Origin of the sequence: Verrucosispora sp. WMMC514, from assembly GCF_027497295.1 — a bacterium.
Taxonomy (GTDB): domain Bacteria; phylum Actinomycetota; class Actinomycetes; order Mycobacteriales; family Micromonosporaceae; genus Micromonospora; species Micromonospora palythoicola.
In genome coordinates this window covers 6350037-6407707 of the sequence record NZ_CP114906.1, presented here as the reverse complement: position 1 = coordinate 6407707, position 57671 = coordinate 6350037, and the positions used below count along the sequence as shown (strand labels likewise).

54 protein-coding genes (2 of these 54 cut by a window edge) are annotated in these 57671 nt (G+C 71.0%); 38 read left to right on the top strand and 16 right to left on the bottom strand.

Annotated features, from left to right (window positions below):
* The 7 genes from O7597_RS29715 to O7597_RS29685 all read left to right on the top strand — a co-directional run.
* On the top strand, window positions 1-442 hold the 3' portion of the coding sequence (locus tag O7597_RS29715; protein ID WP_281581416.1) for an ABC transporter ATP-binding protein. The gene continues 428 nt to the left of window position 1, outside the view; only the last 442 of its 870 coding nucleotides appear in the window; its start codon lies off the left edge, out of view; it ends in the stop codon at window positions 440-442.
* Complete coding sequence (locus tag O7597_RS29710) at window positions 439-1269, top strand: ABC transporter permease (protein WP_281581415.1); 831 nt, start codon at window positions 439-441, stop codon at window positions 1267-1269. The genes O7597_RS29715 and O7597_RS29710 overlap by 4 nt, the downstream gene beginning before the upstream one ends.
* A gap of 70 nt (window positions 1270-1339) precedes the next feature.
* On the top strand, window positions 1340-3349 hold the full coding sequence (locus O7597_RS29705; protein ID WP_281581414.1) for a hydantoinase/oxoprolinase family protein: 2010 nt from the start codon (window positions 1340-1342) through the stop codon (window positions 3347-3349).
* 4 nt (window positions 3350-3353) lie between these two features.
* Complete coding sequence (locus O7597_RS29700) at window positions 3354-4916, top strand: class I adenylate-forming enzyme family protein (protein WP_281581413.1); 1563 nt, start codon at window positions 3354-3356, stop codon at window positions 4914-4916.
* On the top strand, window positions 4916-6274 hold the full coding sequence (purB, locus tag O7597_RS29695) for an adenylosuccinate lyase (RefSeq protein ID WP_281581412.1): 1359 nt from the start codon (window positions 4916-4918) through the stop codon (window positions 6272-6274). The genes O7597_RS29700 and purB overlap by 1 nt, the downstream gene beginning before the upstream one ends.
* Complete coding sequence (locus O7597_RS29690) at window positions 6271-7020, top strand: enoyl-CoA hydratase/isomerase family protein (protein WP_281581411.1); 750 nt, start codon at window positions 6271-6273, stop codon at window positions 7018-7020. The genes purB and O7597_RS29690 overlap by 4 nt, the downstream gene beginning before the upstream one ends.
* Entirely contained in the window at window positions 7017-8636 is a 1620-nt protein-coding gene (locus O7597_RS29685) for a thiamine pyrophosphate-binding protein (protein ID WP_281581410.1), read from the top strand. Before O7597_RS29690 ends, O7597_RS29685 begins: the two co-directional genes overlap by 4 nt.
* Window positions 8637-8641: 5 nt before the next feature.
* On the opposite strand, the gene O7597_RS29680 is transcribed toward O7597_RS29685, so the two are convergent.
* Window positions 8642-9466, bottom strand: a complete 825-nt coding sequence (locus O7597_RS29680; RefSeq protein WP_281581409.1) for an IclR family transcriptional regulator — start codon at window positions 9464-9466, stop codon at window positions 8642-8644.
* 105 nt (window positions 9467-9571) lie between these two features.
* Here O7597_RS29680 and O7597_RS29675 point away from each other — a divergent pair, with 105 nt between their 5' ends.
* The 14 genes from O7597_RS29675 to O7597_RS29610 all read left to right on the top strand — a co-directional run bounded on the left by O7597_RS29675 (window position 9572) and on the right by O7597_RS29610 (window position 22673).
* The gene (locus tag O7597_RS29675; RefSeq protein WP_281581408.1) at window positions 9572-11590 is read left to right on the top strand and encodes a hydantoinase B/oxoprolinase family protein; all 2019 of its coding nucleotides are present in this window, start codon (window positions 9572-9574) and stop codon (window positions 11588-11590) included.
* Window positions 11587-12567, top strand: a complete 981-nt coding sequence (locus O7597_RS29670; protein ID WP_269741986.1) for a tRNA U-34 5-methylaminomethyl-2-thiouridine biosynthesis protein — start codon at window positions 11587-11589, stop codon at window positions 12565-12567. The genes O7597_RS29675 and O7597_RS29670 overlap by 4 nt, the downstream gene beginning before the upstream one ends.
* Entirely contained in the window at window positions 12560-13399 is an 840-nt protein-coding gene (locus tag O7597_RS29665; protein ID WP_269741985.1) for a 2-amino-5-chlorophenol 1,6-dioxygenase subunit alpha, read from the top strand. Before O7597_RS29670 ends, O7597_RS29665 begins: the two co-directional genes overlap by 8 nt.
* A 10-nt stretch (window positions 13400-13409) precedes the next feature.
* Complete coding sequence (locus tag O7597_RS29660) at window positions 13410-13700, top strand: BMC domain-containing protein (RefSeq protein ID WP_269741984.1); 291 nt, start codon at window positions 13410-13412, stop codon at window positions 13698-13700.
* Window positions 13701-13723: 23 nt separating this feature from the next.
* A complete protein-coding gene (locus O7597_RS29655; protein WP_269741983.1) occupies window positions 13724-14050 on the top strand; it encodes a BMC domain-containing protein in 327 nt (108 codons plus the stop codon).
* Window positions 14050-14325 (top strand): EutN/CcmL family microcompartment protein, encoded by a 276-nt coding sequence (locus O7597_RS29650; protein ID WP_269741982.1) that lies wholly within the window; start codon window positions 14050-14052, stop codon window positions 14323-14325. Before O7597_RS29655 ends, O7597_RS29650 begins: the two co-directional genes overlap by 1 nt.
* A gap of 16 nt (window positions 14326-14341) precedes the next feature.
* Entirely contained in the window at window positions 14342-15853 is a 1512-nt protein-coding gene (locus tag O7597_RS29645; RefSeq protein WP_281581407.1) for a 2-hydroxymuconic semialdehyde dehydrogenase, read from the top strand.
* The gene (locus tag O7597_RS29640; protein WP_281581406.1) at window positions 15850-16644 is read left to right on the top strand and encodes a fumarylacetoacetate hydrolase family protein; all 795 of its coding nucleotides are present in this window, start codon (window positions 15850-15852) and stop codon (window positions 16642-16644) included. The genes O7597_RS29645 and O7597_RS29640 overlap by 4 nt, the downstream gene beginning before the upstream one ends.
* Window positions 16641-17576: an acetaldehyde dehydrogenase (acetylating) gene (locus tag O7597_RS29635; RefSeq protein WP_269741979.1), complete on the top strand. Its 936-nt coding sequence runs from the start codon at window positions 16641-16643 to the stop codon at window positions 17574-17576. Before O7597_RS29640 ends, O7597_RS29635 begins: the two co-directional genes overlap by 4 nt.
* The gene (dmpG, locus tag O7597_RS29630) at window positions 17573-18598 is read left to right on the top strand and encodes a 4-hydroxy-2-oxovalerate aldolase (RefSeq protein WP_269741978.1); all 1026 of its coding nucleotides are present in this window, start codon (window positions 17573-17575) and stop codon (window positions 18596-18598) included. The genes O7597_RS29635 and dmpG overlap by 4 nt, the downstream gene beginning before the upstream one ends.
* Window positions 18598-19329, top strand: coding sequence for a 4-oxalocrotonate decarboxylase (locus tag O7597_RS29625; RefSeq protein ID WP_269741977.1), 732 nt, complete (start codon window positions 18598-18600; stop codon window positions 19327-19329). Before dmpG ends, O7597_RS29625 begins: the two co-directional genes overlap by 1 nt.
* Entirely contained in the window at window positions 19326-19763 is a 438-nt protein-coding gene (locus O7597_RS29620; protein ID WP_269741976.1) for a RidA family protein, read from the top strand. Before O7597_RS29625 ends, O7597_RS29620 begins: the two co-directional genes overlap by 4 nt.
* Before the next feature lie 220 nt (window positions 19764-19983).
* Window positions 19984-21180, top strand: a complete 1197-nt coding sequence (locus tag O7597_RS29615; protein ID WP_281581405.1) for an MFS transporter — start codon at window positions 19984-19986, stop codon at window positions 21178-21180.
* A 197-nt stretch (window positions 21181-21377) separates the two neighbouring features.
* Window positions 21378-22673, top strand: a complete 1296-nt coding sequence (locus O7597_RS29610) for a low temperature requirement protein A (RefSeq protein WP_281581404.1) — start codon at window positions 21378-21380, stop codon at window positions 22671-22673.
* Window positions 22674-22910: 237 nt separating this feature from the next.
* On the opposite strand, the gene O7597_RS29605 is transcribed toward O7597_RS29610, so the two are convergent.
* The 6 genes from O7597_RS29605 to O7597_RS29580 all read right to left on the bottom strand — a co-directional run bounded on the left by O7597_RS29605 (window position 22911) and on the right by O7597_RS29580 (window position 28471).
* Window positions 22911-23786: a mechanosensitive ion channel family protein gene (locus tag O7597_RS29605; RefSeq protein WP_281581403.1), complete on the bottom strand. Its 876-nt coding sequence runs from the start codon at window positions 23784-23786 to the stop codon at window positions 22911-22913.
* Between the two features lie 260 nt (window positions 23787-24046).
* The gene (locus tag O7597_RS29600) at window positions 24047-24748 is read right to left on the bottom strand and encodes a hypothetical protein (RefSeq protein ID WP_269741972.1); all 702 of its coding nucleotides are present in this window, start codon (window positions 24746-24748) and stop codon (window positions 24047-24049) included.
* Between the two features lie 41 nt (window positions 24749-24789).
* Complete coding sequence (locus O7597_RS29595) at window positions 24790-25878, bottom strand: Rieske 2Fe-2S domain-containing protein (protein ID WP_281581402.1); 1089 nt, start codon at window positions 25876-25878, stop codon at window positions 24790-24792.
* The gene (locus O7597_RS29590) at window positions 25875-26618 is read right to left on the bottom strand and encodes a c-type cytochrome (protein WP_281583342.1); all 744 of its coding nucleotides are present in this window, start codon (window positions 26616-26618) and stop codon (window positions 25875-25877) included. The genes O7597_RS29595 and O7597_RS29590 overlap by 4 nt, the downstream gene beginning before the upstream one ends.
* 291 nt (window positions 26619-26909) lie before the next feature.
* Window positions 26910-27356, bottom strand: a complete 447-nt coding sequence (locus O7597_RS29585; RefSeq protein WP_281581401.1) for a DUF305 domain-containing protein — start codon at window positions 27354-27356, stop codon at window positions 26910-26912.
* 143 nt (window positions 27357-27499) lie between these two features.
* Complete coding sequence (locus tag O7597_RS29580) at window positions 27500-28471, bottom strand: pyridoxal-phosphate dependent enzyme (protein WP_281581400.1); 972 nt, start codon at window positions 28469-28471, stop codon at window positions 27500-27502.
* Window positions 28472-28593: 122 nt separating this feature from the next.
* Between O7597_RS29580 and O7597_RS29575 the strand changes: the two genes are divergently transcribed.
* Window positions 28594-29088: a YcxB family protein gene (locus tag O7597_RS29575; RefSeq protein WP_281581399.1), complete on the top strand. Its 495-nt coding sequence runs from the start codon at window positions 28594-28596 to the stop codon at window positions 29086-29088.
* A 319-nt stretch (window positions 29089-29407) separates the two neighbouring features.
* On the top strand, window positions 29408-30820 hold the full coding sequence (locus O7597_RS29570; protein ID WP_281581398.1) for a non-reducing end alpha-L-arabinofuranosidase family hydrolase: 1413 nt from the start codon (window positions 29408-29410) through the stop codon (window positions 30818-30820).
* Window positions 30821-31000: 180 nt separating this feature from the next.
* Here O7597_RS29570 and O7597_RS29565 read toward each other — a convergent pair whose 3' ends face one another.
* From O7597_RS29565 to O7597_RS29540, 6 genes are all read right to left on the bottom strand, one after another.
* Window positions 31001-32476 (bottom strand): S1 family peptidase, encoded by a 1476-nt coding sequence (locus tag O7597_RS29565; RefSeq protein ID WP_166458954.1) that lies wholly within the window; start codon window positions 32474-32476, stop codon window positions 31001-31003.
* 322 nt (window positions 32477-32798) lie between these two features.
* Entirely contained in the window at window positions 32799-33389 is a 591-nt protein-coding gene (locus O7597_RS29560) for a methyltransferase domain-containing protein (RefSeq protein WP_281581397.1), read from the bottom strand.
* 219 nt (window positions 33390-33608) lie between these two features.
* Window positions 33609-34400, bottom strand: coding sequence for an MBL fold metallo-hydrolase (locus O7597_RS29555; protein WP_164448985.1), 792 nt, complete (start codon window positions 34398-34400; stop codon window positions 33609-33611).
* The gene (locus O7597_RS29550) at window positions 34397-35185 is read right to left on the bottom strand and encodes an alpha/beta hydrolase (protein WP_281581396.1); all 789 of its coding nucleotides are present in this window, start codon (window positions 35183-35185) and stop codon (window positions 34397-34399) included. The genes O7597_RS29555 and O7597_RS29550 overlap by 4 nt, the downstream gene beginning before the upstream one ends.
* Entirely contained in the window at window positions 35182-36015 is an 834-nt protein-coding gene (locus O7597_RS29545) for an alpha/beta hydrolase (protein ID WP_281581395.1), read from the bottom strand. Before O7597_RS29545 ends, O7597_RS29550 begins: the two co-directional genes overlap by 4 nt.
* A 115-nt stretch (window positions 36016-36130) precedes the next feature.
* Window positions 36131-37099, bottom strand: coding sequence for a helix-turn-helix domain-containing protein (locus tag O7597_RS29540; protein WP_281581394.1), 969 nt, complete (start codon window positions 37097-37099; stop codon window positions 36131-36133).
* A gap of 292 nt (window positions 37100-37391) precedes the next feature.
* Between O7597_RS29540 and O7597_RS29535 the strand changes: the two genes are divergently transcribed.
* Window positions 37392-38165, top strand: a complete 774-nt coding sequence (locus tag O7597_RS29535) for a hypothetical protein (protein WP_281581393.1) — start codon at window positions 37392-37394, stop codon at window positions 38163-38165.
* Window positions 38166-38387: 222 nt separating this feature from the next.
* Window positions 38388-39098: a VOC family protein gene (locus tag O7597_RS29530; RefSeq protein ID WP_281581392.1), complete on the top strand. Its 711-nt coding sequence runs from the start codon at window positions 38388-38390 to the stop codon at window positions 39096-39098.
* 47 nt (window positions 39099-39145) lie between these two features.
* Here O7597_RS29530 and map read toward each other — a convergent pair whose 3' ends face one another.
* Window positions 39146-39964, bottom strand: a complete 819-nt coding sequence (gene map, locus O7597_RS29525) for a type I methionyl aminopeptidase (protein ID WP_164448978.1) — start codon at window positions 39962-39964, stop codon at window positions 39146-39148.
* A gap of 79 nt (window positions 39965-40043) precedes the next feature.
* Here map and O7597_RS29520 point away from each other — a divergent pair, with 79 nt between their 5' ends.
* Window positions 40044-40310: a helix-turn-helix transcriptional regulator gene (locus O7597_RS29520; RefSeq protein ID WP_269741957.1), complete on the top strand. Its 267-nt coding sequence runs from the start codon at window positions 40044-40046 to the stop codon at window positions 40308-40310.
* Between the two features lie 15 nt (window positions 40311-40325).
* Window positions 40326-40835 (top strand): hypothetical protein, encoded by a 510-nt coding sequence (locus O7597_RS29515; protein WP_281581391.1) that lies wholly within the window; start codon window positions 40326-40328, stop codon window positions 40833-40835.
* Window positions 40836-40867: 32 nt separating this feature from the next.
* On the opposite strand, the gene O7597_RS29510 is transcribed toward O7597_RS29515, so the two are convergent.
* Window positions 40868-41332: a DUF4259 domain-containing protein gene (locus O7597_RS29510; RefSeq protein WP_281581390.1), complete on the bottom strand. Its 465-nt coding sequence runs from the start codon at window positions 41330-41332 to the stop codon at window positions 40868-40870.
* A gap of 146 nt (window positions 41333-41478) precedes the next feature.
* Here O7597_RS29510 and O7597_RS29505 point away from each other — a divergent pair, with 146 nt between their 5' ends.
* Window positions 41479-42204, top strand: coding sequence for a DNA alkylation repair protein (locus O7597_RS29505; RefSeq protein ID WP_281581389.1), 726 nt, complete (start codon window positions 41479-41481; stop codon window positions 42202-42204).
* Window positions 42205-42350: 146 nt separating this feature from the next.
* Complete coding sequence (locus O7597_RS29500) at window positions 42351-43175, top strand: SAM-dependent methyltransferase (RefSeq protein WP_281581388.1); 825 nt, start codon at window positions 42351-42353, stop codon at window positions 43173-43175.
* 60 nt (window positions 43176-43235) lie between these two features.
* Here the strand turns inward: O7597_RS29500 and O7597_RS29495 are convergent, their stop codons facing one another.
* Complete coding sequence (locus O7597_RS29495; protein WP_269741951.1) at window positions 43236-43667, bottom strand: hypothetical protein; 432 nt, start codon at window positions 43665-43667, stop codon at window positions 43236-43238.
* 236 nt (window positions 43668-43903) lie between these two features.
* Between O7597_RS29495 and O7597_RS29490 the strand changes: the two genes are divergently transcribed.
* From O7597_RS29490 to fxsT, 9 genes are all read left to right on the top strand, one after another.
* Window positions 43904-45697 (top strand): serine/threonine-protein kinase, encoded by a 1794-nt coding sequence (locus tag O7597_RS29490; protein ID WP_281581387.1) that lies wholly within the window; start codon window positions 43904-43906, stop codon window positions 45695-45697.
* Between the two features lie 50 nt (window positions 45698-45747).
* Window positions 45748-46203, top strand: coding sequence for a Fur family transcriptional regulator (locus O7597_RS29485; protein ID WP_269741949.1), 456 nt, complete (start codon window positions 45748-45750; stop codon window positions 46201-46203).
* Window positions 46200-48476, top strand: coding sequence for a catalase/peroxidase HPI (gene katG, locus O7597_RS29480; protein WP_281581386.1), 2277 nt, complete (start codon window positions 46200-46202; stop codon window positions 48474-48476). The genes O7597_RS29485 and katG overlap by 4 nt, the downstream gene beginning before the upstream one ends.
* A gap of 166 nt (window positions 48477-48642) precedes the next feature.
* Window positions 48643-48819, top strand: a complete 177-nt coding sequence (locus O7597_RS29475) for a hypothetical protein (RefSeq protein ID WP_281581385.1) — start codon at window positions 48643-48645, stop codon at window positions 48817-48819.
* A 6-nt stretch (window positions 48820-48825) separates the two neighbouring features.
* On the top strand, window positions 48826-51177 hold the full coding sequence (locus tag O7597_RS29470) for an FxsB family cyclophane-forming radical SAM/SPASM peptide maturase (protein ID WP_281581384.1): 2352 nt from the start codon (window positions 48826-48828) through the stop codon (window positions 51175-51177).
* Window positions 51164-52006 carry an AAC(3) family N-acetyltransferase gene (locus O7597_RS29465; protein WP_281581383.1) on the top strand — a complete coding sequence of 281 codons (843 nt, stop codon included), beginning with the start codon at window positions 51164-51166 and terminating at the stop codon, window positions 52004-52006. Before O7597_RS29470 ends, O7597_RS29465 begins: the two co-directional genes overlap by 14 nt.
* An 84-nt stretch (window positions 52007-52090) precedes the next feature.
* Window positions 52091-52747 (top strand): TIR-like protein FxsC, encoded by a 657-nt coding sequence (locus O7597_RS29460; protein WP_281581382.1) that lies wholly within the window; start codon window positions 52091-52093, stop codon window positions 52745-52747.
* Window positions 52744-53991 carry a TIR-like protein FxsC gene (locus O7597_RS29455; protein ID WP_281581381.1) on the top strand — a complete coding sequence of 416 codons (1248 nt, stop codon included), beginning with the start codon at window positions 52744-52746 and terminating at the stop codon, window positions 53989-53991. The genes O7597_RS29460 and O7597_RS29455 overlap by 4 nt, the downstream gene beginning before the upstream one ends.
* Window positions 53988-57671 carry the 5' portion of an FxSxx-COOH system tetratricopeptide repeat protein gene (fxsT, locus tag O7597_RS29450; RefSeq protein WP_281581380.1) on the top strand. The gene runs 204 nt beyond the window's last position, so 3684 of the gene's 3888 nt are visible here — the first part of the coding sequence; it begins with the start codon at window positions 53988-53990; its stop codon lies off the right edge, out of view. The genes O7597_RS29455 and fxsT overlap by 4 nt, the downstream gene beginning before the upstream one ends.

Sequence of the window (57671 nt, the reverse complement as noted above, 5' to 3'; positions counted from 1 at the left end):
CGCCCAGCTGGCCCGGGTGCTGGCCAACGAACCGTCGGTCGTGCTGATGGACGAGCCGTTCGGCGCCTTGGACGCGCAGACCCGGCTGGTGATGCAGGTCGAACTCGACCGGATCTGGCGGGAGACCGGCGCCACCATCGTGTTCGTCACCCACGACATCGGCGAGGCGATCCTGCTCGGCGACCGGATCGTCACCATGACCGCCGGTCCGTCGGCGGCGATCAAGAACGTCTACCCGTGCGAGCTGCCCCGGCCCCGCGACCTGACCGACCCGGCGAGCGCCGCGCTGTTCCGACGGTTGCGTGAGGACATCGGCACCGAGGTGGCCCGGACCCTGCGCGCCCAGGGCCTTGACGACGGGCATGACGGGCCGGACGCCAGGCAGGCCGCTGGCGACAACGGCGGCCGGGCCGCCGATGAGGACAGGAGGACGCGACGATGAGCGTGGACGTCCGTACCGTCCCGGAGCGGACCGGCCGCGCCGAGCCCGGTCCGGCCCGCCGACGCCGGACCCGGCCCCGGCTGACCCGGGTCGGGCTGTCGGTCCTGTCGGTGGCGCTCGGCATCGTCATCTGGGACCTGGTCAGCCGCAACTACACCGCCTTCTTCCTGCCGTCACCTCTGCTCACCTGGCGCGGCGCGGTCGAGCTGGTCCAGGACGGCACGCTGTGGAGCTCGGTGAGCGCCTCGTCGACCCGGATCCTGACCGGTTGGGGACTGGGCGTCGTGATCGGCGTACCGGTCGGGCTGCTGATGGGCTGCGTGCCGTGGCTGCGGCTGATGCTGGACCCGTACATCCAGTTCTTCCGGTTCGTGCCGCCGATCGCGTTCGTCACGCTGGCGATCATCTGGCTCGGCCCGGGCGAGGCGTCGAAGGTCGCCCTGATCTTCTACACGACCGTGTTCATCGTCGCGCTCAACACGCTGGCCGGGGTCCTGTCGGTCGACGAACTGCGGCTGCGGGCAGCCCGGGCGCTCGGCGCCGGTCCGGCCCGCACCCTGGTCTCGGTGGTGCTGCCCTCGACCGTGCCGCACGTGGTGACCGGCGCTCGGCTGGCCATGGGCAACTCCTTCCTGACGATCGTCTCCGCCGAGATCGTGGCGGCGCAGAGCGGCCTCGGCTCGCTGATCTGGACCGCCCGCAACTACGCCAAGACCGAGTGGGTCTTCGTCGGCATCATCGCCCTGGGCGTGCTCGGCTACCTCTTCGACTGGATCCTGCGGGCCGTCAGCAGCAGAACCCTGCGCCGCTACGGCGTCACCTTCTGACCGGGCCGCCCCGGTGACCCGGCCACGTCCCGCCCGACTCAGCGCACCCACCACTACCGAAAGGCTCGCCATGCTGTGCATCGGCGTCGACATCGGTGGCACCTTCACCGACGTCATCGTGTACGAGCCGGCCACCGCCCGGCTCGCCGAGGCCAAGACCCTCTCCACGCCGGACGACCCCGCGGCGGCCATCTTCGAGGGCCTGGCCAAGCTCGGCGTACGCCTCGACGAGGTCGACCGGTTCGTTCACGGCACCACCCGGGTCACCAACGCGCTGCTGGAAGGCTCCGGCGAGCCGGTCAGCGTGGTGGCGACGGAGGGCTTCCGCGACGTCCTGGAGATGGGACTGGGGCATCGGCCACAGCTCTACAGCGTCAAGGAGGCGGGACGTGCGCCGCTGACCCCGCGTCGGCTGCGGCACGTGCTGCGGGAGCGGATCGGCGCCGACGGCAGCGTGGTGCGGCCGCTGGACACCGCCGACCTCGACGCCGTCCTGGACCGGGTGGCCGCCGCCGGGCCGAAGGCCGTCGCCGTCTGCCTGCTGCACTCCTACCGCAACCCGGCGCACGAGCGGGCGGCGGCCTCCCGGCTCGCCGAGCGTCACCCCGGCCTGGTCTGCACGATCTCCTCAGACGTGGTGCCGGAGCAGGGCGAGTACGAGCGGTTCACCACCACCGTGCTCAACGCGAGCGTCCGGTCGACGGTCGCCGACTACCTGCGCGGGCTCGGCACCACGCTCGCGGCCGGCGGCTACGCCCACCCTCTGTCGATCATGACAAGCAGTGGTGGAATCGTCTCCACCGAGGAAGCCGGCCGGCTGCCGATCAATCTGGCGCTGTCCGGTCCGGCCGGCGGAGTCGCCGCCAGCGTCCACGTCGCCGGGCTGGCCGGCTACCCGAACGTGATCACCTGCGACATCGGTGGCACCAGCACCGACGTCTGCCTGATCAAGAACGGCGTCCCGTTGATGACAAACGACGGGAAGATCGCCGGCTACCCGAACCGCACCTTCCAGGTCGAGATCAACACGATCGGTGCCGGCGGCGGCTCGATCGCCTGGCGGGACCTGGGCGGTGAACTGCGGATCGGACCACGCAGCGCCGGCTCGACCCCCGGCCCCGCCGCGTACGGGCGGGGCGGCACCGAGCCGACGACCACCGACGCGCACCTGGTCGTCGGCCACCTCGATCCGCAGGAGAGCCTCGGCGGCGAGGTACGCCTCGACGTCACCGCCGCCCGGGCCGCCGTGCACCGCCTCGCCGCCGAGTTCGGTCTCGACGACCTGGCACTGGCCCACGGCATCATCACCATCGCCACCACCAAGATGACCAGCGCGATCAAGGAGATCTCGGTCGCCTGCGGTCACGACCCTCGGGACTTCGTGCTGATGCCCTTCGGTGGCGCCGGCCCGATGCACGCCACCGTGCTCGCCGACGAGCTGGGCATCCGCCGGGTGCTGGTGCCACCGGTGCCGGGCAACTTCTCCGCGCTCGGCTTCGTCACCGCCCAGGCCCGGCACGACTACGTGCGTACGGTGCTGGTGCCCGCCGACGAGGCGGGGCTGGGCGCGGTACGCGCCGTGACGGCCGAACTGCGTGACGTCGCGCGGGCACAGCTCAAGGCGGAGGACGGCGTCGAACCCGATCAGGTCACCTTCGGCCTGTCGGTCGGCATGCGGTTCCGGGGCCAGTCCTTCGACCTGGCCGTACCCGTCGAGGAGGTGCCGGCGACCGCGGAGGAGCTGGTGGCGATGTTCCACGCCGCCTACGCCGAGCGGTACGCGTACGCCCGGTCCGGGCACCCGGCCGAGATCGTCAACTGCCGGCTGACCGCGTTCGGTCCCCGACCCGCCGTCCGCTTCGCGCCCCCGGCCGGTGCCACGCCTCGACCCGGGAGCACCCGGATCTACGGGGCCGACGGCTGGGTCGACGCCACCGTCTGGCGGCGTACCGAGCTGACCCCCGGCGGCGCGGTGCGGGGCCCGGCGGTCATCCGGGAGAACGGCAGCACGACGGTGGTCGGCGCCAGCTGGACCGCCGACGTCGACGACCACGGAAATCTGCTGCTCGTCAAGGAGTGACCCGGTGATCCCCTCCGCCCTCGACGCCCTCGTCCTGGACCGCGCCGCCCGGGAACCGGACCGTCCGCTGTACGCCTTCGACGAGTGGGACCGACCGGTGTCGGCGGGTGAGTTCGCCGAACTGGCCGGCCGGGCAGCGGCGGTGCTGGCCACGCTCGGGGTCGGTCGTGGTGACCGGATCGCGGTGTGGGCCGAGAACAACCTGGGTTGGCTGGTCCTGCTCGCCGCCGCGGCGTGGCGGGGTGCCGCGCTGGTGACCCTGCATCCCGGCCTGAGCACCCCGGAGCTGAGCGCGGCGCTGGCCCGCAGTCGTCCGCGTCGGCTCTTCGTGGCCAACCAGGTTCGCGACCGCGACGGCCCGGCCACCGCCGTGCAGGCCGTCGCCGGGCTGCCGCCGGGCACCGGTCCCGACGGCTGGCACGCCTTCGGCGACGACCCGGCCGGACTGCCCGGCTGGACCGACGCGGTCCCGGCCCCGGCGGCGGCCCCGGACGCCACCCTGAACATCCAGTTCACCTCGGGCTCGACCGGTCCGGCCAAGATGGTCTCGCTCAGCGCCCGCAACCTGATCGTCAACGCGCGGTGGACGGCCGACGCCGCCGGTCTCGGCGCCGGCGACCGGATCGCCTCGCCGTTGCCCCTCGCGCACGCGGCCGGTCTCGGCAGCGGCGCCGTGCTGGCCCTGGTCACCGGGGCACTGTGGGTGTCGGGCCGCCGGTTCCGGTCCGGCCCGGTGCTGGCGCAGATCGCCCGGCACCGGTGCACCGTGCTCCAGGCCGTACCGACGATGGCCACGATGCTCGCCGACACCGTCGAGGCCGAGCCGGACCGGTTCGACCTGTCCTCGCTGCGGGTCGGCTTCCTCGGCGGCGCACCCTGCGCGCCGGCGCTGCTCGCTCGGACCCGGCGGGTGCTCGGGCTGGACCGCGTCGCCGTGGTCTACGGGCAGACCGAGGCCGGACCGACGATAAGCGTCGACCCCGGCGACGGAAGCTGCGGTCGCCCGGGCGACACGGTCGGCCGGATCGTGCCGGACCTGTGCGCCGTCGTCGTCGCTCCCGGCACCCGGACCGAGTTGCCCACCGGCAGCCCCGGTGAGCTGCTGGTGCGCGGCGAGTCGGTGACCGCTGGCTACGTCGACGACCCAGCTGCCACCCGGGCCACGATCACCTCCGACGGCTGGCTGCGCACCGGTGACCTGGGTGCGCTCAGCGCCGACCGGATCTTCACCCTCACCGGCCGGGTCAAGGAACTGATCATCCGGGGCGGCGAGAACGTCAGCCCTGCCGAGGTGGAGGCGGCCCTGCTCGACGACCCGGCCGTTGCCCAGGTGTGCGTACTCGGCGTGCCGTCGTCGCGCTGGGGCGAGGAGGTCGGCGCCGTCGTGGTCGCCGCTGCGGGTACCGAGATCGACCGTGACCGGCTCACCGGGCTGGCCGCCGCCCGGCTGGCCCGGCACAAGGTGCCGACGCTGATCCGGACGGTGCCGGGGCTGCCGCTGCTGCCGTCCGGAAAGGTCGACCGGCGTGCCGCGCTCGACCTGCTCACCGGCGAGGAGGAGCGCTGATGCAGCTCGGCTCGTGCTTTCTGGACTCGTTGACCGTCACCAGCTTCTTCGGCAATGCCGAGATGCGCGGCATCTTCAACGACCGCCAGCTCATGCAGTCCTGGCTCGACGTCGAGGCGGCCCTGGCCCGTGGTCAGGCCGGGCTCGGCCTCATCCCGTCGGCGGCGGCCCAGGCGATCACCGACGCGGCCCGGCTCGACCGGCTCGACACCGCCGTGCTCGCCGCCGACGCCGCCGACACCGTGCACCCGCTGGTGCCGCTGGTCCGGGCGCTGACCGCCGCCTGCTCCGGCGACGCCGGTCGCTATGTCCATCTCGGCGCCACCACCCAGGATGTGATGGACACCGGCTTCGTGCTGCGCGCCCGGGCCGGCCTGGACGTCGTGCAGCGCCAGGTCGACGACCTGGTACGCATCCTGCGCCGGTTGGCCCTGCGTCACCGGGCCACCCCGATGCCGGCCCGCACCCACGGCCAGCAGGCGCTGCCGACCACGTTCGGCCTGCGTTGCGCGGTGTGGCAGAGCGAGCTGCAACGGCACCGGGCCCGGCTGGCCCAGCTGCGCGAACGACTGCTGGTAACAAGCATGGGTGGGGCCGCCGGCACGATGGCCGGGTACGGCCCACAGGCGTTCGCGCTGGAACGGGCGGTGGCCGACGAACTCGGTCTCGGAGTCGCGGACACCCCGTGGCACGCCACGTCGGACCGGTTCGCCGAGTGCCTGATGGTCCTCGGGCTGGTCGCCGCCAGCGCCGAGAAGCTGGCCCGGGAAATCTACTTCCTCGGTCGTACCGAGGTCGGCGAGGCGTACGAGCCGCAGCGGACCACCCAGGTCGGCAGCAGCACCATGCCGCACAAACGCAACCCGATCCGGTGCGAGGCGGTGATCGCCGCCGCCGGCACGCTGCGCGCCCAGGTGCCGCTGGCCCTGCAGACGATGGTCGCCCAGGACGACCGGGACATGGGCGTCGGCATGACGCTGTGGAAGCTGCTGCCGGAGTGCTTCATCCTCATCGGCGGTGCCCTGGAACGGCTGGTCGAGGTCTTCGGTGACCTCGGTGTCAACCCGGACCGGATGCGGTCCAACCTGGACATCACCGGCGGGCTGGTGCTCTCCGAGGCGGTCATGCTGCGCCTGGCCGAATCGCTCGGCCGTGAGCAGGCCCACCACCTGGTGATGCGGATCGTCCGGGACAGCCTGGAGCAGAACCGGCCCTTCGCCGAGGTGCTGCGCGCCGATCCGCAGGTCGCCGCCGCCCTGCCCGGCACCGACCTGGCCAGTCTGCTCGACCCACTGTCGTACGTCGGCCACGCCGCCGCGCTCGTCGACCGAGCCCTCCTGACCTCGGAGTCAACATGACAAGTGACCACTCGGTGCTGCTGCACCGCTCGGGCCGGTTGGCCCGGGTGATCCTGCACCGTCCCTCCCGGCGCAATAGCTTCGACCTGCGCATGCTCGCCCGCTTCGAGGACGTGCTGCACGAACTCGGCCGCGACCGCACGGTCGAGGTGGTGGTGCTCACCGGCGAGGGTACGGCGTTCTGCGCCGGCACCGATCTGCACGAGCTGGCCGGCCTCGACGCCGAGACCACCATGTACGTCCAGCGGCGCACCGCCGAGCTTGTGGAGCGCTGGTACCGGCTGGAACAGACCACCGTCGCCGCCTTCAACGGCCCGGCGATCGGCTCGGGTGCCGTCCTCGGGCTCGCCAGTGACCTGCGGGTGGCCGCCGACCGCGCCTACTTCACCTTTCCCGAGGTGACCTTCGGCATCCCGTTGACCTGGAGCGGCATGGCGATTCTCGCCGATCTGGTCGGCGCCGACCTGGCCAAGCGCTGGCTGCTGCTCGGCGAACGGGTCGAACCGGCCGACATGCTGGCCCTGCGCCTGGTCACGGCCGTGGTCGACGCCGACGGACTGCCGGCCGCCGTCACCGGCATCACCGACCGGCTGCTCGCCACCTCGGCGGTCGGCCGGTCGATGACCAAGCGTGCCGCCCGGCTGGCCGGTCCCCGCTTCGACGCGGTGGCCAACGACTCCTACCTCGGCGCGCTCAGCGTGGCGCTGCGCCCGCCCGGCGGCTACCTGGACGGGGGAGCACGGTGAAGGTCTTCGAGGCGATCGCCGACGCCGTCGTCGCGCACGGCGTCGACACCGTGTTCGGGCTGCTCGGCGACGCCAACATGTTCCTGGTCGCCGACCTGGTGCACCGGCACGGGGTGCGGTTCGTCGCGGCCCGCAACGAGAACGCCGCGGTGATGATGGCCGACGGGTACGCCCGCACCACCGGCCGGTGCGCGGTCGCCACCGTCACCCAGGGGCCGGGGCTGGCCGTGGCCGGGGCGGCCCTGACCATTGCCCGGCAGGCCCGCACCCCGTTGGTGCTGATCGCCGGCGACACCCCGCCCGGCGACCCGCTGCACGTGCAGCATTTCGACCAGCAGCCGTACGCGCTGGCCACCGCGGGCACCTTCGTGCCGGTCGCCGCCGCCGGGACCGCCGTAAGCGATGTCGGGTTGGCGTTCCGGGCGGCCCGCGAGCTGCCCGGCCCGGTGGTGCTGAACGTGCCGATCGATCTCGCGGACGAGGCGGTGCCGCCCGGCCCGGTCGGGCCGGCGCCGGTGCCGCCCCGGGCGCCGCGACCGCTCGTGCCGGCTCCCGCCGACGTCGACGCGCTGGCCCGACGGCTGCGTACGGCGCAGCGTCCGGTGCTGCTCGCCGGCCGGGGCGCAGAGTCGGCCGCCGCCGCGATCCGGGAACTCGCCGACCGCAGTGGGGCCCTGCTCGCCACCACGCTGATGGCCGCCGGCCTGTTCGCCGGGCACCCGTACGACCTGGGGGTGGCCGGCGGGCTGTCCCGGCCGCTGACCCGGCGGGTGTTGGCCGGGGCGGACCTGGTGGTCACCTTAGGGGCCGGGCTCAACAGGTGGACCGCCGACCACGGTGCCCTCTTCCCGGACGCGGTGGTGGTGAGCGTGGACGTCGACCCGGCGGCGATCGGGGCGCGCTGGCCGGTGACCGCCGGGGTACTCGGCGACGCGGGTGAGACGGCCCGGGCGGTGTCGGCGGTGCTGGCGCCGGTACGCCGGCCGCACTGGCGCAGCGCCGACCTGTCGGCCGAGTTGGCGGTCGCCGACCCGTTCGCCGGCCTGGTCATCGCATCCACGGCGGACCGCATCGATCCACGCGCGTTCATCCGGATCTGCGCCGGCCGGCTGCCGCGCGAGCGGACCACCGTCGTGGGCGTCGGTCACTTCGGCGGCTGGCCCAACCTGCTGCTCGATTCGACCGCCACCGACCGGTCGTTCGTCGCGCCGTGGGAGTTCGGCAGCATCGGCGTCGGGCTGCCGTTCGCGGTGGGCGCCGCCGTGGGCCGTCCCGACCGGCCGGTGGTCGCCTTCGAGGGCGATGGCAGCCTGCTCACCGGGCTCGGTGAGCTGGACACTCTCGCCCGGGTCGGCGCGCCGGTGCTGCTGGTGCTGCTCGACGACGCCGCGTACGGCGCGGAGGTGCGCAAGCTCGCCCCGCGGGGGGTCGACCCGGAACTGGCCCGGTTCCCCGAACGGGATCTCGCCGCGGTGGCCCGCGCGCTCGGGGTGCCGGCGTGGACCGTCACCGACGACGCGGGCGCGCAGGCCGCCTTCGACGAGGTGCTGCCGCTGACCGGGCCGGCCGTGCTGCACGTGCGGGTACGCCCCGACGTGGTGCAGGAGAAGTTTTGACCGGGTCAGTCGCCCCAGACGTCGCCGAAGCCGTACCCGAGCTGCCGGGACAGTTCGTCGGCGGTCCGGCAGGCCGCCGCGGCGAGTTCCGCCACCCGTGCCTCGTCGAGCCGGAAGATCGGGCCGGACACGCTTATCGCGCCGGTGACCCGGCCGTGGCGGTCGCGGACCGGCGCGGCCACGACCCGCAGTCCCTCCTCGCTCTCCTGGTCGTTGAGGGCCCAGCCCTGCTGCCGGACGGTCGCCATCCGGGCGACGAAGGTGTCCAGGTCGGTGATCGTGTTGGCGGTCAGGGCGGTGAACGGTGCGCTGGCCAGCGTGCTGCGCAGGTGCGCGTCGTCCTGGTCGATCAGCAGGGCCTTGCCGGCGGCGCTGCACCACAGCGGGATGCGGCGGCCGAGCCGGGAGACGAGCTGAAGGTTGCGGGTGCCCTGCACCACGTGGATCGAGATCGCGTCGAGGCCCTCCAGGACCGACAGGTTGACGCTCTCACCCTCCTCCTCGGCCAGCCGGTGCACCAGGGGACGGGCGACGGCGTGCAGGTCGAGGCCGGCGAGGTAGCGGGCACCGAGTTCGAAGACGGTGACCCCGAGCCGGTAGTTCCCGTTCTCCTCGTTGCGCTGCAGGAAGTTGGCGTCGGCCAGGGCACGGAACAGCCGGCTGGCGGTCGACTTGTGCAGCCCCAGCTCACGGCTGACGTCACTGACCTTGCGCTCGGTGTCGGTGCCGCGGAAGGCGAGCAGCACGCTGAGCGCGCGGTCCAGCGCCTGCGTGCCGGACTCGCGGGGGGCCGGCCCGTCGTCCGGGCCGGGGTCAGTGGCGTACGACATCTTGCTTCCCACCTTCTCGGTTGCTAGGTTTCATAATATAACTCTAGGACCACAATATGGTCCAGTCCATGACCGGGATCGAGCCGGAACCAGTGAGGCATCCGCATGACTGTGAACCCGATCGACCTGGAAGTCGTCACCGAAGGTCTCATCTCGATCGTCCGGGAGATGCGACAGACGATCTTCCGTACGGCGCACTCGCCGGTGATCGCCGACGCGCAGGACTTCTCCTGCGCGCTGTTCGACCCGCAGGGTCAGATGGTCGCCCAGGGCCGGGACATGCCCGGTCACGTCATCGCCATGCCGGCCTCGGTCGCCGAGATCTTCGCCGACTTCGCCGACGAGATGCGTCCCGGTGACCTCTACATCGTCAACGACCCCTACCGTGGCGGCAGCCACCTCAACGACGTCACCCTGATCAGCCCGGTCTTCGTCGACGGGAAGCTCTTTCTCTTCCCCTGCGTACGCATGCACTGGGCGGACATCGGCGGGATGACCCCGGGCAGCGTCTCCGGCCAGGCCACCGAGATCCTCCAGGAGGGGCTGCGGATCCCGCCGATCAGGCTGATCGAGCAGGGCCGGCCCAACCGGGCCGCGTTCGACATCGTCTTCGCCAACGTGCGGATGGCCGAGGAACGCCGCGGCGACCTCGAATCCAGCATCGCCGCCTGCCACACGGCCGAACGCCGGCTGCGGGAACTCGTCGCCCGGCACGGCGTCGACCTGATCGGCGAATCCGTCGCGGCCAACATGGACCGCACCGAGCAGCGGCTGCGCGCCATGATCCGGTCCCTGCCCGACGGCACCTACCGCTACGAGGACTACCTCGACCTCTACACCGACGGCCGGTACGACGCCGCCATCGTCCGCTGTGCGCTCACCGTCGACGGCGACGAGATCGAGGCCGACTTCCGCGGCTCGTCGACCCAGGTGGCGGCCGTGGTGAACTCCTCGCGGGCGATGACCGTGGCGGGCGTCTTCATCGCGGTCAAGTCGGCACTGGACCCCGGCGGCCTGGTCAACCACGGCGCGTTCCGGCCGCTGCGGGTGCTCACCGAACCCGGCACCGTCGTGCACGTCAGCTACCCGGCCCCGGCCAACGCGCACAGCGAGGTCCGCAAGCGGGTCATCTCGGCCGTGATGGCCGCCCTCAGCCAGGTGGCACCCGACCTCATCGCCGCCGACCAGTTCGGCACCACCTTCCAGAACCTCATCGGCGGCGTCGACGAGCACACCGGGCGGCCCTACCTCTACTACGACTACCCGGCCGGTGGCAACGGCGGATTCCTCGAATCCGACGGGCCCAGCGCGATGAACCCGGTCGACCTCGGCGACATCTCCACCATCCAGTCCGTCGAACGACTGGAGACCGAGATCCCGATTCTCATCGAGGCGTGCGAGCTGCGGACCGGCTCGTGCGGCGACGGGGTCCGTCGCGGCGGGCTCGGCAGCCGCCGGGAAACCCGCCTGCTGGCCAGCGGTGGCGCCTACTCGGTGCAGACCGACCGGACCACCGTCCCGCCATACGGGCTGCGCAACGGCGGGCCCGGCGCACCGACGGTGACCCACATCCGGCGCGCGGACGGCGAGCGGGTCGACTTCGCCACCCCCGGCAAGGTCGCCGGCTTCCCGATGCGCGCCGGTGACGTACTGGTCATGGAGTCGGCTGGCGGTGGCGGCTGGGGCGACCCGCTGGAACGGCTGCCCGAGGACGTCGCCGAGGACGTCGCCCAGGAGTACCTGACCGTTGCCGAGGCCCGGCGGCGCTACGGCGTCGAACTCGACCCGGCCGGCGACGTCGACGTCGCTGCGACCGCCGCCAACCGGCAACGGTTGCGCGACGAGCGGCGCTGGCTGCGGACCACCGTCACCGCCAACCCGGCCTACACCGGGCAGCGGGGGCGGCGACGTCTGGCGTACGTCGCCGCCGACAGCGACCTCGCCGAGGACACCCTCGTCGAGGTGCACGGCGCACACCCGGCCCCGCTGCGGGCCTGGATCCGGCACGACGCGGCACTGGCCGCTGACGAACTCGCCCTCGACGACGACGGGCTGCAGATTCTCGGCACCGCCCCGCACGACCGTAGCTACGTGCGGGTGCTCGCCGGGGAAGGATGGTCATGAGCAAGGTCTTCCGGGTGCCGCTGCCGCCGGCCCGGGGCGGCGCCACCACCGCCGCACGGGCACCACAGCCGACCGCCACCCCGCCGCGCTGCGGCATCGTCGCCGGCTGCCTCAGCCCACACCCACCACACCTGATCTACGCCGAGAACCCGCCGCAGAACGAGCCGCGCTCCACCGGCGGCTGGGAGACGCTGCGCTGGGCGTACGAGCGGCTACGGACCCGCATCCGTGAGGTGCACAAACCGGACGTGCTCATCGTGCACGCCCCGCACTGGATCACGATGGTCGGCCACCACGTCAACTGCGTGCCGAACCCGCGTGGTATCTCCGTCGAGCCGATCTTCCCGCACCTGTTCCGCTACCGCTACGACTTCCGTACCGACGTCGAACTCGGTGAGGCGATCGCCGACGAGGCCGCCGGACTCGGACTTGTCACCCGCACGCTGCGCGACCCCCGGGTACGCGTCGACTACGCCACCATCGGCGCGCTGCACCTGGCGAACCCGGCCTGGGACATCCCGGTGGTCTCGCTGTCGGCCAACAACAACCCGTACTTCTACTCCGACGCGTCGCTGGAGGAGATGGAGGTGCTCGGCGAGGCCACCCGGCGGGCGGTCGAGGCCACCGGCCGGCGGGCCGTCCTGCTCGCCTCCAACTCGCTGTCGCACCTGCACTGGCACGAGGAGCCGGAGCTGCCCGAGGACATGGAACGGGAACACCCGTACAACAACCACCAGTACCGGTGGGACATGAAGCTGCTGGAGGCGATCCGGCGCGGCCCCACCGCACCGTTGCGCGAACTCATCCCCGAACACATCGAGGCGACCGCCTCGGAGACGAAGGCCGGCAGCCTCACCTGGATGCTCGCCGCGATGGGCTGGCCCAAGGTCGGCGGTGACGTGCTCGGCTACGGCACCATCATCGGCACCGGCAACGCGGTGGTGGAGTGGCTGCCCGAGGGGAGCCACCATGGCTGACCGAACCGGAATTCTCGCCGGGGCGCTGCTACCCGGCATGCCCCATCTGCTCGCCGACCAACCGGCACCGAGCTGGTCGGCGCTCGCCGACGCGGCCCGGGACGTCGGCGCCCGGCTGCGGCGCCTCGAACCCGACGTGGTGCTGCTGCTGTCGACGCAGTGGTTCACCGTCCTCGGTCACCAGTTCCAGTGCGACCCCAACCCACGCGGCCAGCACGTCGACGAGAACTGGTACGCCTACGACTACGGCCTGCTCGACTACGACCTGCGGTTCGACGTCGACTTCACCGAACGGTGGGCCGCGCGGGTGCAGGCCGGGGGAATGCAGGCCCGGCGGACCCGCTACGACGGGTTCCCGATCGACACCGGCACCATCGTCACCTCCGCCCTGCTCGACCCGGAGCGGAAACTGCGCTGGGCACAGGTCTCCTGCAACCTCTACGCCGACGCCGAGACCCTCGCCGACGTGGGTCGGGCCGGTGCCGCCGCCGCCCGCGACGCCGGCCTGCGCGCCGCGGTCGTCGTGGTGACCGGGATGTCCTCGGGACTCATCCAGCAGTGGATCGACCCCGGCCAGGACCGCATCGGCGCACCCGGCCACGAGCAGTGGAACACCCGGATCCTCGACCTGCTCACCGCCGGCAAGGTCGACGAGGTCCTCGCCGTCCGTGAGGAATTCGCCCGGCAGGCGCAGGCCGACAGCCAGTTCCGGGCACTCGCCTTCGCCGCCGGTGCCGAAGCGGCCACCGGTCCGGCACATCTGCACGCCTACGGCCCGATCTGGGGCACCGGCGGCGCCGTCGTGTCCTGGAACCTGCCAGACCACCACTAGAGGAGAGAGCATGCGCAACAGTGCCGTGGGCTTCGTCGAGGCCGAAGGTTTCACCCCCATCTTCGACGCCGTCGACGCGATGGTGAAGGCCACCGAGGTCGAGGTGACCAAGGTGGTCCGGCTCGGCGGCGGGATCGTCGCCGTCGCCGTCCGCGGTGACCTCGCGACCGTCGAGGAAGCCGTCGACATCGGCGAGGAGACCGCCCGGGCCAAGAGCCGCTCGGTGCGTTCGATCGTCTTCGCCAGCCCCTGCGACGCCGTCAGCGCGCTGGCGGCCGACCCCCAACTCGTCGGAAACTGACCCACCGGTAAGGAGAACCAGACATGTCCTCCGACATCGCGATCGGAATCGTCGAGACCCGAGGCGTCGTGGCCCTCTCGGCCGGCATCGAAGCCATGATCAAAACCGCGGACGTACGGTGCGTCGGCGTCGAACGGGTCACCAGCGGCTACCTGGCCGTCGCCGTACGCGGCACGCTCGCCGCCGTACGGCAGGCCGTCGCCGCCGGCGAGGCCGCCATCCGCGCCCACGGCGAGCTGCGCAGCTCGCAGGTCTATCCCAAGCCGCACCCGAACACCGCAGCGCTGCTCGACAACCCGGAAACCGCCCGGATCCGTGAGGTCATGGCCGCCCTGCCCGGAGCGAGCTGATGGTCCTCGGTGAGGTCGTCGGCAAGGTGTGGGCGGACCGGATCCTGCCGTCGTTGCAGGGCCGGCGGCTCGTCCTGATCCGGGTCCGGCCGGACGGCCCCGACCTGGTGGCGGTCGACCCGCTGAACGTCGGCGTCGGCACCACCGTGCTTGTCGTCACCGACGAGGCCGCCGCCGCGGTGGCCGGCGAGCCCACCGTGGACGCCGCTGTCGTAGCCCTGGTCGCCGAGAGCGGGGCCGACGAGGCCGCCGACACCGCGTCCATCACCGCCTGACCGAAAGGTACGCCTGATGACCGACGGGCTCTGGTCCCCCAGCCTGCTCGCCGGCCGGCCGGCCGGCGAGCCGACCGTGCTGCCGAACTTCGTCAACGGCGAGTTCGACACCTCCGGCCCGCACTTCACGAAGGTCTCCCCGGTCACCGGAGACACCATCCGGTACGTCGCCGAGGCCGACGAGTCCACCGTGGACGCCGCCGTCGCGGCGGCCCGGTCGGCGCTCCGTGGGCCGTGGGGCCGGATGGGGGAGCGCGAGCGCGCCGCGGTGTTGTACCGGGTCGCCGACGAGCTGGAGCGTCGGTTCGCCGACCTGGTGGCGGCGGAGGTCGGTGACACTGGCAAGTCGATCGCGCAGGCCCGGACCCTGGACATCCCACGCGGCGCGGCGAACTTCCGGGCCTTCGCGGAGATCGTCTCGACCGCGCCGACGGAGTCGTTCACGACGGTGACACCGAGCGGCGGACGGGCGCTGAACTACGCGGTGCGTAAGCCGGTCGGCGTGGTGGCGGTGATCGTGCCGTGGAACCTGCCGCTGCTGCTGTTGACGTGGAAGGTCGCGCCGGCGCTGGCCTGCGGCAACGCGGTGGTGGTGAAGCCGTCGGAGGAGACGCCGTCGTCGGCGACGTTGCTGGCGGAGGTGATGGCGGCCGCCGGGGTGCCCGACGGCGTGTTCAACGTCGTGCACGGGTTCGGGCCGGGTTCGGCGGGGGAGTTCCTGACCCGGCATCCGGGGGTGGACGCGATCACGTTCACGGGCGAGTCGGCGACCGGCGCAGCGATCATGCGGGCGGCGGCCGACGGGGTCAAGGCGGTCTCGTTCGAACTGGGCGGCAAGAACGCCGGTCTGGTCTTCGCGGACGCGGACCTCGACGCCGCGGTCGCCGGCTCAGTGCGGTCGTCGTTCACCAACGGTGGTCAGGTGTGCCTGTGCACGGAACGGCTGTTCGTGCAGCGGCCGGTGTTCGACGAGTTCGTGACCCGCCTGGCGGAGCGGGCCGACGAGTTGGCGTACGGCTGGCCTGCCGACGAGGCGACGGTGACCATGCCGCTGATCTCCCACCAGCACCGGGACAAGGTGCTGGGCTACTACGACCTGGCCCGCGCGGAGGGCGCCACGGTGCTCGCGGGCGGCGGTGTCCCCGGGTTCGGCGATGCCCGCGACGGCGGCGCGTACGTCCAACCGACCGTGCTGACCGGCCTGAAGCCCGACGCCCGGGTCAACCGGGAGGAGGTCTTCGGCCCGGTCTGCCACGTGGCACCGTTCGAGGACGAGGACGAGGCGTTCGCGCTGGCTAACGACAGCGAGTACGGCCTGGCCGGCACCGTGTGGACGCGGGACGTCGGCCGGGCGCACCGGGCCGGTGCGCGGATGGACGCCGGGATCGTGTGGGTGAACACCTGGTTCCTGCGGGATCTGCGCACGCCGTTCGGTGGCGTGAAGGCCTCCGGCGTCGGCCGTGAGGGTGGCGTCCACTCGCTGAACTTCTACTCGGAACTGACGAATGTCTGTGTGGATCTGTCATGACTGATGTCGCCCGGGCCGCGACCCTGCTGCGCACCGCGTACGAGACCGGGAAACCCGTGCCGCCGCTGCGTGGCGAGGTGCTGCCGGCCGGGGACGTCGACGCGGCGTACCAGGTGCAGCGGGCGCAGGTCGTCGCGTGGGAGGCGGCGGGCCGTCGCCGGGTCGGCGCGAAGGTCGGCCTGACGTCCGCGGCGGTGCAGCAGGCGTTCGGCGTCTTCCAGCCGGACTTCGGGGTGTTGTTCGCCGACATGGCCGTCCCGGACGGCGCCGAGATCGACCGCGGTCGGCTGCTGCAACCTCGGGTGGAGGCCGAGGTCGCGTTCGTGCTGGGTGCCGACCTGCCGTTCGAACGGGTGACGGTCGCCGACGTGATCCGGGCGACCGACCACGTGCTGCCGGCGATCGAGGTCGTGGACTCCAGGATCGCGGGCTGGGACATCTCGATCGTGGACACCGTCGCCGACAACGCCTCGTCGGGCCTGTTCGTCCTCGGTGACCAGCCCCGGAGGCTGTCGGACGTGGACCTGCGGCTGGCCGGGATGGTGCTCGAACACGCGGGCGAGCCGGTGTCGGTGGGGGCCGGCGCTGCCTGCCTCGGCAATCCCGTGCACGCGGTGGCCTGGTTGGCGCAGACGCTGGCCGTCGCGGGCGCGCCGCTGGTCGCCGGCGACGTGGTGCTCTCCGGGGCGCTCGGGCCGATGGTGCCGGTCACCGCCGGCGCGGCCTACGAGGCACGGATTTCCGGCCTGGGCTCGGTCCGGGCCTGCTTCGAGGTGGGGGAGACGGCATGACCACGGGCGTGGCGGTGATCGGGTCGGGCAACATCGGCACCGACTTGATGATCAAGGTGTTGCGGTTGTCGGAGTCGTTGCGGATGGTGGCGATGGTCGGGGTCGACCCGAACTCCGACGGCCTGGCCAGGGCCCGCCGGCTCGGGGTGGCCACGACCGCCGACGGGATCGACGGGCTGCTGGCGATGCCGGAGTTCGCCGACGTGCGGCTGGTGTTCGACGCGACGTCGGCCGGGGCGCACCACCGGCACGCCGCGCTGTTGCGTGAGCACGGCCGGCTGGTGGTGGACCTGACCCCGGCCGCCGTCGGCCCGTACGTGGTGCCGCCGGTGAATCTGAACGAGCATCTGGACGAGCCGAACGTGAACATGGTGACCTGTGGCGGTCAGGCCACCGTCCCCGTCGTCGCGGCGGTCGGCCGGGTGACGCCGGTGCGATACGCGGAGATCGTGGCGTCGATCGCGTCCCGGTCGGCCGGTCCGGGAACGCGGGCGAACATCGACGAGTTCACCGAGACGACGGCACGGGCGATCGAGGTGGTCGGCGGTGCCCACCGCGGCAAGGCCATCATCGTGTTGAATCCGGCGGAGCCGCCGATGATCATGCGGGACACGGTCTACTGCCTGTGCCCGGACCGGGACGTCGACCGGGCGGCTGTCGCGGCGTCGGTCGAGGCGATGGTGGCCACCGTCGCCGGCTACGTGCCCGGCTACCGGCTGAAGCAGCGGGTGCAGTTCGACGAGGTCGACGCGTACGTGCCCGCGTTGGGTGCCCGGTTCACCGGGGTACAGGTGTCGGTGTTCCTGGAGGTGTCCGGGGCCGGGCACTACCTGCCCGCGTACGCCGGAAACCTCGACATCATGACCTCGGCCGCGCTGCGCACCGCCGAGCGGATGGTGGCGTCCCGCGTCGGACGGGAGGTGTCCGCGTGAGCGGGCTGTACATCCAGGACGTGACCTTGCGCGACGGCATGCACGCCGTCCGGCACCAGTTCACCGTCGACCAGGTCCGGACGATCGCCGCGGCCCTCGACGCGGCCGGTGTCGCGGCGATTGAGGTCGCGCACGGCGACGGCCTGGCCGGATCGAGCGTGAACTACGGGCACGGTGCCGCCTCCGACGCGGACTGGATCGCCGCGGCGGCGCAGACGGTCAGCACCGCGAAACTGACCACCCTGCTGTTGCCCGGCATCGGCACCATCGCCGACCTGAAGGCCGCACGTGACCTGGGGGTGACGAGCGTACGGATCGCCACGCACTGCACCGAGGCGGACATCTCCGCCCAGCACATCGGGTGGGCGCGCGACAACGGCATGGACGTGTCCGGGTTCCTGATGATGGCGCACATGACCGACCCGACGGCACTCGCGCAGCAGGCGAAGCTGATGGAGTCGTACGGCGCCCACTGCGTCTACGTCACCGACTCCGGTGGCCGGCTGCTCACCCGGGACGTCGCCGAGCGGGTCGACGCGTACCGGCAGCTCCTCGACCCGGGCACGCAGATCGGTATCCACGCGCATCACAACCTGTCCCTCGGCGTGGCGAACAGCGTCGCCGCGGTCGAGCACGGCACCACCCGGGTGGACGCGTCCCTGGCCGGACATGGCGCGGGTGCCGGAAACGCGCCGCTGGAGGTGTTCGTCGCCGTGGCCGACCTGCACGGCTGGGACCACGGCTGTGACGTGTTCGCGCTGATGGACGCCGCCGACGACCTGATCCGGCCGGTGCAGGACCGGCCGGTCCGGGTCGACCGGGAAACGCTCACCCTCGGCTACGCCGGGGTCTACTCCAGCTTTCTCCGGCACGCCGAACGGGCGTCGCACCGCTACGGGGTCGACGTCCGCTCGATCCTCGTCGAACTGGGTCGCCGCGGCATGGTCGGCGGGCAGGAAGACATGATCGTCGACGTCGCCCTCGACCTGGCGACCGCCACCACCGGCACCGAGGGAGATTAATGAGCATCGTCGACCAGTTCGCCGTACGCCTCGACGGCGCGGCGACCAGCCGCACCCCAGTCCCATCGTTCGGTGCCGAGACCGGGCTGGACGTGACCACCGCTTACCGCGTGCAGCAGGCGGTGGTCGACCGCAGGCTGTCCCGTGGTGAACGTCCCGTCGGGTTGAAGCTGGGGCTGACCAGCCGGGCCAAGATGACGCAGATGGGCGTCGACGAGGTCATCTGGGGCCGGCTCACCGACGCCATGCGGATCCCGGACGGCGGCACCATCAGGCTCGGCGACCACATCCATCCGAAGGCCGAACCGGAGGTCGCCTTCCTCGTCGAGGGCGGTGCCATCACGGCGGTCGCCCCGGCGATCGAAGTCATCGACTCCCGGTACGTCGACTTCCGCTTCACGCTGCCCGAGGTCATCGCCGACAACACCTCGGCCAGTGGCTTCGTGCTCGGCGCCTGGCAGCTGATGCCGGACGGGATCGACAACCTCGGCGTGCTGCTGGAGGTCGACGGGCGGGTGGTCCAGGTCGGCTCGACGGCCGCCATCCTCGGCGATCCACGGCGAGCGCTGTCCGACGCGGTCCGTCTCGCCGACGCCAGCGGTGTGGACCTGGCCGACAACTCGGTCCTGCTCGCCGGCGCGGCGACGGCCGCCGTACCGCTGCGGGCCGGATCGTACGTGCGGGTCACCGTCGAGCGGCTCGGCACGGCGTCGCTGCGGGTCGGGTCGTGACCGGCGGCAGCGAGGCGGCCGGGCGCCACCACGGAGTCGTGCCGGGCAAGGCCACGCCACGCGGCCGGTTCCCGCATGTCAAGCTCGCCGGTGAGCTGATCTTCGTCTCGGGTACGTCGAGCCGCCGACCGGACAACACGATCGTCGGCGCGGCGGTGGACGCGATGGGCGTCACCGATCTCGACATCCGCGCCCAGACCCGCGCCGTTCTCGACAACATCCGCGACATCCTGCACTCGGTCGGAGCGGACCTCACCGACCTCGTCCAGATCACCACGTACCTGGTCGACATGAACGACTTCGGTGGCTACAACGAGGTCTACGCCGAGTACTTCGACGAGACCGGCCCCACCCGCACCACCGTCGCCGTACACCAGTTGCCGCACCCGCACCTGCTCATCGAGATCCAGGCGATCGGCCGGCGTCGGTCCTGACCGCTGCCGGTCGGCAGCTTGCTCCAGGGAAGTCGACAGCATCATCCTAGGATGGCGTAGCGGTTGTGGGTGGCGTCACGCCGGGTGGCGCAGAGGCGGGCACCTGCGCGAAGTTGGGCCGGGGCACGGCAGGGGGCGTCCGTGACGGCCGCGAGGGGCGGTGGCGCGGCCCCGGGCCGAGGCACCAAGCTGATCTCCAGGCGGTAGCGGAGGAGCGCGGATGACGTCACGACCCGGGGTACAGCGGGCGCTCATCGCTGCCGTCCAGGTGCTCAGCCTGGCGGTGTGGTTCTCGGCCTCCGCCGTGGTGCCGGCGCTACGCGAGTCGTGGCAGATCGGCGCCGCCGCCTCGGTGTGGCTGACCGCGTCCGTGCAACTCGGCTTCGTGGCCGGTGCCGTGGCGTCGACCGTGCTGAACCTGGCCGACCGGGTCAGACCACACCTGCTGATGGCCGGCAGCGCGACGCTCGCCGCCGCCTGCACCGGCGTCTTCGCCCTCACCGTCGACGGGTTGGCCGGAGCCATCCCGCTGCGCTTCCTCACCGGTGTCTTCCTGGCCGGGGTGTACCCGGTCGGCATGAAGCTGACCGGGTCCTGGGCGCCGCCGGCCCGCCGCGGGCTCGCGTTCGGCGTCATGATCGGCGCGCTGACCCTCGGCTCGGCGCTGCCGCACCTGATCGGCGGGCTGGGCGACCTGCCGTGGCGCGGCGTGATGGGCACCGCGGCCGGCTGCGCGCTGCTCGGCGCGGTGCTGGCCGCGACCCTGGTGCGGGAAGGTCCGCAGTTCGCCCCGGGCACGTCGCCGCGTCCGTACCCCCGGTACGCCCTGGCGATGTTCGGCCAACGTGGTCCCCGGCTGGTGAACCTGGGCTACTTCGGACACATGTGGGAGCTGTACGCGTTGTGGACCTGGCTGCCCAGCTTCCTCATCGCCGGCACGGCGGCCCGGACCGGTGGCGACGACGCGAACGTCAGCCTGCTCGCGTTCCTAGCCATCGGGATCGCCGGGGTCGCCGGATGCCTCGCCGGCGGCTGGGCCGCCGACCGGTTCGGGCGACCCCGGGCCGCGTTCACCGCCCTGGTGGTCAGTGGCGCCTGCTGCCTGGCCTCACCGTTGTTCTTCGCCGCGCCGCCCGCCGCGGTCGTACTGCTGGGTGTGGTGTGGGGTGCCGCGGTGATCGCGGACTCCGGCGTCTTCTCGACCGCCCTGAGTGAGGTCGCCGACAAGCGGTACGTCGGCACCGCGCTCACCGCGCAGACGGCCATCGGGTTCGCCCTTACCGTGGTCACCATCCAACTCGTTCCCGTCCTGGCCGACGCGGTCGGCTGGCGGTGGGCGTTCCTGCTGCTCGCCCCGGGCCCGGCCGTCGGCGCGCTCGCGATGCGCGCGTTCGGCCGCCAACCCACCCCCGCCTGAGCGAGTCGCTCACTCCCACCGGCCGGCGGGATGATCAGTGGTCAGACCAGGATGCCGACGTCGCCATCGGTGAGTACCTGCCGGTAGCTGTAGTGCCCGTCCCCGACGTAGCTGCGCAGGATCCCGGCGAGATAGCGCATTCCGGCAATCGGTACGAATCAGAGTTCGGCTGAGGTCGTTGTGCGCAGAATGACCGGGTGAGCGCTCCACCGCAGCTGCGCCGGTCCCGTTGGCTCCGGCCGGTCATGCCCGGTTCCCGGGTCACCCGGTTGGAGCTGTTCTTCGACCTGATCTTCGTCTTCGCGTTTCTCAACGTGGCCGGCCTGGTGTCCGTCGAGGTGACCACGCAGGCGGTGCTGTCCGGCGTGGTCGTGTTGGCGCTGCTCTGGTTCTGCTGGACGACGTTCGCCACCCTGGGCAACCTGGTCCGCGCCGACTACGGATTGCTGCCCCTGCTCGGCTTCGGCGTCATGGCCGCCGCTTTCGTGCTGGCCATCGCCATCCCGCAGGCGTTCGTCAACCAACCGGACGACCTGACCGGTCCGGTGGTGTTCGCCGGCGCCTACCTGGTCCTGCGCGGCCTGACCCTGGTCACGTTCCTGTACGCGCTGAGCGCCGCCGCCCGTAACCGCAGGCAACTCGTGGTGATCAGCCTTCCGGCGTTGGTGGCGGCGGTGCTTGTCGGCCTGGCGGCCTCCGCGAGCCGCTGGGCGCCGGCCGATGCCGTTCTCGACGTGCGTCTCGCGCTCTGGGCGGCCGCTCTGCTGGTCGAGTACTCGGTCGGTCTGTTCCTGCCGTACGCCCGCTGGGCCGTCGCCTCGGCCGGGCACTGGGCGGAGCGGCACTCGCTGATCGTCATCATCGCCCTCGGGGAGGCGGTCATCTCGCTCGGGCTCGGCCCGGGCCGGTTCGACCGACTCACCCTGACCGTGCCGGTGATCACCGGGTCCGTGCTCGGTATCGCGTTGCTGGCGACCCTGTGGTGGCTGCACTTCGACACCCTGCTGCCGAGCGTCGAGCAGGCGATGCACGGCACCCGGGGTCCGGAGCGGATCGCCCTGGCCCGCGACGTCTTCTCCTACCTGCACTTCGTGACCATCGTCGCGATCGTCGGGACCGCCCTCGGGCTGAAGCTCGTCCTCGAAGTCGTGGCCATGCGCGAGACCGAACCGCTGCCCTGGCCGGCCGTGTCCGTCCTGTACGGAAGTGTCGCCCTCTATCTGCTGATGGGGGTGGCCGTCGCGGCGCGTACGTTCCGGCGGCTGCGCTCCACCGCCCTGGCCGCGACGGTCGTCGTCAGCCTGCTGGCGGTGCCGGCGGCCGCGCTGACCCCCCTCGTGGCGCTGGCCGTGCTGGTGGCGGTCTGCGGTGTCCTCGTGGTGATCCAGCGATACAGCGCCGCTGACGCGCGGGCGCGGATCAAGGCGTCGGTCCACGCGGAGGAACGGGTGATCGAGGAGGCCACCAGTCAGTGGCGCCGCCAACATCTCTGATCGGTCGTCACCCCGTCCACAGTCGCGCCACGAGGCTGGTCAGCTGCGGCCCCAGGGCGTGGTCGGTTGTAGGACGGCTTCCTGTAGGGCGACCGTTCGCAGCCTGGTGACCTGCTGGTACCCCGGGTCGACGGCCATGTTCGCGTCCTTTCTGCGAGGGTGGCGACATCAGACCACAGACCCCGGTGACGGGGGTAGCACCGGACGACCCGGGCGGAGGGCGGCAGCGGCTCAGGGTCATCCGGTGGCGGGTGCGGCGGGCCGGGTGGAAGCTCCTGGTTGCGGAGGGCGGACCGTGATGTCCTGGGTCACCGAGGCGACCCGGAGGCCGTTCTCGGCGAACCGGTCGAGCACTCGCCGGGTGACCTCGTCCTTGACCTGTCGGGCGGCGCGTACCGGCACCACGAACCGGGCGGACAGTTCTATCCAGTTCGGGGTGGCCCGGATGAAGACCCGAGGATCCACCTCGGCCTCGGCGACCGGGTAGCGGTGGCGCATCTGCTCGATGGCGTGCTGGGCGTCGGCGGTGGCGGAGATGTTCTGCGCTTCCTCACACAGGATGCGTTCGGCCAGATGCCAGTCCGCCTCGTAGGGGACCGGCAGGGTCAGTTCCTCCCACAGATGGTCCAGCACCGTGCTGCTGTTGAACACCGGCGCGGTGAACACGAACCGGTTCGACAGTGACACCACTCGCCCCGTGTACTGGCGGCCACGGATCCAGGACTCCGGATCGGACGAGGACCCGCTTTCCAGGATCCGGGTCCGTAGCGGGGTGATGTCCAGGACGTCGCCGCGTACGCCGCACATCTGGATGCGGTCGCCGACCCGGAACTGCCGACCGGTGAGGATGCTCACCCAGCCGGCGAAGGCGCCGAGGACCTCCTGCAGGGCCAGCGCGAGGCCGGCGGCGAGCAGGCCGACGACCACACCGATGCGACCGGCGAACGGCCGCCACAGCAGGGCCAGGGCGAACAGCAGCGCCACCACGGTCAGGTAGTGCACCGCCTTGCGGAGGTAGTAGCGGTTGGTGGTGTCCTGCACCTTGATCGTGGCCAGCCGGCCGGCCAGGATGGCGACGACGAGAGCCAGCAGGGCCAGCACCACACTGGTCACGAGGCGACCGTTCACGCTGCTCGTGTCCCACAGTATTTCCAGGAACCGCGCCATGGTGCTGCCCATCGTTCTCGGCGGCCGACCGGTGGTGTCCGTCGCGTCTTCACCTTAGGCAGTCACCGCCGGGGGAATCCCGGATTGCGCGACACACCATCCGGGCCGGTGGAGCCCGCCCCGGGCAGCGCGCTCAGCGGGTGGTGCCGATGCGGGGTGCGGGCCCGCCGGGCGGAGGGCAGGTCGGCTCCGGGTGTGCTGCGACCTCAATCGCCGTGGTCGGCCCCCTCGTGGGTCTCGGCCTCCTCGGGTTCGACGATCGGCGGTGGCGGCGGCACGGGAGTCAGGGCCGCGGCGACCGGTGCCGGGCCGGTGATCCGCTGCCCGTTGCCGAAGTCGAAGGTGATGCTGGCGTTCTGCCCCGAACGCAGCGACTCGTCGAGGTCGAGGAGCTGAAAGTACCGGCCGGCCTGCGCGTTGAACCGGACGAAACTCAGCGGGGGAAGGTCGATCCGGGCCGGCCCGGTCCGCGGATCCGGCGCGGCGCCATCCGGCGATCCGCCGGGGGCGGGGGAGGCGTCCGTCGCGGCTGGGCTGGCGATGGTGGGACTGGGCGCAGCGGGCGGGTCCGACCGGGGAGGGACGGGCCGGACAGCATCGACGATGACGACGTCCCGAGCGTCCTGCGTGGTGACGGTCACCGTGACCGCATCCTTCGAGTCGTTGTAGATGACGGCGCTGAGCAGCGCGTCCGCTCCGGCGCGGTAGCCGTCAGCGCCGGGAAACTCGATGAGCAGACCGCGAACGGCGTACTCGCCGTTGTCGGTCATCAGGTTGACGCCCTGGATCGAGGGCTCCTTCTCGGCCGTCTCCGCGACCTGACCCGCGCCGCAGCCGGCGAGCAGTGACACGGCAAGTGCCGCGCCCGGCAGCGACACCCGCCGGAGCGCTCGGGCCAGTCGCGTCACGATGCCTCCTCGTGTGTTTCGCACGCCGCATCCGGAGCGCGTCAGGGGCGCTCCCAGAAGTCAGGACCGATGGGCTCGCGATAGTCGGAGCTGGCGACGAAGAAGCCCTCGTCGTCGACCTCGATGGGCAGCTGTGGCAGCGGCCGGCTGGCGGGCCCGAAGACGGGTCGCGCGTTGTCGGTGATCAGGAACTGGGACTGGTGGCACGGGCAGAGCAACCGGTTGGTCTGTTGCTCGTAGAGGCTGGCGGGGCAGCCGGCGTGGGTGCAGATCTTGGAGTACGCGATGAAGTCACCCCACATCCAGTCCTGCTTGCCGGCTCGACGGTTGTTCTCCCGCGCGGCGAGGGCGTCCTCGGCGCGCAACCGGATGAGCAGCGTGACCGAGTCGGCGTACTGGTTGCTGACGCCGTGCGGGATGCCCGGGAACACGGTGACCTGGCCGCCGGGCAGCAACTCCAGCGGCCGGACGGGCCGCCGGTCCTCCCGGACGAGCCGGATCCTGGTGACGGCGCCGTTGTCGTCGGCCGGGGCGAAGCCGGTGCGGAACAGTTCCCGGTTGTCGTGCGGATCCTTGATGAGGCCGCCGACCAGGGGGGCGGCGACGACCGCCCCGACCGGGACCAGGCCCGCGAGCAGGGACACCCCGAGCAGGGGACGCCGTTTCACGCCGAGCTCGTCGGCCATGTACAGCATGGTCTGGCCGGTGATGCGCCGATCGTCGGCGGGTACCGGCCCTTCGTGCCGGTCCTGGATCGACACCTCCTTCGGCAGCAACCGCTTGCCCCAGACCAGGACGCCGAAACCCAGCGTGAGCAGCGCGACGCCGAGGGCCAGACCCAGCAGCGGGGTGTAGTACTCCTCGACGTCACCGACCAGCCGATAGCGCCACGGCCACCAGATGTAGACGACGAGAAAGGCGGTGGCGGACAGCCCGGCGACCAGGAAGAGAGCCGTCACGGTGCGGACCACCCGCCGTTCGGCCTTGGAACCGGCGGTGACCTGCGGCTCGTAGTGGACGATCTCGATGTCGTCGCGGCGGGCGCCCTCGCGAACCACCTCGAAGCGGGTCACGCCGGGGTCGTTGACGTCCGTCGGCCCGCGGCCGGGTCGTCGGGGGCCGGTGGTCACGACTTGCCCGCGATCCACAGGCTCGCGAAGACGAGCGCGACGATGCCGACCAGGAAGATCGCCAAGCCCTCGGTGGACGGGCCGTAGCGGCCGAGGTTGAACCCGCCCGGGTCGGGACCCTCCTGCACGACCTGCTGGATGTAGGCGATGATGTCGGCCTTCTGCTCCGGGGTCAGCTGACTGTCGCCGAACACCGGCATGTTCTGCGGGCCGCTGAGCATCGCCGCGTAGATCGTCCGATCCGACGCCGGGTACAGGCTCGGCGCGAACTTGCCGGAGGACAGGGCGCCTCCGCCGCCGCCGAAGGCGTGGCACTGCGAGCAGTTGATCCGGAACAGTTCCCCGCCCCGGGCCAGATCGGCGTCGGCCAACCGCTGCCCGATGGCGTCAGGCACCACCGGGCCTCCGCCGATCTCCTGGATGTAGGCCGCCAGTTGACGGATCTCCTCGTCGCTGTACTGCGGTGGCTTGCGTAACGCCTGCGCCTCCTGCCGCGCCAGCGGCATCCGCCCGGTACCGACCTGGAACTCGACCGACGCCGCGCCCACCCCCACGAGGCTGGGGCCGCGCCCCTCGACTCCACCGGCGCTGCGCCCGTGACAGGTGATGCAACCGACGTTGAACAGCGCCGCACCCTCCGCGGCGGCGCCACTGAGTCGTGGCTCCTCCTGCGCCCGCGCCGCGGGCGCGAAGGTCGCGTACACCCCGCCGGCCAGCACCAGCGCGGTCAGCAACCGCACGACGGCCCCGACCCGCCGACGGGTGCCGCCCGTCGGGTACCCGGCGACGCGGCGCCGGCGTTCGCCAGCGGGGTCGGCCGCCACGGTCAGCTGCCACGCCGTCTCCTCCTGGTCGAAGTGAGGACCGGTGACCCGATCATGGGGCGAGCAGAACCGGCCTTTCCGCAGACTATGGAGCCGGCAGCGGACGTACGCCCGATTCCGGGCATTTGGTGGTACCGGCGGCAGAATCGTCAACCCGACGGTGCGAGCCGTGGCGGACGATCGCCCAGTGCTCGTCGGCGGGGAGGGTCAGTAGCGGTCGTCGAGGATCTTCTTCATCTGATCGATCTCCTCCTGCTGTGACCGGACGATCTGGTCGCACAGCCGGATGATCTCGGGGTCGGTGATCTGGGACTCCTGGCACACGAGGATGGCCCGGGAGTGGTGGGGGATCATGGATTTTAGGAACGCCTCGTTACCCACGAACGGCTCCGTACGCACCGCCGCGAACCCACCCACGAAGAGCACGCTCAGCGCGATGTAGAGGGCGATGTTGAGGCGCCGCGCGGCGAACATCTGGTGCATGACGCCCATCATGATGAGCCCCATGGCGGCCACCATGATCAGCGACATGTAGAAGTTGCTCAGATTCAGGTAGAAGTCCGACCAGTCGCGGATCTGGGACAAGGTCAGGACGAACATGACCGCCAGGCTGATCGCCAGGACCAGCCCGAACCGTAGGTAGTTCTGCTTCATTTCCCCTCCGCCAGCTCGCTGGATATTTCGACCGCTATGACGCGGTAAGTCACCATACGCGGCTCCCGGTGACCGGTCCGGCCGACGACCAGCCTGACCAGGTGCGGCGCAGTCCCGGCACGGACCTGCCACGATCACGTTCGCTACCGCTGGCCCGGATCGACCCAACGGTGGTAGGCGGCCATGTCGACGTTGCTGCCGCAGACGATGGTGACCACGTGGCGGCCGGCGAAGCGGTCGGGGTCTTCCAGGATCGCGGCGATGCCGAGCGCGGCGGACGGTTCGGCGACGAGGCCGGCCTGGTCGAGCAGCATCCGCACACCGCGGATGATCGAGTCCTCCCGGACGAGGATGGCGTCGTCGGCGACCAGGAGCAGGTCGTCCAGGACGGCCGGGATCGGTCGCCGTCCGGCGACGCCGTCCGCGATGGTGTTCGTCGACTCGGTGGTGACGACGCGCCGCAGGTGCCAGGAGCGGGTCATCGCGGGTGCGCCCAGCGGCTGGACGCAGAGCACCTCGACGTGGGGTGCCAGCTCCTTCAGCACGTGACCCACACCGGTGGCCAGCGCCCCGCCGCCGAGCGCGATCAGCACGGCGTCGACAGTCGGCGCGCGGTCCACCAGCTCCAGGCCGATGGTGCCGGCGCCCTCACAGGTCTCGACGTCCAGGCTGTCTTCGAGCAGCCGGATGCCGCGCTGCCGCGCGAGAGCCGCTGCCCGGTCGCGGGCGAGTTCGTGGTCGCCGTCGACCAACTCCAGGGTGGCGCCCAGGGCGCTGATGCGGTCGAGCTTGGCGACGGTCGCGTGGCGGGTGGCGACCACGGTGACGTCGATTCCTCGACGGCGACCGGACCAGGCGAGAGCCTGGCCGAGGTTGCCCGCGCTGGCACACACCACCGCGGGTGGCCCGTCGTCGGCGAGCCGGTCGGCGACAAGTTCGGTGCCACGCGCCTTGAAGCTGCGGACCGGGTTCGCCGTCTCGAGCTTGATGCTCACGGCGCACCCCAGGTCGGGCTCCAGTGCCGCACACCGGTACAGCGGCGTGTCGAGGAAGACCGGGTCGATGATTCGGCGGGCCGCCCGGATCCGGGCGGTGTCGAGCCGTGTTCTCAGCACGACCGGGCAGCGTAGCGACGACCGGCCAGGGCGGTGCCGGCTCCGGCCGGTCGGGCCGGCACCGGATCCCGCAGCGTCGACGGCCGCGGGCTCCCGGCCGGCGCAGGCACTATCGTGCTGGCGTGCACATCCGTTTCGACGTACCGGCCGATCCCGGCTACCCCGGCCGCGTGGCCGCCGCGCTCAGCAGCGCCCAACTGCGGAAGTACAGTCTGGTCGGCGCGGTGCTGGCGGTGGTCGGCGCGATCGGTCTCGTCGTCTCGTCGGGGTTCGGATGGGGCGAGCAGACGCTGCCGGTGTGGATCACGATGGTCCTGGGTGGCCTGCTGGCGATGCTGTACTGGCCGTGGCTGCGGTGGCGGGCTCGGCGTCGGTCCGGTGGCTACGCCGTCGAGGGCGGCTACGACATCACCGAGGACAACATCATGATGCGGAGCGGTTCGGAGTCCGGCGGCATCGCCTGGGACGGCGTCACCCAGGTGCGGACCACCCGCGAGTTCTGGGTCGTGTACGTGGGTCCGATGCCGGCGACGGTGATCCCCCGCCGCCTGATGTCCGCCGCGGACGCGGAGACATTGCGCGCCTGGATGGCCGGTCGCGGGCTGCTCCGGTCGTGACTTGATCCGTGGGGGCCGTGGGGGCCGTGGTGCCCGGGGCGGATGGTATTGGTGGGTCTGATGGTGAGGCCATCTGCCGCGATTCGCTGAGAACGTTCACCCACCGGATGGGTCTAGCCCGCGCGGTCTGCCCATGTACGTGCGACAGCGACAGGTGACTGCGTCGACCAGCAGAAACGGCGGGCGGGTTATCGACGGAAGTAAATCGATGCTTGAGGGCATGGGAGCGCTCCCGTAATATACGCGACGCAGCTGTTAACGCTCACCTAACACCGACGACCGCCAATGCATGACCGTCACCCCGTCCGGAGGATGCACCATGGCCAGATCAAGATCCGTCAATACATTTTTGGCGTCATTCGGTGCCGCGCTGCTGGCGTCGACGGCGCTCGCCGTGGCCATGCCCGCGAATGCGGCGGCGGCGGGTTGTTCGGTGAACTACGCGGTGTCCTCGCAGTGGCCGGGCGGCTTCGGCGCCAACGTCACCATCACCAACCTCGGTGACCCGTTGACCAGTTGGACGTTGACCTGGTCGTTCGGTGCCGGGCAGACCGTCACCCAGTCATGGAACACCACCCTGACCCAGAGCGGCACCGCCATCACCGCCAGGAACGTCAGCTACAACGGCGCCATCCCCACCAACGGCACCACCTCATTCGGCTTCAACGGCTCCTGGACCAGCAGCAACCCCACCCCCACCGACTTCGCCCTCAACGGCGTGACCTGCACCGGCGGCGTCACCCCCACCACCCCACCCACCACCACCCCACCGACGACCACCCCGCCCACGACCACCCCGCCGACGACTCCGCCGCCGTCGGGTACGTGCAATCTGCCGTCGTCGTACCGGTGGTCGTCGACGGGGCCGCTGGCGCAGCCGCGGTCGGGGTGGGTGTCGTTGAAGGACTTCACGCACGCGCCGTACAACGGTCAGCATCTGGTGTACGGGACCACGCACGACAACGGCACTTCGTGGGGGTCGATGAACTTCGGGCTGTTCTCGAACTGGAACCAGATGGGTTCGGCGAGTCAGAACGCGATGCCGTTCTCGGCGGTCGCGCCGTCGTTGTTCTACTTCGCGCCGCGTAACGTGTGGGTGCTGGCGTACCAGTGGGGTGGGCCGGCGTTCTCGTACCGGACCTCGACCGACCCGACGAACGTGAACAGCTGGTCGGCGCACCAGACGCTGTTCACCGGGTCGATCTCCAACTCCAGCACCGGTCCGATCGACCAGGCGTTGATCGGTGACGACCAGAACATGTACCTGTTCTTCGCCGGTGACAACGGCCGCATCTACCGGGCCAGCATGCCGATCGGGAACTTCCCCGGCAGCTTCGGCTCCAACTACACCACGATCATGACCGACACCACGAACAACCTGTTCGAGGCGGTGCAGGTGTACAAGCTCCAGGGTCAGCAGCGGTACCTGATGATCGTCGAGGCGATCGGTTCGCAGGGCCGCTACTTCCGCTCGTTCACCGCGACGAGTCTGGGCGGTAGCTGGACCCCGCAGGCCACCAGCGAGAGCAACCCGTTCGCCGGCAAGGCCAACAGCGGCGCCACCTGGACCAACGACATCAGCCACGGTGAGCTGATCCGGACCAACGCCGACCAGACCATGACCATCGACCCCTGCAACCTGCAGCTGCTCTACCAGGGCCGTGACCCCAGCTCCGGTGGCGACTACGGTCGCCTGCCGTACCGGCCCGGCCTGCTCACCCTGCAACGCTGACGACACTGGGAACTGGTCCGGACCCGACAGGGGGTCCGGACCAGTTCTCGTCCGACGAGCCCGTTCTGATGACCAGCGGTCGTCAGGTGACGGGTCACGTCGGCGGTGCCGGCCCCGGTGAACAGGCCGAGCGGCGGGGTGCGAATCCGCTCCGCACCCCGCCGCCGGTTCGTCGTACTGTCAGGGGTTGGTGATGCCCAGCGAGTAGCTGCCGGAGCCGCTGTACGCGTGCACCTCGAAGCGGTAGTAGCCCGCCGTGCCGTTGTAGCTCAGCGACTCGTCCGGCCCGGAGGTGTACGAGCCGGCCACGTCGACCCAGGACGATCCGCTCCACTTCTGCAGGTAGAGGTCGAAGTCCACACCGGTCGGACCGTCCAGGCAGCCCCGGTGGGTGCCCGAAGAGGACGAGTAGTAGTAGCTGCCGTTGGGCTGGTACCGGCTCTGGCCGGAGGAGATGCTGCCGGTGTAGGTCGCCTCGTAGCCGCTGCACCCGGTGGGCGGCGGCGGCTCGTTGCCGCCGCCACTGGTGCGCAGCGTCAGGCCGTACGCCGAGAGGATCTCGTTGACCGGCTGGAAGTAGGTGGTCCCGCCGGAGGAGCAGTTACCGGAGCCGCCCGAGGTCACACCCTGGGCCTGCTGGCCGGACAACCACGACCCACCCGAGTCGCCCGGCTCGGCACAGGCGTTGGTGCGGGTCAGCCCGCTGACCGAGCCCTCAGCGTAGTTGACGGTCTGGTTCTTGGCCTGGATGGTGCCGCACCGCCAGCCGGTGGTCGAGCCGGAGCGGCAGACCGCCGCACCCACGGCGGCCTCGGTGGAACCGGCCACCGTCACGTTGCCGCCGGAGTAGTTGTTGACCCACGGCTGCGGCGTCCAGTTCGAGTTGGTCTGCACCCAGCCGTAGTCGTTGCCCGGGAACGACGAGCCGCGGAAGGTGCCCTGGGCCACCTGGTTGTAGCCCTGGGTGGCGGTGCCGGTACGGCCGCAGTGCCCGGCGGTGACGAAGCCACCGGTCACCGAGAACCCGACCGAGCAGCGTCCACCCATGTAGTAGGCGTCGCCGCCCCGGACGTCGTAGAGCAGCCGGGGAGCCTCGGTGGTGCTGACCACCCGGACCGCGGTGGCGTCGACGCGGCTGGTGCGGACGAACTTCGCAGCCGCGGTGGTGTTGCCGCTGGCGAGGACCACGACGGTGTTGGTCGTGACGTCGACGTACCAGCCGGGGACCGCGCCGGCCGGGGCCTTGGCGGCGTGTCGGTCCAGGGTCGCCTTGATCCGGTCCAGTTCGGCGCCGTTTCGCTCGACGATCGTCGCCCGCGCACCGGCAGCCTTGACCCGGTTGGCCGCGGCCTTGCCGGTGACGGCGACGACGAGGCCGTCGGCGGTCATCCAGCCACCGGCGTACGCCGAGCCCAGGGACCGGCGGAGGCTGGCGTCCGTCCGGGTGCCCTTGTCGTCCCGGGCGATCCGGGTGCGTGCCTCGGTCGGGGTCAGATCGAGGTCGCGCTGCATCGCGGCGAGCATCTCCGACGACGCGGCCGCCGTGGCGGTGCCGGGGTCGGGCAGTGGGGCCGCTGCGGCGGGGGTTACCGCGACGGCGATGGCACCGACGGGCAGCAGGATCGCTGCTGCCGCGAGGGTGAGAACTCGTCTCATCTATTGCCTCCTGTGGAAACGGCGGCGCGGAACGGGGTGCGCCGCGATCGGGGCGGGGGGTGTCCCGCCGCGCTCCGCCCTCGGGGTTTGGGCGACGGTGCTGCGGGCGCCGCAGCCCGTTGACCTGGCCGGTGCCGCTGCCGGGCGCCTCGGCGGGGCGCCAGCCTGGTCAGGTGGGCCATCGCCAACCTAACCGGAATCGATAGGCTCTGATCTATATCAGTTAACTCATATTAAGGCGAATGATGCTCGACTCCTGCTGTCGTACGGCACACCAGCCGAGCAGCTCCCCGACGCTGACGGTCGGCCGTCGCCGGCTGTCTCAGGCGGACTTGACCGCGTGCACGCGTTCGACGGTGCCGGCCTTCAACCGCTCGGCCTCGACGATCGTGAATCCCGCCGCACGCACCAGTGGAAGCTGGCGGCGGGTGAAGTACTCACCGGCCACGCGGACGGTGACCCGTTCAAGGAGCCACTGGGCGGCGCGCACCGGCGGCCAGGTGCTCGCGACGTGGTCGAGGAGGAGCAGCCGGCCACCGGGTACGAGGACGCGTTTCATCTCGTCGATCGCCTGCGCCGGATGCGGAATGGAGCAGAGCGAAAGAGCGCAGACCACGGTGTCGAACGACGCGGACGCGAAGGGCAGCCGCTCCGCGTCGCCCTCGCGCAGGTCGACCGCCCGGCCCAGCTCGGCGGCACGGCGACGCGCGATGTCCAGCATCGCCGGACTCAGCTCGACACCCGTGAGGGTGGCGTCGGCGGGATAGTACGGCAGGTTCCGGCCGGTGCCGATGGCCACCTCCAGCACCCGGCCACGCACCCGGTCACCCAACCACTCCCGGCCACCCGCGAACTGCACCCGCTCGAGGAACGCGATCTGCCTGTCGTAGCTCGGTGCGGACCTGTCCCACACGCGTCGCTGCTTCGCGGTCGGTGACTCGCTCGGGCTTCTCCTGGCAGGGTTGCTCACGATGGCGGTTCTTCCGGTTCGGCGGGTTCGGGAAGGGCGCTCTGAGCATCGCACGCTACCGTCCGGGTAGGCCCAGATCCACGATGGCCCTGATCGTACGCATCCATCCGGGAGCGCCCGGCCCGGCTGGCGGCGGAAGGTTCCACCGCCAGCCGGGCCCGGTCAGACCGTGAGGGAGCTGGCCGTGCCGGGGGTGAGCCAGCGCAGGCTCGCCCGGACCGTGGCCGGGGCGGCGGCGAAGGCGGCCTCGACAGCCTGCCGGCCCTCGCTGAAGTGACTCCAGCCCTCGTAGTGCACTGGCAACACCGAGTGGGCGCCGACCAGCCGGCACAGTTCGGCACCCTCGGCGGCGGTCATCGTGTAGCGCAGCGCACCGGTGCGGCCGAACCGGACCGCTCCGAGGTGCAGCACGACGGTGCCGATGCCGAATCGGTCGGCGACCTGACGGACTCCGTCGTAGAGAACGGTGTCGCCGGTGATCCAGAGCGGCCCGTGCCGCTGGCCGGCCCAGCGCAGCACGAACCCGGTCACCTCGCCGACGACCGGCCGGCTCAGCGGCGGGCCGTGCCGGCACGGGGTCGCGGTGACCTCGATGGTCGGCCGACCGGGTGCGGTGAGAGTGGTGTGCTGCCATGGCGCCAGACCGATGGTGCCGGCACCGAGCCGTCGGCTGCCGGCCACGGTGGTGACGACCCGACCCGCCGTCGGCAACAGGACCCGGCCGGCGTCGTCGAGGTTGTCGGCGTGGTGGTCGTGGGTCAGTAGCACCGCGTCGAGGTCGCCGAGCGACTCCGCCGGCAGCGCCGGGCCGGTGAGCTTGCGCGAGGCGGTGCCCCAGCCGAACCGGTAGGTCCGGCCGGGCGCGTCGAACGTCGGATCGGTGAGCAGCTGCCACCCGTCGACCTCGATCAGTAGGGTCGGACCGCCGATGTGCGTGACCCGTACGTCGGTCATTCCGCGTGCCGCACGGCCCAGTCGAGCACCTCGTCCGCGATCCGCTCCCATCCCTGCTGTGCCGGCAGCAGGTGAGCGTAGCCGGGGTACTCGCGGCGCTCGGTGACGGTGTTGGACCGGTAGTGCTCCGCGTTCGACTTCTGCACGGCGGGCGGCATGATGTGGTCCTCGCCGCCGGACACGAACAGCAGGGGCGCGCGGTCGTCGTTGTGGTAGTCGACCCAGGTGTCCTGATGGCCGGGCTGGAAGTTGGCCAGGACGCCGCCCCACACGATGCCCCCGGGGGCGGGGATGTGGTAGCGCTGGTAGAGGGCCCGAGACTCCTCGTCGGTGAACGTGTTGGTGAAGGCGTACTTCCACTGCTCCGGCGTCAGGCCGACCGCCTTGTGCCGGTTGGCGGGGCTCTTGAGCACCGGAAAGGTGGACTTGACCTGGGACAGAGGCACCACGCGAACGCCCTCGGTGGGGGCCGAGTTGAGCGCCACACCGGCCGCGCCGTAGCCGTGGTCGAGCAGGATCTGGGTGAACGCGCCGCCGGCGGAGTGGCCGATGATGATCGGCGGCTCCGGCAGTGCCCGCACGACCTCTTCGAGATGGGCGATGATCTGCGGAACCGTCACCTGCGCGATCGGGGCCGGATCGGCGTTGAGCGCCTCCACCTCGACCTCGAACCCCGGGTACGCGGGCGCCACCACCTGGTGACCCTTGCTCTCGTAGTAGGTGATCCAGTTCTCCCAGCTGCGGGGCGTCACCCAGAAGCCGTGCACCAGAACGATTGGTTTCATGGCTGGTACTCCTCGAGAAAGGCGAGCAGGTCGTCGCCGAGCTGCCGTTTGTGAGTGTCGGTGATGCCGTGTGGTGCGCCCGGGTAGACCGTCAGCCGGGCGCCCTTGACGCGGGTGGCGGACGCCTTGCCGCCCACCTCGAACGGCACGACCTGATCGTCGTCGCCGTGGATGACCAGGGTGGGTACGTCGATCGCGTCGAGGTCCGGACGGAAGTCGGTGGCGGAGAAGGCGGCGATGCACTCGTAGGCGTTGCGGTGTCCGGCGGCCATGCTCTGCAGCCAGAATACGTCCCGGATTCCCTGCGAAACGTCGCTTCCCGGTCGGTTGTGGCCGAAGAACGGGCCGTCCGCCAGATCCTTGTAGAGCTGCGCGCGGTCGGTCAGCGAGTCGGCGCGAATGCCGTCGAACACCTCGGCGGGTACCCCGCCGGGGTTGTCGTCGGTCTTCAGCATGAACGGCGGCACCGCCGAGACGAGGACGACCTGGGCGACCCTGGCGGTGCCGTGTCGGCCGATGTAGCGGGCGACCTCGCCGCCGCCGGTGGAAAAGCCGACCAGGGTGGCGTCGCGCAGGTCGAGCGTGTCGACCACGGCGGCGAGGTCGTCGGGGTAGGTGTCCATCTCGTTGCCGTGCCAGGTCTGGGTCGAGCGGCCGTGGCCGCGTCGGTCGTGGGCGATCACCCGGTAGCCGCTCGACGCGAGGTGCAGCGCCTGGGCCTCCCAACTGTCGGAGTTGAGCGGCCAGCCGTGGGACAGGACGACCGGGCGGCCGCTGCCCCACTCCTTGTAGAAGATCCGGGTGCCGTCGCTGACGGTGACGAAGGGCATGGTCCACTCCTCACGGTGGGCTGCCAGGGTGTCAGCAGTTCAGGGAGCAATGTCGCACCTTCGCGACAGCGTGAGTTTTCTGCGGACGCACGGTTCTGACGTCTGTGTGCACCGTTCACTCTGGCGGCGCGGTGGCGACGGTTTTCTGCGCGGTGGCCATCTGTCGTGGGGTGACTCCGAATGCCTCACGGAACTTGTTCGTGAAGAAGCTCGGGTTGGCGAAGCCCCAGGCGCGGGCCGTCGCCGCGATGGACGTGTAACGCGGGCGGGCGGCGGTCAGGTCCGCCCGTGCGCCGTGCAGGCGCTGCTCGATGATCGACTGCTCCAGGCTCTGACCCAGTGACTCGTAGAGTTTGTAGAGCGTACGCAACGAGATGGCGTTGGCCGCGGCGATCCGTGCCGGTGTCAGCTCCGGATCTCGTAGGTTGCTGCGGACGTAGGCCTGTACCCGCGCCTGCATCGAGGAGTGCATTGTCTCGCGTAGCCGTCGGCCGTCGCCGGCAGCGGTGAGCACCAGCGCGCGCATCAGCTCGGCGGAGGCGGTGCCCAGCTCGGGCCCCGCACCGCTGCCGATGAGGTCGTCGGCCTGTCCGGTCAGGTGCGCGACGTGACTGCGTACGAGTTCGTAGAGCGGACTGACCCGCAGTTCACGCGCGGCCCGGTGGATCGCATCCCGGGGAACGCCCAGGTGATCGGCGTCGACGTGCAGTGCGTAGGAGGCCCCACCGCCTCGCCAGCCATAGACGTACGGCAGGGAGAGGTCGACAAGCATGAGGTCACGCGGTCCGAACACGCGTCCCTCCCGCGCCCACATCAGATGGTTGTCGGTTCGCATCGGCAACGCCAGAACGATCGACGACTCGTCCGAGGCCCGGGCGATCCGGGGGGTGCGGCGCAGGGTCGTGCCGGAGGCCTCGATGTTGAACACCTTCGCTCGGCCGAAGTCGAAGACGGTCATCTTCGCCTCGATCGCGGCCGGATCCTCGAACGAGGCCATGCTGGCGGAGCAGTTACCGCTGACCGTGGCCTGAAACGCCTCCGCGCGCTCTCGTGGGGGCAGCGACCGCGTGTCGAGAACGAGCATGACTTCCCATCCGATCCTGAGCGGTTGCGTGCCGGCGCGTAACGCGGCGGCAACTGGGCCGTATCAATAGCCGCGCAGATGGAGAAACCCCGCTGCTCCGATCGCTGTCATGGCACAACGGCGAATGGAACGACGAGGTCGGATTCAGTATGCGCCGCGCCGAGGTCCAGGACAACGCCAGCCGCGAGGGGGTGCGTCCCACAAGGAGATTGAACTTCTGCTATATATGGGAGCGCTTCCGCCGTAGCCCCCGTCACGCTGCGGTGGCGGGAAAGCAGTCGATGGAGGAAACATGCGCAACCTACTTGCCGCGTTGACCGTTCTGATGGTCGGCGCCACGGTCGGCAGTGTCCCGACCGACGCCGCCGGTGCCTCCCACCGCGGCTCCTGCACCCGCCACCTGCTCTTCTGCGAGGACTTCGAGCGCCTGCCGCCCGGCGGTGCGAGCACGCTGGACTGGGGCATCGACACGCGCAACGGCACGCTCACCGTCGAACGTGCCCGCCGCGGCAATCAGGTGCTGCACATCCACACGGTCGACAACGGCCGTGCCTTCCTGCGCGTCGACGACTTCGCCGCGCCCGGCAACCGCTTCTACGGCCGGATGCGGCTGCGCGTCGACGCCTTTCCCACCGGCCCCGACTGGGCGCACTTCACCCTCGTGGAGGCGACCGGCACCGGCAGCTCGGAGATCGTCCGTCCGATCGGCGGCCAGTACGCACCCACGGTCCCCGGAATCTTCTGGGGCGTCGGCGCCGACGGCGGGCCGACCGGCGACTGGACCAACTGGCGCGAGTCCGCCCCGGTGGTCGAAGACACCTGGCAGTGCTTCGAGTGGCACCTGGATCCGGCGGACAATCGCGTCGCGGTGTGGATCGACGGGGTGGCGAACCCGGAACTGACCGCATCCACCACCGAACACGGCGGCAACGACGTGCCGTTCGTCCTGCCGACGGTGAACACCGTGAAGATCGGTTGGCAGCTCTACCAGGGTGGCACCACCCCGGGCGAGTTCGACCTCTGGATCGACGACGTCGCCCTGTCGACCAGGCGCCTCGGCTGCTGACCCCTGCTGGCGGGACATGACCGGAGGATCCTGCCGGCGCCGGCACACCTCTGCTCCCGCGCTACCGGCCGAACGGCCGGTCGGGGTCTGTCGCCGTGCACAGACCGTGCCGGGTGTCGCCGAATATTCGGCGACGCCCGGCATCGAGTTCCCCTACGCTCCACCCGAACGGCGGCGGCTGGCGAGCTGCCGACGGTGCTCAGCCGACGATCGGGGAATGCGATGTCCTGTCAGTTGGTCGCCGTCTGTTTCGACGCGAGCCAACCGATGCGCCTGGCGCGGTTCTGGGCCGGCCTGCTCGACCGGCAGATCGTCCATGATGGCGGCGGTGCGTCTCTCCCCGGCACTGACACGCAGCTCGGCCTCCGGTTCGTGACGAGCCACGCGAAGCGTGTCGGGCAGAACCGGCTGCACCTGCACCTCACCAGCGCCAGCCCGGCCGACCAGCGGCAGACGGTGGCCACCGCGCTCGCCCTCGGTGCCGCCCACGTCGACCTCGGGCAGCGTCCGGAGGAAGGACACATCGTCCTGGCCGACCCCGAGGGCAACGCGTTCTGCGTGATCGAGCCGGGCAACAGGTTCCTCGCCGGCTGCGGCTTTCTGGGTGAGATAGCCTGCGACGGCACCCGGGAGGTCGGCCTCTTCTGGAGCGCCGCGCTCGGCTGGCCACTGGTGTGGGACCAGGACCAGGAGACCGCCGTGCAGGCGCCGGGCGGCGGTACGAAGGTCGCCTGGGGAGGTCCGCCCGTGGCACCGAAGCAGGGGAGGAACCGGCAGCGCTTCGACCTGGCGCCGCCGGCTGACGGTCATCAGCGGTCGGAGGTCGACCGGCTGGTGTCCCTCGGCGCCACGTGGATCGAGGCCGGCGAGGATGGCGCGGTCGTGCTGGCCGACCCCGACGGCAACGAGTTCCGTGTCATGAGGCGTCGTTAGTCCGGTCCCGACCCGCCGGTCCCGGCGACCGTCCGGCTGTGGAGCGGTCAGGATGCGGCGGCGGACTTCGCGGCAGGGCCGGCGGAGCCGGTGTCGTGGGTGGGACGGCGGGTCAGCACCCGGGGGCCGGAGGCCGTGATGGCGACCGTGTGCTCGGAGTGTGCGGTGCGGGAACCGTCGGCCGACCGGATCGTCCAGCCGTCCTTGTCATACCTGATCTTGTCGGTGGAGCCACAGAGCCAGGGCTCGATGGCGATGGTGAGGCCGGGCTCCAGTTTTAGGCCGCGACGAGGGCGGCCACTGTTGGCCACATGCGGGGCTTCGTGCATGGTACGGCCGATGCCGTGGCCGCCGAACTCGCCGTTGACCCGGTAGCCGTAGGAGTGGGCGACCTCGCCGATCGCGGCGGAGATGTCGCCCAACCGGCCGCCGGGCTGGGCGGCGGTGATGGCGGCCTCCAACGCGACCTCGGTGGCCTCGATCAGCCTCAGGTCGGCCGGGTCCGGGGTGCCGACGATGACGGAGAGCGCGGAGTCGGCGACCCAGCCGTCGATGCCGACCGCCATGTCGATGCTGAGCAGATCGCCGTCCCGTAGGACGTAGTCGTGGGGGAGGCCGTGCAGCACGGCGTCGTTCACCGACAGACACAGCACGTTGCGGAACGGACCACGGCCGAACGAGGGGGCGTAGTCCCAGTAGCAGGACTCGGCACCGCGTTCGGCGATCCGACGGCGAGCGTGGTGCTCAAGGTCCAGCAGGTTGACGCCGACCGCGGCGACACCGCTCAGCTCGGCGAGCAACTCGCCGACGAACCGGCCGGTCACTGCCATCCGCTCGATTTCCTCGGCCGACTTGAGTTCGATCATGAAAGCCTCCCTCGCCCCCTGTCGGTATTTTTATACCACGCCACGGTGGGGTCGCCCGGAAGGGGCTATCCTCCTTCGCATGGTCCGCCAACCACTCACCGCCGAGCAGATCGCCGCCGGGCAGCGCCTGGGCGCCGCCCTGCGAGCCGCCCGGGCCGGCCGCAGTCTCGTCGAGGTGGCCCTGGCCGCCGGCATCTCGCCCGAGACGCTCCGCAAGATCGAGGCGGGCCGCCTGCCCGCGCCGGCGTTCGGCACCGTGGTCTGCCTCAGCCACGCCCTCGATGTCCCCCTCAGCGACCTGGCCGAGGTCTGGCGGGCCGACATGCCCGTCCGCCAGGCGTCCTAGGGTCCTTCCGACCTCGTGCGTCCGTTGAATCCCGACCGCGCGGGACGGCCCGACGCACCCGTCGTCTTCCTGGACCTCGACGGTGTACTGAATCCCTTTGCGGCACCGACCTGTCCTGACGGCTACCAGGAACGCGTCCTCTTCGACGGTGAAGACCCGCAGCGGTACTGCCTGGCACACGCCGACTGGATCCGGGAGCTGGCCGCCGCCGGTGAGCTGTGGTGGGCAACGGGTTGGGGCGAGGCGGCCAACGAGGTCTACCTGCCGCTGCTCGGAGTCGCGCCGCTGCCGGTGGTCGGCTTCCCACCGGTGCCGTTCGATCCTGAACTCAAGGTGCCGGCCGTGGATGCCGTGGCCGCCGATCGACCGGCAGCGTGGCTCGATGACAACCACACCGCCGTCGGTCGGCGGTGGGCCGCTGCCCGTTCGGTACCGACCTTGCTCGTGTCGATCGATCCCGCGACTGGTTGGACCCGGGCGGACGTCGAGCGCGTGCTCACCTGGGCGGCGTCCCTGACCAGGTGAGCACGGAGTCCCGAGAGGCCCTCCGTCCTACCTCACCGAGCCGTGATCGGGTCGACCGCGTACCCACCCGTCCCGGATCGGGCCGTCAGTGTCCGGCGCAGCTCGCGGACGGTGTCGAAGGCCCGGTTGTCGTCGTCGGCGAATGCCTCCTGCCACAGGTCGTGCCATTCGGAATTCGCGGACATGATCCGGTCGAGCGCGCTCGCGGCCAGTGCGGGCAGGTCGGCGGGCAGGTCGAGTCGGCCGCCGTTGCGGAGGACCTCCGGCGCGTACGGTGAGCTGATGGGTTGCCCGTCGGGCAGGTGCGCGGCCACGATCGCGGCTGCGGCAATCGCCTCGCAGGCGATGTCGGCGTCGAGGTAGTCCTGCTCGACGGCGGCCTCGTGCAGGGCCTTGCGGACCAGCGCCGGACGCTGGGTGGCGTCGGCTTTATCGAGGTCGCCACACCAGTCGGCGGCGGTGTCGTTGTCGAACGGTCCGCTGTCCCAGGCACCCATGAAACCTCCCATGATCGATTGCGCGGCATTCTGGCACCGCCCACCGACAGGCTTCGACCCCCGCGATCCGGCGCATGGACGCGGGCAGTCACGCAGGGTGCACTTCGTCGTACGCTGCCTTGACGGTTGACGGACAGGAGGCAGAGGTGGCCGAGACGACGCTGACCGGGACGACGGTGGCGCAGGTGATGGCGGAGCTGGCCGAGCTCGCAGACCCGAGGACACGCGAGGCCAACGAGCGGCACGGTGACGATCACGGGGTGAATCTCAGCACGTTGCGTGCCCTCGCGAAGCGGCTGAAGACCCGGCAGGATCTCGCGGAGCAGCTGTGGCAGACGGGCGACACCGCGGCGCGACTCCTGGCGATCCTGGTCTGCCGCCCGAAGGCGTTCGAGCGCGACCAGTTGGACACCATGCTGCGCGAGGCGCGTCGACCCAAGGTGCACGACTGGCTGGTGAACTACGTGGTGCGGAAGAGCCCGCACAGCGAGCAGTTGCGCCGGGCGTGGTTGGCTGATCCGGATCCGGTCGTCGCCAGCGCCGGCTGGGCGTTGACCACCGACCGGGTGGCCGCGAAACCCGAGGGCCTCGACCTCACCGCGCTGCTCGACGCCATCGAGGCGGAGATGAGGGACGCTCCGGAGCGCCTGCAGTGGGCGATGAACCACTGCCTGGCGCAGATCGGGATCGAGCATGCCGGGCACCGCGCCCGCGCGATCGACATCGGGGAACGTCTGGGTGTGCTCAAGGACTATCCGACCTCACCGGGCTGCACCTCTCCGTACGCGCCCACCTGGATCGCCGAGATGGTGCGCCGACAGCACGAGGCCGAGACCGACCAGCGCGAGCGCGCCGTCGAGGCGACCACTTAGGATGGTCGGCGGCGTCGGCCGCAGGATGTGGAGCAGGTGCGGCGGCACGCCGACCGAACCCGCTACGACGTCGGGCCGCCCGCGGTACGGCGTACGGCCCGAGCGGTTCGGCCGACCGTGATCCGGTGTGGACGAGGAGACGAGCTGTGGCGAACGAAGAGGTGGCACCCGCTGGGGTCGACATGAGCGTGCCGAGCATCGCCCGGGTGTACGACTACATGCTCGGCGGCAAGGACAACTTCGCGGTGGACCGCGCCGTCGCCGAGCACGCGCTCCGGATCACCCCGGACGGCCCGCAGGCGGGCCAGGCGAATCGGGCCTTCCTGCGTCGGGCGGTGCGCTTCCTCACCGAGCAGGGCATCGGCCAGTTCCTCGATCTCGGTTCCGGTCTGCCCACCCAGGGCAATGTGCACCAGGTGGCCCTGCGCCACGACCCGCAGGCGCGGGTGGTCTACATCGACAACGACCCGATCGTGCTGGCGCACGGTCGGGCGCTGCTGGCCGACGCCGGAACCGCGACGGTGGTCCAGGCCGACATCCGGTCGCCGGAGGCCATCCTGGAACACCCGGAGGTCCGCAGGTTCCTGGATCTGGACCGCCCCGTCGGGCTGTTGCTCTTCGCGATTCTGCACCACCTCACGGACGACGAGGACCCGAAGGCGGTGGCGACGAGGTTGATCGACGCCCTGCCGTCGGGCAGCTACGTCGCGATCTCCCACTTCCGTGATCCCGGTGACCGGCACCCCGACGCCTCACGCAAGGCGCGGGAGGTCGAACGCATCTTCAACGAGTCCCTCGGCACCGGTCGTTGGCGTACCGACGAGGAGATCCTCTCCTTCGTCGAGGGCCTGGAACTGCTGGAACCGGGCCTGGTCCCGGTGGCCGCGTGGCGACCGGACCCGGACGAGGCCGCGCCGGAGCAGAGCGACACCTACCACACCTTCGTCGGACTCGTCGCGCGCAAGCCGTGATGCCGCGCTCGGGCCTCCTCCGGGTGTCCGCGTCGACGACCGCCGCCGACCCGGGTGCCGTCACCGCCACACGGTGACCTGACCGGCCACCAGTGCCTTCTGCCCTTCGAACGTGCGGTAGGCCGCCGGGTCGGTCAGGTGGTGGCGGGCCGCGAGGCGGCGGTACGAGAACCGGACCACGGTTCCCTCGACGCTGAGCAACTGCGGCGGAGTCGCCTCCACGGGCTGCCGGGTCAGCACGAGCAGGCTGCGGTCGGCCAGGTCGACGTCCCGCACGACGAGCGCCCGCTCGTCGACGACCCGATCCACGGCCGCGGTCACGGTCAGCGCGTCACCCACGTCGACCTGGGCGAGGGTGTTCGGCGGGCTGGTGCCGGTGGATGGTGGTGGTGGTTCCGCCTCCGGCTCGGGGGCGCAGCCGGTGACGGCGAGCACGGCTGCCAGCGCGGTGGCGAGCGCTGCGTGCCGGACGCCGTACGGAACGTCGCTCATGTCGTCGCCTCCTCGAAACGGTGCCTCTGCTCAGAGATGCCCCGCGGGATGACGAGCGCCGCGCGAACGTGTGACGGTCGCATGACATCCCGAGTCGACCTCCTTCAATCGATTGACCAGGGGTTTTCCCGCCTCCGGACGGGGGTAGCGCGTAGTCGACAGGGGCGGTGACCGGACAGGATCCGCCGACCGGACACCCCGGCTGGGGTGCGCGACCGGAGCGGGAGGTTGTGCTCGTGCGATGCCTGCAGCGGCGTTACCGGCTCGACGAACCGGTTGGCCGGGGCGGCATGGCCACCGTCTGGCGCGGCTACGACCTGCGCCTGCAGCGCACCGTCGCGGTGAAGCTGCTGTCGGCACCGTTGCTGGGCGACCCCGCCGCCCGCGACCGCATCCGCCGCGAGGCGCTGGCCGCGGCACGGCTCGACCACCCCGGCGTCGCCCGGGTCTACGACTACGGTGAGCAGCGGCATCTGACCCGGACTCCCACCCCTTTCCTGGTGATGGAGTTCGTCGCCGGATCGACGCTGGCCGCCCGCCTCCGGGCCGCCGGTGCGTTGCCGCCGGACGAGACGCTGCGGATCGGTCAGCAGGTGGCGGCGGCCCTCGCCGCCGCGCATGAGCAGGGCATCGTGCACCGGGACGTCAAGCCCGGAAACATCATGCTGACCGAGAGTGGCGTGAAGGTGGTCGACTTCGGCATCGCGGTCGGCGCGGGCGACGACCCGGCGGAGCCGGACGGGCAGCTCTGGGGCACCCCCAGCTACCTGCCGCCGGAGTTGACCGCCGGAGCGGAGGCGGTACCGGCGGGCGACGTGTTCGCGCTCGGCGTCGTCCTCACCGAGTGCCTCACCGGGCAGGCACCACAGCGGTCCCCGCACGAACCGGTGTCCGTCCCCACCGTCGAGGGACTGTCCGCCTCGCATGTGCAGCTGATCGGTCGATGCCTGGCGGCCGACCCGGACCGGCGTCCGGAAGCGGCCGACCTCGCCGAGGCGCTGACCGGTGCGACTCTGGCCGTGCGGCCCGCGCCGGGCGCGGTGGCCAGCCGGGTAGCCGTACCCACCCACACGGTCGCCGGCCCCACCAGGCCGGCCGACGGACCTGCCCGGCGGTCGGCGGTCGTCCGGCGGCGGCGCGGGCTGCTGTTCGCCGCCCCCGCCGCCGCGGCGGCCGCGCTGGCCGGGATCCTGCCCGGACTGCTCGCCGCCGAGGAAGGCTCGGCCGACCCACCCGCCGCCGAGGCCGGCTGCACCGTGCAGTACCGGGCACAGCAGGCGGCCGACGGACGCTTCCTGGCGCGGATCAGCGTGACGGGAACCGGGCAAACCGGGACCGGGCAGCGGGCGCTGAGCTTCATCCTGCCGGCCAGTCAGCGCCTTCTCGACGTGCGCGGCGCTGCCTGGACGCACGACGAGCAGCGGGTCACCCTCCGGTTGAACGCGCCGGCGGAACCGGGTACGGACGCGACGGCGACCCTGCACGGCCGGGTGGAGTCCGGTGGGCACGAGACACCGGAGCGGTTCAGCCTGGCGGGCGTCGCCTGCGAACATGCCGACACCCACGTCCGGACAGCGGTGCTGGCTTCCGCGTCGGCCGAGCCGGCGGCATCGACGGAGGAGACCTCCCGGGTCCGATCGGGTACGCCGGAACGGGACCGCCCGGCTCCGGACGGCGGCGGCGGCGGATCGGGTCGACCCGAGGCCCAGCCGTCGGACGTACCGTCGGCGACGCCGTCGGGCACGCCGACCACCTCCGCACCGGCCACCTCCGCTCCGCCGCCCACGCCGCGCCCGTCGGCGACCGCCAGCCCCACGGTCAGCCCCACAGCCAGCCCTTCGGCGACGTCGAGTCCGGCGGCGACGGAGCGGCCGTCCACCCCGCCTCCGCCGGACCCGACCCCACCACCGACCACGGAACCCGCCGAAACCACGGCTCCCACCCCCACGCAGACCTCTCCCACCACCTCGGTGACCTCCACCACGTCGGCGGCGGACGAGGGCGGCGGCACCGACGACACGAACTCCTGATCAACCACAAAACTTGATTGATTCCAGAAGAGTCGAGTAGGTTCGTCGGCATGACGGCCGACTTCGAGGCGCAGCTGCGGGCGGTCTCGTTGCGTGTGACGCGGCCCCGGCTGGCGGTGCTCGCGGCACTGCGCGACCACCCGCACGTCGACACCGACACCGTGATCCGGCTGGTCCGTGCCGATCACCCCACCGTGTCCCACCAAGCGATCTACGATGTGCTGCGGGCGCTCACCGACGCCGGTCTGGTGCGGCGCATCCAGCCCACCGGGGCGATCGCCCGCTACGAGTCCCGGGTGGGAGACAACCACCATCATGTCGTCTGCCGCTCCTGCGGTGTGATCGCCGACGTGGACTGCGCCGTCGGCTACGCCCCCTGTCTGACCGCCTCCGACGACCACGGGTTCGCGGTCGACGAGGCGGAGGTCGTCTACTGGGGCACCTGCCCTGACTGCGCGACCGCACGCACCACAAGTGAACCGCCAGGTCGGAAGGAAGCACATTGAGCAACGCAGAGCACGACGCCCTGTCCAGCGCCCAGGGCGTGGACGCCAAGGCGGCGGCCGGCTGCCCGGTCGCGCACGACTCGGTGACCGCCCACGGAAGCGAGAGCGAGAACCCGGCGATCGACTCGCCGACCCCGAAGACCGGCGGTCGCCCGCGGACGAACCGGGACTGGTGGCCCAACCAACTGGACCTCTCGGTGCTGCACGCCCACTCGTCGAAGGGCAACCCGCTGGGGGAGGACTTCAGCTACGCCAAGGAGTTCGCCAAGCTCGACGTCGAGGCGCTCAAGCGGGACATCACCGAGGTCCTCACCACCTCCCAGGACTGGTGGCCGGCCGACTTCGGGCACTACGGCGGCCTCATGATCCGGATGAGCTGGCACGCCGCGGGCACCTACCGCATCGAGGACGGACGCGGTGGCGCCGGTGACGGCGGTCAGCGCTTCGCCCCGCTCAACAGCTGGCCGGACAACGCCAACCTGGACAAGGCCCGCCGCCTGCTGTGGCCGGTGAAGCAGAAGTACGGCCAGCAGATCTCCTGGGCCGACCTGCTCGTGCTCGCCGGCAACGTGGCGCTGGAGTCGATGGGCTTCAAGACCTTCGGATTCGGCTTCGGCCGCGAGGACGTCTGGGAGCCCGAGGAGATCTTCTGGGGTCCGGAGGACACCTGGCTCGGTGACGAGCGCTACGTCTCCGAGAAGCAGATGTCGCAGGGCGTCGGTGCGACCGAGATGGGGCTGATCTACGTCAACCCCGAGGGCCCGCGTGGCAACGCGGACCCGCTCGCGGCGGCGCACTTCATCCGGGAGACCTTCGCCCGGATGGCGATGAACGACGAGGAGACCGTCGCGCTGATCGCCGGTGGGCACACCTTCGGCAAGACCCACGGCGCCGGTGTCGCGGACAACCACGTGGGTCCGGAGCCCGAGGGTGCGCCGCTGGAGTCGCAGGGCCTGGGCTGGCTGAGCACGTACGGCAGTGGCAAGGGCGCCGACACCATCACCAGCGGCCTCGAGGTCACCTGGACCGACCGGCCGACGCAGTGGAGCAACCGCTTCTTCGAGATCCTCTTCGGCTACGAGTGGGAACTCACCACCAGCCCCGGTGGCGCCAAGCAGTGGGTCGCCAAGGACGCCGAGGCGATCATCCCGGACGCCCACGACCCGTCGAAGAAGCACAAGCCCACGATGCTCACGACCGACCTGTCGCTGCGCGTCGACCCGGCGTACGAGAAGATCTCCCGCCGGTTCCTGGAGAACCCGGACGAGTTCGCGCTGGCCTTCGCCAAGGCGTGGTTCAAGCTGCTGCACCGCGACATGGGCCCGGTCAGCCGGTTCCTCGGACCGTGGGTGCCGGAGCCCCAGCTGTGGCAGGACCCGGTGCCGGCCGTCGACCACGAGCTGGTTGGTGACGCCGACATCGCGGCGCTGAAGGCGAAGGTCCTGGAGTCCGGTCTGACCACCGCCCAGCTGGTCAGCACCGCCTGGGCCTCGGCCGCGAGCTTCCGGTACACCGACAAGCGCGGCGGCGCCAACGGCGCCCGGATCCGCCTCGAACCGCAGCGCAGCTGGGAGGTCAACCAGCCGGAGCAGCTCGCGACGGTGCTGAGCGTCCTCGAAGGCATCCAGCAGGAGTTCAACGCGGCGGGCGGGGCGAAGATCTCCCTCGCCGACCTGATCGTGCTGGCCGGTTCGGCCGCCGTGGAGAAGGCCGCGCGTGACTCCGGGGTCGAGATCACCGTCCCGTTCCATCCGGGGCGCACCGACGCCAGCCAGGAGCAGACCGACATCGAGTCGTTCCGGGTCCTGGAGCCGCGCGCCGACGGGTTCCGCAACTACCTGCGGGCTGGCGAGAAGACCCAGCCGGAGGTGCTGCTGATCGACCGGGCGTACATGCTCAACCTGACCGCGCCCGAGATGACCGTCCTGATCGGCGGCCTGCGTTCCCTCGGTGCCAACGTCGGCGACAGCCGGCACGGCGTGCTCACCGACCGGCCCGGCGTGCTCACCAACGACTTCTTCCGCAACCTGCTCTCCCCGGGCACGCGCTGGAAGGCGTCGGAGAACCAGGAGCACGCGTACGAGATCCGTGACGTGACCACCGACCAGGTGAAGTGGACCGCGACCGCGGTCGACCTCATCTTCGGCTCCAACTCCCAGCTCCGGGCGCTCGCCGAGGTCTACGCCAGCGACGACGCCCGTGGCAAGTTCGTGGCCGACTTCGTGGCCGCCTGGACCAAGGTGATGGAACTGGACCGGTTCGACCTCGCCTGATCCGACACGCATCCGACGAGCCCCGGGCGGTCAGCAACGATCGACCGGGGCTCGTCGCTGCCACGGGATATCACGGCGGGTCGTCTCTGTGCTACTAATTGGAGTGACGTTCGCCGCTCCGTCGACTGATCCGTCCCGCAGGTACCGGCATTGAGGGGAGTCACTCGTGGCCGATGCCGCGCCCGTCGAGACCCAGCAGACGTCAACCGATCTCTCTGTTCTTCTGCGCACCCCACTTCGTCAGCTCTCCACCGAGCAGGTCCGCCCCCTCGTCCGTCGGATCGTCGAGGACCGCGACCGCGCCGGGGCGGTCGATGTGGCGGCGTTCAATTCGGCGATCTGATGCCTGGTGTCCAGGACACCAGGCGAAGCTGATCCGTGCCCGCCTCCACTGAACCAGTACGTCCTGAAGGTGCACAGCCGATGTGACCTGGCCTGCGACCACTGCTACGTCTACGAGCACGCAGACCAGAGCTGGCGGGCCCGGCCGCGAACGATCGCCCCGGAGACCGTGGCGGCCGCCGCCCTCCGCATCGCCGAGCATGCCCGAGAGCGCGGGCTGCGCCGGGTTCACCTGGTGTTACATGGCGGCGAACCGCTGCTGCTGGGCCCGACCGGGTTGGCGATGGTGCTGACCCGCCTGCGTGCCGCCATCGAGCCGGTCGCCGAACTGGACCTCCGGATGCAGTCCAACGGGGTGCTGCTCGCCCCGCAACTGTGCGACCTGTTCCTGGAGCACGGCGTGCGCGTCGGCATCTCGCTGGACGGTGACGCCGCGGCCAACGACCGGCACCGACGCTTCGCCAATGGGGCCAGCAGCCACGCCCAGGTGCGGCGGGCGTTGGCCCTGCTCCGTCGGCCGGCGTACCGCCGCTGCTACGCAGGCATTCTCTGCACGATCGACGTGCGCAACGACCCGGTCGCGGTCTACCAGGCGCTGCTGGCCGAGGCACCACCCCGGATCGACTTCCTGCTTCCGCACGCGACGTGGGCCGATCCGCCCCCGCGAGCTGGCGGAGCCACCGCGTACGCGGACTGGCTGCTACCCATCTACCGACGGTGGGTCCGCGACGGCCGGCCGGTCGACATCCGACTGTTCGACTCGCTGCTGGCCACCGCCGCAGGCGGGCGAAGCGGCACCGAGGCGGTCGGACTCGACCCCTCGGGTCTCGCGGTGATCGAAACCGACGGCACCTGGGAACTCGCCGACTCGATGAAGACCGCGTTCGACGGCGCGGCGGGGACGGGCTTGGACGTCTTCCGCCACTCGGCGGACGTGGTGACCACCCATCCGGAGTTCGCCCGCAGCCGGCGTGGCCTCACCGGGCTCTGCGAGACCTGCCGGGCGTGTGCCGTCGTCAGCCAGTGTGGCGGTGGCCTGCGGGCGCACCGCTACTCCGTTGCCGGCGGTTTCGACAACCCGTCGGTCTACTGCGCCGACCTGAAGAAGCTGATTGTCACGATGAACCGTGAATCGCCGGAGACGGCCGTGGCCACCCATCCGACCGACCTTGCCGGGGACCGGCTTCTCGACGGCCTGCCCGCCGCCGACCTGCTGGACGATCTCGGTACCGGCCACGGCTCGGAGGCCAGCCTGCGGCGGCTCGCCGCCGCCCAGCTCGCCTACGTGCGGGGACTGCTGGTCCAGATCGCCGACCGGGTCGCCGGTACGCCGCTGGCTGAAGCCTGGGAGCTGATCGTCCGGCTCGACGACGAGGCGACCGAGGCGGTCTCGGCCACCTTCGCCCACCCCTACCTGCGTCGGTGGGCCCGGCACTGCCTCGCACCGGTCTCCGGTGCGGCCCCTGACTGGGCTTACCTCGGCGCGCTGGCCGCGGCTGCGGCCGTCCGTGCGGGTGTCGACACGGACATCGAGGTGCCGGTGCGCGCCGGCCTGCTGCATCTGCCGGGTCTCGGCGCGCAGGCCATCGACGAGCCGGGTGAGCGGAGCGCACGCCTGTCGATTGCCGGTGGCGGATTCACGGTCCGTGCCGGAAGATCGTTCGTCACGGTGCCGCCGGTTGGGACCACGGCCCCGGCGGGTTGGGCACCTCTACGTCAGGTCGAGCTGGACGGTTGGTCGGTCCTGATCGACGACATCGACCCGTACCGGGACTGCTACCAGTGGCCGGTGACCGGCCGACTCGACTCGGCGCAGCTGGCGTCCTGGCGGGGGTCGCTGGCTGCCGCCTGGGCCCGGATCAGGCGCACTGCGCCCGGTCAGATCGCGGGGCTGCGGGCTGGGCTGCGGATCGTCACCCCGCTGCGGGTGGATCCGGGCGGCCGGCTGCGCAGTGCCGCGTCCCGGGACGCCTTCGGCGCGCTCGGCACCGTGCCGGCCGCCGCCGATCCGCTGGCGGAGCTGCTGGTGCACGAGTTCCAACACGTCAAACTCGGCGCGGTGCTGGACGTGAGCCAGCTGTACGACCCGGCGTACCGGAAGCGACTCAGCGTGCCGTGGCGAGACGACCCGCGACCCCTGGAGGGCGCCCTCCAGGGCACGTACGCACATCTGGCCGTCGCCGACATCTGGCGGGCCCGGCATGGCCCCCTGGCCCGGCAGCGGCACCGCCGGTATCGCGGGTGGACGGTGCGTGCCATCGACGAGCTGGCCGGCACCGGAGCGCTCACCGAGCATGGGCATCGCTTTGTGCGGCAGATGCGCCAGACCGTGGACTCGTGGTCCGATGACCCGCGTTGACCGGGCGATCCTTGTCAGCCGTGCTGATCCCGCCGAGGTCGACCGGCTCGCCGCCGACCTGACCGCACTCGGCGTACGGGCCGGGCGGGACCTGTTGGTGCACTGCTCGATGCGGCGGATGGGACCGGCGGCAGGCGGCCCGGCAACGCTGCTGGCGGCGCTGCGTCGGGTGACCGGGCCGGCGGCGACGCTCGTCGTGCCGGCACAGACGGCCGGCAACTCGCCGACGAGTCCGGCCTTCCGGGCCGCGACCGAGGGGATGGACGCGGCGGGCCGGGCCGCCTACGAGGCTCGACTACCCGGGTTCGACCCGGCGACCACCCCCTCCGAGGGGATGGGGATCTTCGCCGAGTACCTGCGGCAGCAGCCCGGCGCGGCCCGCAGCGGTCACCCCCTCACGTCGTTCGCCGCCATCGGCCGGCGTGCGGCCGAGTTCACCGCGGTCCACGACCTGGACTGCCACCTCGGGGAGCGCTCGCCACTGGGGCGTCTCTACCGGGCCGGTGCCGCGGTCCTGCTGCTCGGCGTGGACTACACCAGCTGTACGGCCCTGCATCTGGCGGAGTACCGGCCGGAGGCACGCCGGCCGGCAGGTCCACCGCCGCAGCGGGCCTATCGCTGTTACGTGCTGGTGGCCGGGCGTCGGGAGCGGCGCGATTTCCTAGCGCCGTCGCTCGACATGAGTGATTTCTCCGCGCTCGGCGCGGCGATCGATGCCGGGCTGCCGGTCGGTCGCGGCCTCGTGGGCAGCGCACCGACCCGGTTGCTCGATCTGCGCGATGCGGTCGACTTCGCGACAACCTGGATGGCCGGGCATCGCCGACCGTAAAGCGGTATAGACCCACCCGTGCCGGTGTGCTTACCTTGGGCGACGGCGCGGTGGCACCTGCGGTCGATGGCGGGGGAGCGACAGTTGGGTGACGACAGGGTGGTGGACGACCCGTTCGCCCCACTGTTCTTTGTCAGCTATGCCGTCATCAAGGCACCCCTGCGGGCGCCCGGTGGCCGGCGGGAGGCCAACACGAACGCGTTACGACTCTTCACCGAGCTGTCGATTCACGTCAACGCCCTGGTGAGCCGCCAGGCCGGTGCGGATCCCGGGTTCATCAACCGGACCATGCGCGGCGGCGAGAAATGGACCCCGGAACTGCTGGAGGCCGTCGGCACCTGCCAGGTCTTCGTCGCCCTGCTGTCGCCAGCCTATTTGGACAGCGAGTGGTGCGCGATGGAATGGGAACTGTTCGCCGGCCGGGCGGTCACCCGCCGCGACGGCCGGCCCACCCGCGAGACCTGCATCGTGCCGGTGTGCTGGGCGCAGGAGGATACGTGCGAGCCGCCCGACGGCCTCCAGTGGTTCTCCCCGGAAGGCACCCCGGACGAGAACGTGGTGCCGAGATACCACCAGGAGGGCCTGTACGGGCTGCTCTCCATGAACGACGCCGCCAGCGACGTGGTGATCTGGAAACTCGCCCAGCGCATCGTTGAGTTGACCCGATCGCACTGGGTGGAGCCGCAGGTGCTGACCGCGCCAAACCGGCCCCCCAGGAAGTTCTCCGGGAGGGACAGATGAGCGGGATCGGGGCGACGGCGGCGCCGCCGGCGGTCGACCACGGCACCTACTTCTTCCTCAGCTACGCCCATTCCCCGCCCATGCTGGAGGATCCCCGGCTCGATCCCGACAAGTGGGTCAAGGTGTTCTTCGACGATCTGTCGGCGGCGATCCGCGGCCAGATCGCCGCGCCGGACGACCGGCAGGTCGGGTTCTTCGACGCGCAACTGAGTTCCGGTGCGGACTGGGAAGAGACGCTGACCACGGCACTCGGCAACACCCAGGTGTTCGTGCCGCTCTACTCGCCCGCCTATCTCAGCAACTCCTGGCCGCTCGGCGAGTTGGAGGCGTTCCGACGTCGACTGAAGGCGTCCTCGATCAGTGGGAAGTACCGACACATCCTGCCGGTGCTGTGGATTCCGCTGCCGTCCTGGGACCAGACGGCGGAGACCCGCGAGGCGCTCGAACTAGCCGTCGATGTCACCGGGTACGCCGAGAACGGGCTGCGCGCGCTGTGCATGCTCACCAGCTACCGCTCGGCGTACCGGGAGGTGCTGAGTCGTATCGCGACGGAGGTCACGCAGATCGCGCAGCGACATCCGCTGCCGTCCTCCGTGGTGCCGAAGGTGGCCGAGGCGCGTCCCACCTCGCGGTCGGACGCCCAGTTCGTGGTGGTCGTCGCCGCACCGACCCGGGTCGAGGTGCCGGCGGAGCGGGCACCCGGGGTGTACGCCGAGCGCAGCGAGCAGTGGCGCCCGTTCGGGCAGGATCAAGCGTTGCCCGCCGCCAAGTACGTCGCGAGCACGGCCGAGCGGTTGGGGCTGGCCACCCACGTCACCAGCTTCGCCGATGCCGGCGACGCGATGGCCCGCTGTCCCTCGGTGCTACTCGTCGATCCATGGATCGTCAGCGACAGCGCCGGCGAGCATGATCTGGCGCTCGTGCTGAAGCGGCTGCCCCGCTGGGTGATCCCGTTGATGGTGCTCGACAAGGACGATCCGCTGGCCGTGCCCGCCGGTCACCGCCTCGCCGACCGGGTCGCGCGGATGCTCGACCGGGCGAACCGGCCGGCGGCGAGGCGGGTCACCCAGCTGTCGGAGTTCGTCAAGATCATGCCGGAGCTGGTGACCGAGGCCCGCCGTCAGTTCCTCAAGAACGCACCCGTCGTGCCGTCGGACCGGCCCCGGGGTCGGCGACCGCAACTCGGTCGGCCCGAAACGTCGGGCGGCAGCAACACGTTTTCAGGTACAGAAGAGGACCGATGACTGACGAACGCAGCGGCCAGGTGGTCACGTTCTACTCGTTCAAGGGTGGTACGGGCCGGACCATGGCACTGGCAAACGTGGCGTGGATCCTGGCGGCGAACGGCAAGAAGGTGCTGGTCGCCGACTGGGACCTGGAGTCGCCCGGTCTGCACCGGTTCTACCATCCGTTCATCGACCTGGGTGCCCTGCCCGGCACCGGCGGCGTCATCGACATGGTTCGCGATTTCGAGACCCAGGCCTCGGCCAAGGACGCCGACGGGCTGCCGAAGCGCCGCCTGCTGCCCAACGGTTGGGAGGCGGAGTTCGCGCGGGTGCAGCGGTTCGCGTTCTCGCTGAACTACACCTTTCCCAACGGGGGCAGTCTGGACTTTCTCTCCGCCGGGCGGCACAACCGGGACTACGCCGCCGGGATCAGCGGCCTGGACTGGGACGTGTTCTACGACGGGCTGGGCGGGGCGGCGTTCATCGACGCGTTGCGCGCGGACATGCGACGCAACTACGACTACACGCTCATCGACAGCCGGACCGGGCTGAGCGATGTGGCCAGCATCTGCACGATCCACCTGCCGGACGTGCTTGTCGACTGCTTCACGTTCAGCGACCAGGGCATCGAAGGTGCGGCCCGGGTGGCCCGCGAGGTGACCGAGCGGTACTACAACCACCGGCGGATCCGGGTGCTGCCGGCACCCATGCGGGTCGACCCGGCCGAACAGGACAAGGCCAACGCCGGTCGGGCGCTGGCCATGCACCGCTTCGCCGGACTGCCGGCCGGGATGAGCGAGGGCGACCGTCGCGACTACTGGGCCGAGGTCGAGGTGCCGTACGTGGCCTACTACGCGTACGAGGAGACGTTGGCGACGTTCGGCACCGACCGGGCGATGCTGTCGGCCTACGAACGACTGACCACGGCGATCACCGACGGTGAGGTCCGGTCCCTGCCGCGGCTGGACGATGCCGTGCGCAGTCAGCTGCGGTCGCAGTACGAGCGCAAGAGGTTCCTGCCGCAGGGGGAGATCCTGCTGCGTTACGCCCCGAAGGACGAGGTCTGGGCGGAGTGGGTCGAGCGGATCCTCGGCCTGGTCGGCATCCAGGTCATCGACGGGGGGTTGCCCGCGGTTCACCGGGAGGTCACCCCGACCCGGACGCTCACCGTCGTCTCGACGGCGTACGCGGAGACCACGCCGGGCGCGCTGCCGCCGTCGGAGACCCCGGGCTCCGGCACCCCGCTGGCCGTGTACATCGACGACGTCAAGCCGCTGCCCGAGTTCACGCTGGAGACGTCGGTCTTCCTCAACGGTGTGAGCAGGGCGGGTGACGCGGCGGCGAGCCTGCTGCGGCTGGTCGGCCGGGTCGAGCTGACCAGCTCGGACGTGACCGCGGCGACCGGGTCCCGCTATCCGGGTGCCGGCCCGGAGTTGCAGAAGACACCGGTGGCCAACGTGCAGTTCATCGGACGCGACGATGAGCTGCGCCGGTTGCGGCGGCTGCTCCAAGCCGGTGCCAGCCGTGGCTACTCGCTGGTCGCCCTGCGCGGAATGGGTGGGGTGGGCAAGAGCCAGATCGCCCTGGAGTACGTCCATCGCTTCCGAACGGCTTACGACCTGGTGTTCTGGATCGAGGCCGACCCGAAGGCCCTGGTCGACTCGTCGTTGGTCGATCTCGGTCAACGGATGGGCCTGCCCGAGGCGGTGAACATCCCGGCCGCCATCCGCCAGGTGCACGACACGCTGATTCGCGGCGACCGCTATCCGCGGTGGCTGCTGGTCTTCGACAACGTCGCGGACTACCGGGAGATCGAGGAGTTCCTGCCGCAGGGCGGCCGGGGCCACATCATCATCACCGCTCGGGAACGGACGTGGGAGGAGAGCGCGGAGACCATCGAGATCAGCCCGTTCAGCCGGGCCGAGAGCATCGAGCACCTCCAGCGGCAGGTGGCCAGCCTGTCCCGGCCGGACGCGGACCGCGTCGCCGAGGCGCTCGGTGACCTGCCGATCGCCCTCGCCGTCGGTGGTGCCCTGCTGGCGGTCCGCGGTGGTTCGGTGGACGAATATCTGGTCGAGTTGGCCGAGCAGGGCACCGCCCTGGAGACCTGGGGCCCGTCGCTGGACCGGCTGAAGCAGGACTCGCCCGGCGCGTACCGGCTGCTGGAGATCTGCTCGGTGTTGTCGGTGAAGGTCTCCATCGAACTGCTGAACAGCAGAGGCATCGGAGACCTGCTGCGGCAGGCCGATCCGTCGGTGCCGACCCGTTCCGGCGCGGCGCGGCTGATCCAGCGCATCAACCGGCTGGCGCTGCTGCGGCTCGACACCCGAGCTCAGCAGATCGAGATCCACCGCCTGCTGCGCGACGCCGTGCAACGTCGGATGACCGAGGAGGAGCGGCAGAGCACCCGCCGGCAGGTGATCAGTGCCCTGGCCGCGGCCAGGCCGGACAGCGACGTCGACGTGGCGGACAGTTGGGAACGTTTCCGGATGCTCTGGCCCCACCTGGAGGAGTCGCAGGTCGCCATGCAGGCGGCGCTCGACTCCGACGATCCGGCCGTGCTGGAGTTGCTTGTCGAGCGGGTGCGTTACATCTGGCTGCGCGGTGTGCTGGGCCAGGCCCGCGAGCTCGGCGAGCGGATCCTCGGGGCTTGGACGAACCGGCTTCAGGCGAGCACCGACCCCGGCGAGCGTGAGATGCTGCACCCGCCGCTGCTGCGGCTGCGCTTCAACTTCGGCAACATCCTGCGCTCGCAGGGGCATTTCGAACAGGCCCACGCTTTCGACGAGGAAACCCTCGCCGAGCAGCGGGAACTGCTCGGCGAGACACATGCCGACGCGCTGATGACCGCCGGTGGGCTCGCGGCCGACCTGCGAGGTCTGGGCCGGTACGCCGAGGCCCTGGCCGAAGATGAGCAGACTTACGGAATGTGGTCGCGGGACTTCGGTGAGAACTTTCCGCGTACCTTGACGGCGTTGAACAACCTGGCCGCCTCGATGCGGCTCAACGGCAAGGTGGCCGAGGCGCAGCGGCTGGACCAGCAGGTTTACGACCAGCGCCGGGTGATGTTTGGCCGGAACAATCACTGGACCCTCTCCTCGGCCGTGAATCTGGCCCGAGACCTGCGGGAGTCCGGCGAGTACGACCGTTCCCTGGTGCAGTCGCAGGAGGCGCTCACCGACTATCAGAACCTGTCCGGCCCGCACGCTCTGGCGACGCTCGGTGCGCAGACGAACCTGGGGGTAGCGCTGCGCACGGTGGGTCGGCCGGTCGAAGCGGCCCAGTTGCTCGACGCCGCGTACGATTCGTTGCGGGCGACGTACGGTGACGACAGCCCGGACACGCTGGCGGCCCGGCTGAGCCGGGCGACGAATCGGCTGGCGCTCGACGACGCCGCCGGAGCCGAGAAGGAGCTGCGGTCGGTGCAGGCGCTCTATCGGGCGCTGCTCGGGCCGCGACACCCGCACACGTTGATCTGCGAGAACAATCTGTCGGTGGCGACCCGGGCGCAGGGCAGTCGGGAGTCCGCCCGGATGTCGGCTCAGGTGGCCGTCAGCGGACTCGGCGAGATGCTGCACCCGGAGCACCCGTTCGTGCTCGCCGCTCAGACGAACCTGGCGATCTGCAAGGCGGACAACGGGGATCTCGGTGGAGCCTTCGAGTTGATGGACGACCTGCGCAAGGTGCTGCGTACCGTG

What these genes read in the sequence shown, in the direction of transcription:
- O7597_RS29710 (WP_281581415.1), top strand. Translation starts at nt 439, where the DNA reads ATGAGCGTGGACGTCCGTACCGTCCCGGAGCGGACCGGCCGCGCCGAG.
- O7597_RS29705 (WP_281581414.1), top strand. Translation starts at nt 1,340, where the DNA reads ATGCTGTGCATCGGCGTCGACATCGGTGGCACCTTCACCGACGTCATC.
- purB (WP_281581412.1), top strand. Translation starts at nt 4,916, where the DNA reads ATGCAGCTCGGCTCGTGCTTTCTGGACTCGTTGACCGTCACCAGCTTC.
- O7597_RS29690 (WP_281581411.1), top strand. Translation starts at nt 6,271, where the DNA reads ATGACAAGTGACCACTCGGTGCTGCTGCACCGCTCGGGCCGGTTGGCC.
- O7597_RS29680 (WP_281581409.1), bottom strand. Translation starts at nt 9,466, where the DNA reads ATGTCGTACGCCACTGACCCCGGCCCGGACGACGGGCCGGCCCCCCGC.
- O7597_RS29675 (WP_281581408.1), top strand. Translation starts at nt 9,572, where the DNA reads ATGACTGTGAACCCGATCGACCTGGAAGTCGTCACCGAAGGTCTCATC.
- O7597_RS29670 (WP_269741986.1), top strand. Translation starts at nt 11,587, where the DNA reads ATGAGCAAGGTCTTCCGGGTGCCGCTGCCGCCGGCCCGGGGCGGCGCC.
- O7597_RS29665 (WP_269741985.1), top strand. Translation starts at nt 12,560, where the DNA reads ATGGCTGACCGAACCGGAATTCTCGCCGGGGCGCTGCTACCCGGCATG.
- O7597_RS29660 (WP_269741984.1), top strand. Translation starts at nt 13,410, where the DNA reads ATGCGCAACAGTGCCGTGGGCTTCGTCGAGGCCGAAGGTTTCACCCCC.
- O7597_RS29655 (WP_269741983.1), top strand. Translation starts at nt 13,724, where the DNA reads ATGTCCTCCGACATCGCGATCGGAATCGTCGAGACCCGAGGCGTCGTG.
- O7597_RS29650 (WP_269741982.1), top strand. Translation starts at nt 14,050, where the DNA reads ATGGTCCTCGGTGAGGTCGTCGGCAAGGTGTGGGCGGACCGGATCCTG.
- O7597_RS29645 (WP_281581407.1), top strand. Translation starts at nt 14,342, where the DNA reads ATGACCGACGGGCTCTGGTCCCCCAGCCTGCTCGCCGGCCGGCCGGCC.
- O7597_RS29640 (WP_281581406.1), top strand. Translation starts at nt 15,850, where the DNA reads ATGACTGATGTCGCCCGGGCCGCGACCCTGCTGCGCACCGCGTACGAG.
- O7597_RS29635 (WP_269741979.1), top strand. Translation starts at nt 16,641, where the DNA reads ATGACCACGGGCGTGGCGGTGATCGGGTCGGGCAACATCGGCACCGAC.
- O7597_RS29625 (WP_269741977.1), top strand. Translation starts at nt 18,598, where the DNA reads ATGAGCATCGTCGACCAGTTCGCCGTACGCCTCGACGGCGCGGCGACC.
- O7597_RS29615 (WP_281581405.1), top strand. Translation starts at nt 19,984, where the DNA reads ATGACGTCACGACCCGGGGTACAGCGGGCGCTCATCGCTGCCGTCCAG.
- O7597_RS29585 (WP_281581401.1), bottom strand. Translation starts at nt 27,356, where the DNA reads ATGAAGCAGAACTACCTACGGTTCGGGCTGGTCCTGGCGATCAGCCTG.
- O7597_RS29570 (WP_281581398.1), top strand. Translation starts at nt 29,408, where the DNA reads ATGGCCAGATCAAGATCCGTCAATACATTTTTGGCGTCATTCGGTGCC.
- O7597_RS29565 (WP_166458954.1), bottom strand. Translation starts at nt 32,476, where the DNA reads ATGAGACGAGTTCTCACCCTCGCGGCAGCAGCGATCCTGCTGCCCGTC.
- O7597_RS29555 (WP_164448985.1), bottom strand. Translation starts at nt 34,400, where the DNA reads ATGACCGACGTACGGGTCACGCACATCGGCGGTCCGACCCTACTGATC.
- O7597_RS29550 (WP_281581396.1), bottom strand. Translation starts at nt 35,185, where the DNA reads ATGAAACCAATCGTTCTGGTGCACGGCTTCTGGGTGACGCCCCGCAGC.
- O7597_RS29545 (WP_281581395.1), bottom strand. Translation starts at nt 36,015, where the DNA reads ATGCCCTTCGTCACCGTCAGCGACGGCACCCGGATCTTCTACAAGGAG.
- O7597_RS29540 (WP_281581394.1), bottom strand. Translation starts at nt 37,099, where the DNA reads ATGCTCGTTCTCGACACGCGGTCGCTGCCCCCACGAGAGCGCGCGGAG.
- O7597_RS29535 (WP_281581393.1), top strand. Translation starts at nt 37,392, where the DNA reads ATGCGCAACCTACTTGCCGCGTTGACCGTTCTGATGGTCGGCGCCACG.
- O7597_RS29530 (WP_281581392.1), top strand. Translation starts at nt 38,388, where the DNA reads ATGTCCTGTCAGTTGGTCGCCGTCTGTTTCGACGCGAGCCAACCGATG.
- map (WP_164448978.1), bottom strand. Translation starts at nt 39,964, where the DNA reads ATGATCGAACTCAAGTCGGCCGAGGAAATCGAGCGGATGGCAGTGACC.
- O7597_RS29520 (WP_269741957.1), top strand. Translation starts at nt 40,044, where the DNA reads ATGGTCCGCCAACCACTCACCGCCGAGCAGATCGCCGCCGGGCAGCGC.
- O7597_RS29510 (WP_281581390.1), bottom strand. Translation starts at nt 41,332, where the DNA reads ATGGGTGCCTGGGACAGCGGACCGTTCGACAACGACACCGCCGCCGAC.
- O7597_RS29495 (WP_269741951.1), bottom strand. Translation starts at nt 43,667, where the DNA reads ATGAGCGACGTTCCGTACGGCGTCCGGCACGCAGCGCTCGCCACCGCG.
- O7597_RS29485 (WP_269741949.1), top strand. Translation starts at nt 45,748, where the DNA reads ATGACGGCCGACTTCGAGGCGCAGCTGCGGGCGGTCTCGTTGCGTGTG.
- O7597_RS29465 (WP_281581383.1), top strand. Translation starts at nt 51,164, where the DNA reads ATGACCCGCGTTGACCGGGCGATCCTTGTCAGCCGTGCTGATCCCGCC.
- O7597_RS29455 (WP_281581381.1), top strand. Translation starts at nt 52,744, where the DNA reads ATGAGCGGGATCGGGGCGACGGCGGCGCCGCCGGCGGTCGACCACGGC.